Source organism: Martinezella miluonensis, from assembly GCF_900094545.1.
In the GTDB taxonomy this organism is placed as follows: Bacteria; Pseudomonadota; Alphaproteobacteria; order Rhizobiales; family Rhizobiaceae; genus Rhizobium; species Rhizobium miluonense.
Window position 1 is genome coordinate 1 of the sequence record NZ_FMAH01000001.1, and the last position, 57,165, is coordinate 57,165.

The window sequence follows — 57,165 nt, forward strand, 5'->3', positions numbered from 1 at the left end:
TGCTGGTGGCGATCGACCAGTAAGCGGCGTTGTCGGAAGCCTTGGAGATGCGCAGGCCCGACGATACGTGGCTCTGCGTCTGCTGCAGGTTGCTGGTGATGCCGCGCAGCGTCTGGAGGGCGGCCATTGCGGAATTGTTGGTAAGAATGCTGGTCATTGAGTGTGTCCCCTGGAAACTGGATACGAAAGGAGGACATACCGGACTGAGAATACCGGCGATGACGGAGCAGCTTCATGCCCCTCGATCCGTCTTCCTAGAGGACCAAACCCGTCATGTCGCAAGGAAAGTCGCATCCATTGCTTGCCAATTCCTTAAACGTGGCCTTAACGAAGCCGCCTATCCGGAACGTGGCTAAGAATGCGTAAAGGCCTTGCGATCGTTGCTTCGGTTTCAGGCAAGCTACGTGCGCGATGATCGAGCGAATCCATGATGCCGGCACTCGGCCTTTGAAGAGGGCCGGTTCAACATTCCGCTTGGAGTTCTCGCTCGTGAATATGAAAAACGCCTTTGTGACAGCGTCCAGTTTCTATCAGAAGGGACAATATACGCGCGCGCTCGAAACGCTGAACGACCTGCTCAACGTCGACAGGTCGGCCAAAACCTACGCGTTGCTGGCCAAGACCCTTCTGAAGCTCGGCTTCAAGGCGGATGCAGCGAGCGCCTACGAGCTGGCAGGCCGGCAACCGCCCCGTCGCGACGACTATCTGCGCGAAGCGCTGCTGCTCCACAGCGAGTGCGGCAATGACGATCAGGCGCTGGCAATCGGCAGCCTGATCCTACCGCTCGCGTTCAAGGATCCGGATCTGGCCTTCGTCCTCAGCCGCATTTTCCTGACCCGTCAGCAGAAAGAACTTCTGACCGGCTTCAAGAGCGTGCTCGTCGAAGGGCCGGAGATGAGGCATCGGATGATGGCGGCAACGCTCCTCACCGACGATCTCTACGAGGAAGGCAACAAGCACATCGTTGCGACTTTGTTCAAGACCTACCCCGACAATATCATCTTCCGGACGCTCTATCTGATCTTCGCGCGCGAGGAGTCGGATCTCGCGGCCGTCGACAAGCACATGGCGTCGGTCGTGGCATCGCTGGCACAGGGCAGGCTCGACCACGTCATCCCTGACAACCCTTTCTTCCATCTTCACTGGTGCGGCGACGAGGCGATCAACAAGCTCGCGATCCACGACACCGAACCGCTGCCCGTCGGCCATGGCGAGACACGCCGCACGCTTCCGCACGCATGGGGCCGAAAGATACGTATCGGTTATCTCTCCTCCGATTTCTGGCCGGGGCATGCGACAATGAAGCTGTTGCAGCATGTTCTCGAGCTGCATGACAAGGAGCGGTTCGAGGTCACTCTGTTCGACCACTCGAATCCGCTTGCTCAGCAGGAAGAGCAGTTCGATTACGAGAAGCTTGGAACGATGGTCGATATCCGCGACCTTTCCAACCAGGCGGCTGCGGAAGCGATCCGCGCGCGTGACATCGACATACTCATCGACCTCAAGGGGCATACCAAGGGAAGCCGGGCCCACATTCTCAATCACATGCCGGCTCCGATCCAGATTGCCTGGCTGGGCTTCCCCGGCACAACAGTCAATATCGATCTCGACTACATCGTCGGCGACCATTACGTGCTGCCGGAGCGTTCGAAAGAGCATTTCCACGAAAAGTTCTGCCGCCTGCCCGAATGCTATCAGCCGAACGATCCGCTCAACCGTCCGAAGCCGCAGCCGACGACGCGCGCCGAGCATGGGCTGCCGGAAGACGCCTTCGTCTTCGCTTCCTTCAACGGCAACCGCAAGATCACCTCGCAGATGATCGACGTCTGGTGCAATATTCTCAAGCGCACCAAGAACAGCGTGCTCTGGCTGCTGTGCAACGGCCCGAAAGCGGAAGCCAATCTCTGGGCGCGTCTGGAGGCAAACGGCATCAATCGCAAGCGTGTCATCTTTACCGCCCGTATCGGCTACCAGGAACACATCGATCGTCAACAGCTTGCCGATCTCGGTCTCGACACTTTCCCGGTCAATGGCCATACGACCACGTCGGAACAGCTATGGGGCGGCCTGCCGGTGCTTACCATGAAGGGCACCAACTTCGCCTCCCGCGTCAGCGAAAGCCTGCTCAACGCGATCGGCGTGCCGGAGCTGGTTGCCGACGACATCAAGCAGTACGAAGACATGGCGGTGGAACTCGCCAACCAGCCGAAACGCATTGCGCAGCTCAAGGAGACGCTGGTAGCCAATCGCTACATCAAGCCGCTCTTCGACTCCGAGCGCTTCACGCACCATCTGGAGACGGCCTTCGAGATGATGGTGGAACGCGCCAAGCAGGGACTGGCGCCCGACCATATGGACGTGCCGGCACTGCCGACCCGCGCGGAACCCTTCATGACGGAAGACCAGAACGCAGCGGCCATCGCCGCCGAATAAACCCGAAGTCGCCGGGAGGAAAATTCTTCCCGGCGATTGCCCTTCGATTGCTTGTCCCAGAGCATTTCCGCTTCTCTTCGAAAAGCGAAAACGCTCTATCTTCTTGTTTCTTTGAGCATTCCGGACGGAAAACCGCTGCGCGCTTTTCCTGGAAATGCTCTAATTGTCAGTGGAATGAACGGACGAGGCTGCCGACCAACAGGTTCCAGCCATCGATCAGCACGAAGAACAGAATCTTGAAAGGCAGCGAGATCGACGTCGGCGGCAACATCATCATGCCCATGGCCATGACGATGGTTGACACGATCAGGTCGATGACGAGAAACGGCAGTACCACAAGGAAGCCGATTTCGAAGCCGCGGCGAATTTCCGAGATCATGAAAGCGGGGATGAGGACGCGATAGTCGATCTTGTTGTCGACCACGGTCGTCTGGCCCCGCTCCTTCGCCAGATCGACGAAAAGCTTCAGGTCCTTGTCGCGGGTATTGTTCGACATGAAGGTGCGGAACGGCTCGGCAATGCGCTGCACGGCGTCCGCTTCCGATATCTGATTGGCAAGTAGCGGTTGGACGCCATCCTTCCAAGCCTGATCGAAGGTCGGCGACATGACGTAGAATGTCATGAACAGCGCCAGGCTGAGCAGGATCATGTTCGACGGCGTCGTCGAAAGGCCCATGCCGGTGCGCAGGATCGAAAAGGCAATGATGAAGCGCGGAAAGCTCGTCACCATGATCAGGATGCCGGGCGCGATCGACAGGACCGTCAGGAGCCCGAACGTTCTGATGATCCAGGCGGCAACCGAGCCGTTCACCGGAGCGTTCAGAAGATCGGTGGGAAGCTGTTGCGGAAATTGCTGCGCCATCGCCAGTTCAGGCGAAAATGCAGCAATCACTAATATTAACAGGGCGAGTACTAATCGACTCATTCGATCACGAAAGTTCTGAACATAACTTTCGATACTCGTCCTTCCGAGCGCAGGTCAACACGCTCCTGAATGTCATCCCGAAGATATTGCAGGCCGCGCGCCCCTTCGATCTGCTGCAGGGAGACCGTGCGGATATAAGTCAGGATATCCTGATGGATCGATTGCGCGAGTTGCGCATCCGGCTGCCCCTTGAATACAAGGGCGAGTTCCAGCCTTATCCAGTTCTGCGAGGGGTAAGCCAGATTGGTGGTAATCGGGTCGAGCGCGATGATGCCGTTTGCCTGCGCTGCGGCCGCGGCCTGCTTGCCGCCGGCTGCCGGCGTTTTCGCCTGCACGGCCGCGGTGGCCGCCTTGATCCTTGGCGCGACCACGGTGCCGACCAGCCAGCCGCCGCCGCAGCCGAGCACAGTCAGCACCGATAGCCCGATGATCGTCATGATGAGCGGCGATCCCTTGCTCTTTGTCGGTTCGTCTGCGGCTGCCGCCATATCCCTATCCGTCCGTTGTCAAACTATCCGATGCCGTCAGCCGTCAGAGCGGCGACAGCAGATCGACCGCTTGCTGGCCTCTCGGCGGCTGCTGTACTTCGGTCAGGCGACCGCGTCCGCCATAGGAGATGCGCGCCTCGGCGATCTTGTCGTAGGAAATGGTGTTCTCCGAAGTGACGTCTTGCGGCCGCACGATACCGGCAACGTTGAGAATGCGGATTTCCTGGTTCATACGGACTTCTTGCGAGCCGCTGATCATCAGGTTGCCATTCTCGAGAATGCCTGTCACGACAGCGGCAACCAACAGGTTGATCTGCTCCGAACGCTGCATCTTGCCCTTGCCGTCGGTACTGGTGTCAGAGCCTGAGGTTGCATCGGCCTTGGTGTTGGGCTGCATGCCGAAGATCCTGGCGGAAATATTCCAGTTCATATCGCTCTTGTTCGTACGACTGCGATTGGTCTCGTTGTCCCAGTTCGCCTTGTCGTCGATCTTGATCGTGACGGTCAGGATGTCGCCGACATTGAGCGCGCGCGCGTCCTTGAAGAGCGCGGCCTGCGAATCGTTCCAGAGCGAATAGCCCTGCGCGACCTGGTGCGGCCGCTTCGGATATTGCGACATCTGCGGCGTCTGCGCATATTGCAAACCGCTGCCGATCGGACTCATGGCAGGCGCCCTGCCGATTTCCTTGAGGGCCTGCGACTGGCAGCCGGCAAGAAAGACGACGATTGCGCAGGTGGCCGTAAGACGCATGTTCATGAGGGGTCCTTCGACTTCGATGTATTCGGGTTGGATGCGCTGGCGATGATATTGGCTATAACGCCCGCCTTCTTCGCATCCATTTCCGCGAGAATAAGGCTCGACTGACGCGGCGATAGCTTCATGATGATGGCCGCCGCAACGACGGTCCTGACCTCGTTGAGGCTTGCCGCTGCGGCATCCGGCTTCATGTTCTTGTAGATATCGACCAGGCCGAGATCCGCTGTCTTGAGGAAGTCATCGCGCCGTTTCAGCCAGTCCTCATATTCGGCCTTGCGCTTATCCATAGTGGCGATGCGCTGATCGATATCGCCACGCAACTTCTCCAGATCCTGCTTCTGCAGCAGATAGCGCTGATCACGGGCCGGATCGGCGATGTTGGTGCAGAATTGCCGGATCTCGTCCTGGCTGGAAGCCGGATCGACAACCGGCTTTGCTGCCTGTTGCGCCACCGTGGTATCAAGCGACAGCAGCATAGCTGTCGTCGCGAGGCACGCGGAGATCAGCATTCTTCTGGCGATGACGATCGATATCATTGCAACACGAGCTCCGCTTGCAGGGCGCCGGCCGACTTGATGCCTTGCAGGATGGCGATGATGCCGTCCGGCTTGACGCCGATATTGTTGAGACCGGAGACCAGCGTCTTCAGGTCAGGCCCTTCCAGCACGGCGACACGGCCGCCGCTCTTGGTAGCGGTGATGTCGGTCTGGTCCTGAATGGCCGTCTGTCCGTTCGAGAACGGCTCGGGCTGGATCACCTGCGGGTTCTCGCTCACCTGCACGGTCAGCGTTCCATAGCTGACGGCGACCGGGGAGACGCGAACGTCGGCGCCGATGACGATCGTGCCCGTGCGCTCGTTGATGACGACCTTGGCCGGTGTATCCGTCTGGACATTGAGATTCTCGATATCGGCCATCAGCCGCGTCAGGTCGGCCATCTTCGGCTTGGCGACGGTAACCTCCTGCGAATCCTTCGCCTCGGCGATCGGCGAGCCGTAACGCGACGTTGCCCATGCGTTGACGGTGTCGGCGATGCGGATGGAGGTGGAGAAATCGGGGTTGCGCAGCTGCAGGACCAGATTGACCGAATCCTTGAAGCGCGAGGGCAGCTCGCGTTCGATGATGGCGCCGCCCGGTACGCGACCGGCAGTGGTGACACCTTCGGTAACGCTTGCGGCAGCACCCTGCGCCTGGAAGCCGGACACGATGACGGAACCCTGCGCAACGGCATAGATCTGGCCGTCGGCGCCGCTCAGCGAGGTCATGATGAGCGTGCCGCCACGCAGCGACGTCGCATCGCCGAGCGAGCTGACCGTCACGTCGATGCGGCTTCCCGGGCTTGCGAACGGCGGCAGATTGGCCGTCACCATGACGGCTGCGGTATTCCTGGCCGCGGACTGGCCACCCTGGGTCGAAATGCCCAGATTCTGCAGCATCGCGCGCATGGATTGCTCGGTGAACGGCGACGAACGCAAGCTGTCACCCGTTCCCTGGAGACCGACGATCAAGCCATAGCCGATGAGCTGGTTGTCGCGGCCGGATTGCAGCGACGCGATGTCCTTGATGCGCGACTGCATCGCGGCAGCCGGATCGGCAATGATCAGGCTGGGCAACGCGAACAGAATTGCGAGAAATTGACGAAGTCGTTTCATTTTGCGACCACGCGGATCGTACCGTTTTCAAGAACCGTGCCGTTGACGATGATGCCGGAATCCATGTTGCGAGCCCGGATACTGTCGCCGACGGCGCCGTCATCCAGTGGCGTCCCCGCCGCCGTGATCGTCATGGTGCCCATGCTCATGACCAGGCGGACATTGGAGCCGCGCATCACTGCAAAGGGCTGCCGCAGCGAGGAAACGGAGATGGTGCGACCGGGCAGAAGCGTCCGCTTCGATACCTTGCCGGTAACCTCCCGGATTCGCTTGACGTAGTCGCCCGTCAGATTGGGGTTGGTGACTTCGACCTCTTCGAGCTGGCCGCTGCTGATGATGTCGCCGGGATAGATCGTCTCGGTCGGGACGACGGCGGTACCCATGCTGCTCGCATCGGCGCTCTGGGCGCCGGCGGGCGCGGCCGGCACGACCACGATAGAAAGGCTCGCTGCGGCGAACCAGGCCATTGCTAAGCTTTTCATCCGGCGAAACCTCATGTTCAGCCCGTCCTTCCCGCTATTTCAGGTTCTTACTGACAATCTGCGCCATGTCGTCGGCTGTCGTGATGACCTTGGAGTTCATCTCGTAAGCGCGCTGCGCAGTGATCAGATCGGTGATTTCCTTGACCGGATCGACGTTCGACGATTCCAGGTAAAACTGCTTCATATAGCCGAAGCCGTTCTGGTTCGGATCGGAGATGACCGGGGTGCCGGAGGCCGGCGTCTGGGTGAAGAGGTTGCTGCCCATCGGCTGCAGGCCGGCTTCGTTGACGAAGTTGGCGATCTGAAGCTGCCCAAGGGTGGTCGGCGTCGTTGCCGTACCGATGGTTGCGGAAACCTGACCGGATTGGTTGATGGCGAGGTTGGTGGCGTTGTTCGGGATCGTGATCCCGGGCGCCAGCACATTGCCGTCGGGCGTGACGATCTGGCCGGTGTCGCTCTTGTTGAACGATCCGGCGCGGGTGTAGGCCGTCGTACCGTCCGGCATCTGGATCTGGAACCAGCCACGGCCGACGAGCGCGATGTCGAGATCGTTCTGCGTCTGGGACAACTGCCCCTGGATCTGGATATTGCGGACGGCAGTGGTCTGCACGCCGAGGCCGATGTTGGCGCCTTCCGGAACCACGGCCTGGTTCGGCCGGTTGGAAATGCCCTTGGCACGCTCGGTCTGATAGAGAAGGTCGGAGAACTCGGCGCGCGAACGCTTGTAACCCGTCGTATTGATGTTCGCGATGTTGTTCGCGATGACTTCGAGATTGGTCTGCTGGGCGTTCATACCCGTTGCGGCAATTGCGAGCGCTCTCATGCTTTCGTCCTTCGAGCTGGGGCGTGGTCTTCGGAGCCGCGATGCGGCGCGCGAACAACTTACGCAAAATCAAGTGATTAGAGCGAGAGAACCCGCTCTAGATCTGCATCCTGGTAATATCGAGAAATGCGGTAACGACCTTGTCGCGTAGCGCGATTGCGGTCTGCAGCGTCTGGTCGGCCTGCATGACCTTATCGACGACTTCGCGCGTGCTCATCGTTCCCTTAATGCCGGCGAAGGAGGCGTTTTCAGCTTCCTTCAGCGAGTTGACGGAATCCTTCGCGACATTCGACATGACCGAGGCGAAGCTCATTCCCGCCTCTGCTCCCATCGCGACGGCGGGCGAGGCGTTCATCGCGTCTGTAGCGACTGACGTCAGATCTGTGGCGATGCTGCCGAGGCCGCGGGTTGCCGAGAGAGAGGCGACATTCTTGATTGAGTCGATCATTATCAGTTCTTCAGCAGGTCAATGGTGGAAGAGATGAGATCGCGAGCCTGGCGGACCGTCTGCAGGTTGGCCTCATAGGAACGGTTGGCTTCGCGCATGTCGGCCATTTCGACGAGGACGTTGACGTTGGGCATCTTGACATAACCCTTCTGGTCCGCAGCCGGATTGCCAGGATCGTATTCCTGAATGAATTTGCCCGTATCTTCGCCCAGCTTCTTGACGCCGACCGTGGTCAGGCCGTTGGCGCGGTCCATTTCGGCGCCAAAGGTCACAGTCTTGCGCCGGTAGGGATCGGCACCGGGAGTATCGCCCGTCGAACGGGCGTTGGCGATATTTTCGGAAACGATACGCAGACGGGTCGATTGAGCCTCCAGGCCGGAGCCTGCAATCTTCAAAGCGGCGGATAAGGGGTCCATGGCATCTTCACTTCATCTATGGTTTTACGGTCATCAACATCATGCGATGAAAGGAACTCACGAGCGCAGTATTCAAGCCGTACTGGCGCTTGATTTCACCGGATTTGGAGAGCTCGTCCTCGAGGCCGACGGTGTTGCCCGACTCCTGGACGCCAATTTCCTGATTGAGCGACGCTTCCTGCACGTTGATATTGCCGCTCGAACTGAAATCATTGCCCGAAAGATGCGCAGGATCGGTTCTCGCCATGGTGACGTTCTGGTTGTCCAGAACTGCCTGGAACGGCGTGACGTCCTTGGAGCGATACTTCGGGGTATTGGCATTGGCGATGTTGCCGGCAACGACTTCCTGGCGCGCCTGGAGCCACTCGGCTTGCCGCGAGGCCAGGTCAAAGAGCTGAATCGGTTGCATGGGCTTCACTCCGTTCTTACACTGGGAAACTAGCGGGATAATCTTGCGTGGGACTTGCGGGAATTGCGTTCCTGCGAAGGTCTTCGAAGTGGCGGAAACACAGGCACTTCCGGGTCTTTCATTTGTTGCCGTAGATATCGCCCGCGGAGGTGACGATGATCCACTTTCCGTCTCGCTGTTCGATCGAGGCCAGGCGACTGTTGTCGGGCAGAACGGAGCCGACGCGCACGACGTACATGCCGGTATCGTCCTCGATCAGCGCGCGCCCGTTGACCACATGCAGCAGGTGGAATGGGGTCTTGCCGGGAAACGGCTGCTGATCGGCGGGTTGCCCCTTGTCGTCCTCGCGGCCGATATTGCTGACTGTCGCGGTCGTCAGCGGATCGGGAATTAGGTCCCGCGGCTCGCTGGGGTTCTTGTTGACCATGGCGAGCGGCGATACGCTGACCACCTCGCGGCCAGGCCAGTTCGGCAGATCGCGGGTGCGATCGCCTTCAGCGACCTGGATGCCGAACTTGTCCGGATTCAGGAAAACGTACCAGGGAAAGAAGGCGGAGGCACCGGCGAGCACCAGCCCCGTACAGGCCAAAGCCTTGTCGGTGATGGTCCGTCTCCTTGCCGACCTCGGCGGAGTTACCGGTTCGTCTGCGTCGGATTCTCTCACGTCTGACCCCTCTTTCGGCGCGCAATGCCGGAATATCGGCTGGTTGCGAGCAATGGATGGTTGAAGCGATCCTTCATGCGGCCGTCACTTGGCTCTCGCCGGCACTGCGCCGGCAGAGCCATTTCTGAGCGCGGTCGCAAGATCGGTGAAGGCATCTTCCGATGGCCCTTCGCCAGGGGTCTGCTTCAGAATGTCGTAGATGATCGGCACCTGGCGGACAGCGATATCGAGATCGCCATCGCTGCCCTGGCGGTAGCCGCCGATCAGGCGCAGATCGCGGGTTTCCTCATATCGGTGCACGAGCGCCTTCAGCCGCGAGACCAGCTTTTCCTGATCCGAGGTCCAAGCCTTGCGCGCCAGACGCGACACCGACGCCAGCGGATCGATCGGCGGATAGCGGCCTTCCTCGGCGAGACTGCGCTGCAGGACGATGTGACCGTCGAGAATGCCGCGGGTGGAGTCTGCGATCGGGTCGTTGTGATTGTCGCCGTCGACGAGGATGGAAATGATGGCGGTAATCGTTCCCGTGCCTTCCGGCCCCGGCCCTGCCCGCTCGAGCAGGCGCGGCAATTCCGTGAAGACCGAGGCGGGATATCCGCGGGCGATCGGCGGCTCGCCGGATGCGGTGGCGACTTCGCGAATGGCATGGGCGAAGCGGGTCACGCTATCGACGATCAAAAGTACATTGTCGCCCTGATCGCGGAAATGCTCGGCAATGGTGATAGCCGACAGAGGCGCCATCTTGCGCAGCATCGGGCTTTCGTCGCTGGTCGCAACGACGGCCACCGATTTCTGCATATGGCTGCCGAGCGTATCCTCGATGAACTCGCGCACTTCGCGGCCACGTTCGCCGACAAGCGCGATGACCACCTTGTCAAAGGCTTCGGCTCTGGCCAGCATCGACAGGAGCGTCGATTTGCCGACGCCGGAGCCGGCAAAGATGCCGAGGCGCTGGCCGAGGCAAAGCGGCGAAAAGATATCGATGGCCCGTACGCCGGTCTTGAAACCGGTTTCGACGCGCTGGCGCGTCATCGACGGCGGAGCGGTATTGGAGATCGAACGCGACTCGAGCCCCGCCGCCAAAGGGCCCAATCCGTCGATCGGCTCGCCCAGCGAATTGATCGTGCGGCCGCACCAGCTGTTGTCGGGCGCGATGCGGAAAGCCCCCTTGCGGATGATGGTATCCTGGATGCCGATCGGCTCGCCAGGCTCGATCGGACAAACATAGGTCAGCTCCGGCTCGACGCGCACGACCTCGCCGAGATGGATGCCCGTCTTCGAGCGATGGGCAACGAAGTCACCGAGGCGCACCTGCCTGGAAAGGCCGGCAACCGTGTAATGTCCAGCGGCGATGGTGCGCACATGACCGCCATGGGCCACGGCATTCTCCGCCATCGCATACTGTCCTGCCAGAACAGCCATATGCGAAAGCTTCGGCGACAGCGCGTCCTCCGGCAACCGATCCTCGACCATGATTCGTCCTCTTTACTGGCTGCCGCCGAGGGTCTTGATCGCGTCGGTGAGAGTGCCTTCGCTGCTGCTGGTGAGCGTGCTGATATTGTCGAATGCGCGGCTGACCTCGATCAGATTGGTCATTTCCCGCATGCCGTTCACGTTGGAATTTTCAAGATATCCCTGTGCGACGCCGACATTCGAGCGGTCGATAACCGACTGGGGCGTGTCGGTCGGCAGGATGCCGCTATTCTGGTAGCGCAGGAAACCCTTGCCCACATCCGCATTGTAGAGCCCGATCTGACCCATGACCTTGCCGTTCTGCGCGATCGTGCCATTCGACGCGACGGTCGGGGCGCCGCCCGACGGATCGAGCTGGATCGGGGCGCCGCCGGGGTCGACGATGGGAAAGCCGCGCACGGACACCAGCGCACCGCTTTCGTTCATGGTGAAGCGGCCGTCGCGCGTCAGCACCAGGCCGGCAGGCGTATTCAGGCCGAACCAGGCATCGCCCTTGACGGCGAAATCGAAGAGATTGCCGGTGTTCTGCAGTTCGCCATTTTCGACGGAGAGATAGTCGTTGCCTTGCGATACGAAGGCGACCTTGGCGTTGAGCTTGTTTTCGGTGTTGCTGAGAACCTGATCGAACTTGACCTCGGTACCGCGGAAGCCGGTCGTGTTCACATTGGCCAAGTTATCGGCGATTGTTGTCAGACGCCGCTCGAGCGCCATCTGGGACGATAGCGCCACATAAATACCAGACTGCATTTTCAACGCCCTCCGGACATTGGAGAATAACGGGAAAGGAAACGCTAGGGCGTTCCTACATTTCGTTAGCGGGGCATGGATGCCCTTACCCGCTATCCTGCCGGCATTGGCTTGTGCGAAGCTGACACGGCAAAATAAGGTTGCGAGCGACATCGAACAGCCTCACGCAAGGCAGATCTCCTAGTTCATCGTATGAAGCAACGTTCAGGTGTGGACCGACGATGAACATTATTATCGGATTTGTAGTGACCTGCGGCTGCATCATAGGCAGCTTTATGGCTATGGGCGGAGACGTAGGCGCGCTGTTCCAGCCCTTCGAATTTGTCATTATCGCAGGCGCCGGTCTCGGCGGCTTCATCATGGCCAATCCGATGAAGGTCGTGAAGGACTCGGGCAAGGCGCTCGGCGAAGCCTTCCGCCATGCGGTTCCCAAAGAACGCAATTATCTCGACACGCTCGGCGTGCTCTATGCCCTGATGCGCGACCTGCGCACCAAGTCGCGCAACGAGATCGAAGCCCATATCGACAATCCGGATGAATCGGCGATCTTCCAGGCCGCGCCGACGGTGTTGAAGAACAAGGATCTCACGGCTTTCATCTGCGATTATGTCCGCCTCATCATCATCGGTAACGCCCGCTCGCACGAGATCGAGGCGCTGATGGACGAAGAACTCGACACCATGCAGCACGACAAGATGAAGCCCTATCACGCGATCACGATCATGGGCGATTCGTTCCCCGCCATCGGTATCGTCGCCGCCGTTCTCGGCGTCATCAAGGCCATGAGCCACATCAACGAATCACCTGAGGTTCTCGGCCACCTCATCGGATCGGCGCTCGTCGGCACCTTCCTCGGCATCATCCTGTCCTATTCCGTCTGCGCGCCGCTGGTTTCGCAGATCAAGGTCGTACGCAACAAGCAGCACCGCCTCTACGTCATCGTGAAGCAGACGCTGCTGGCTTACATGAACGGTTCCGTACCGCAGGTCGCGCTCGAATACGGCCGTAAGACCATCTCCTCCTACGAGCGCCCATCCATCGATGCCGTCGAGCAGGAAATGATGAACCCCGGCGGTGAAAGCAAGGCGGCCTGACAATCATGAGCCAGCAATCCGCACATAAGGCACAAGCGATGGATCGCACCCTCTTTGCCAAGCTCACAGGCAATCTTGGCGATCAGGCGACGATCTCCAAGCTCGGTACCTCCTTCGCTCAGGTCTATGCCGAATTCCTGCCCGATATCATCAAGAGCGAGACGGGTCTCGAGATCAGCATTGCCTATGCCGGCTGTCAGTCCGGCTTGATGAACGACCTGATCGCCGGGCTCGGCGGCAATCATGCTATGGTCAACGGATCATTGCGCAACTGGGCGCCCAAATTCGCTCTCGGTTGCGGCACCAGTTTCATTATGACGCTGATGGAACACATGCTGGGAGCTCGCCCGGAAGACATGGAAGTGGCCGTTGCAAGGCCGCTTTCGGTGATCGAGCTCGATCTTTCCGTCATGGTGTTCGACAAGATTGCCAATGTGCTCCGTTCGGCGGTTAACGCCTCTGGCGGCTTCGAGCCCTACCTGGATCCGCCCCGCAACGTCGAAGATCTCCCGACAGCGATTGGCGAGGAGAACGACGACTTTGCCGCTGCAATCACGATGATGATTTCGCTTGGCAAATGCGTTTCCCAGATCGTCATCATCGTGCCCCAGCGCGATCTGCTGCGCACCGTCGTCAGCGCGCCGCGTGCGAAAAATCCAACGGCCGCCTCCCAGGCCTGGTCGGAGCAGCTCAGCGAACAGGTGCGCCGCTCGCAAGTGACGCTGGAAGCCCGCATCCGACTGCAATCGCTGACGCTCGATACGATTTCCAAGCTCGAGGTCGGCGACGTCATTCCCTTCATGGATAATACCGGCGACGTCCGGGTTGAGGTCAGCGCCAACAGCAAAGACCTTTATATTTGCGAATTCGGCCGTTCCGGCGAAAATTATACTGTGCGCGTCAAGGACAACGTCAACTCCGACGACGAGCTTCTTCGACACCTAATGAATTGACCGGCTGGCGGGTGGCCTCCCCACCCACGGCAGCTTGAGGCAAGTTTCAACTGGAATAGTGATTTCATGGCTACGAAGACGATACAGCAAGACAGCGACGAATCGCTGGAGATTTCAAACAGCGACGCCGCATTGGACGAGGCCATCGATGGTCTGCGCGGCGTCCTGAAGAAGGATAGCGACGGCGGCATGCCGGATCTCGACACCGATGCCTTCGGCGCGGAAACCGGCACGGATCTTTCCACCTTCGGCGATTTCGGCGACGAGGATTCCAGCCCGGCTTTCGGCGACAGCGATTTTGCCAGCGCCTCCGCGGCGCCGGCGCCGCTCGGCAGCGCTCTTGCCGCCAATCTCGACATGATCATGGATATCCCGATCGACGTCCAGATCGTGCTCGGCACCAGCCGCATGCAGGTTTCCGGCCTGATGAATCTGAGCGAAGGCGCAATCATCGCGCTCGACAAGAAGATCGGCGAACCTGTCGAAATCACCGTAAACGGCCGCAAGATCGGCCGGGGCGAAATTACCGTTCTGGAACATGATGACACCAGATTCGGTATCAAGCTCACTGAAGTCTACAACACGAAAAAAAGCTGAACCCGGCTCAGGATGAGCCCACTCCCTGTGCGGGATGGAGACGAAGACCATGATGGACTTTGACGATTTCAGCGGCGCACTTGCCGAGAAACCGTTATCTCAGACTGAAAAGGCGGCCGCCGTCCTTCTTGCTATGGGAAAGCAGGTGGCAGGGCGGCTGCTCAAATATTTTACCCAGAACGAATTGCAGATGATCATTGCCTCCGCGCAATCGCTGAGGCTCATTCCGCCGGACGAACTGGCTCAGCTCGTCGCGGAATTCGAGGACCTGTTTACCGAAGGCGCCGGCCTGATGGATAACGCCAAGGCCATCGAGAGCATTCTCGAGGAAGGCCTGACGCCGGACGAAGTAGACAGCCTGCTCGGCCGCCGTACCGCCTTCCAGGCCTACGAGACCTCGATCTGGGATCGCCTGGGCGAAGCGGATCCTGTCTTCGTTGCCAAGTTCCTCCTGCGCGAGCATCCGCAGACTATCGCCTATGTCCTGTCGATGATGCCTTCCGCTTTCGGCGCGAAGGTGCTGCTGCAGCTTCCCGAAGCCCAGCGCGCCGACATCATGAACCGTACCGTCAACCTGAAGGAAGTCAGCCCGAAAGCCGCGCAGATCATCGAGAACCGCGTGCTCGGACTGATGGCGGAGATCGATGCGGAACGCAACGCTTCCGGCTCGACCAAGGTCGCGGACCTCATGAACGAACTCGACAAGCCGCAGGTCGATACGCTGCTGACCTCGCTCGAATCGATCAACAAGGAATCGGTCGAGAAGGTTCGTCCGAAGATCTTCCTGTTCGACGATCTCACACGCATGCCGCAGCCGAGCCGCGTGCTGCTGCTCAACGATATCGCCTCGGACATTCTGACCATGGCGCTGCGGGGCTCGAACACGGAGATTCGCGAGATCGTCCTGTCCTCGATCAGCCCGCGCCAGCGTCGCATGATCGAATCGGATCTGCAGATGGGCAATACCGGCATCAACCCGCGCGAAATCGCTATCGCGCGGCGCGCCATCGCCCAGGAAGCCATCCGGCTTGCCAATTCCGGCCAGATCGAGCTCAAGCCCAAGGAAAATACGCCTGTGGAAGAAGCGGCTTGATCTCGCCGCGACTCACTTGAATTGTCTTAGAGTGCTAAGCTCAGGGCCGCGTATGAAGCGCGGCCCGTTTCCGTTGCGTAAAGGGCGGCTGCTTTGGCTGACGAAGACAAGGACAGTAAAACAGAAAACCCGACGGAGAAAAAACTCCGCGACACCCTGGAGAAGGGTAACGTACCGCATTCCAGGGAAGCAACGATCTTTGCCACTATGCTGGCGACGGTTATCTACGTCACCTTCTTCCTGCCCGCACGCATGGGCCGCATGGGCGAGATCCTGCGTGACCTCTTCGAAAAGCCGGATCAATGGAAGCTTGAGACCGGCCCCGACGCCATCTCGCTCTTCATCCGCATAGGCTGGGAAATCGCCAACATGGTGCTGCCCGCCGTGGTGCTCTTCCTGACCTTCGGCATCGGCGCCTCGATGTTCCAGAACCTGCCGACGCCGGTGCTGGAGCGAATCAGGCCGCAGTTCTCGCGGATCTCGCCCGTTGCCGGCTGGAAGCGCATATTCAGCATGACGGGCCTGGTGGAATTCGGAAAGTCTCTCACGAAGATCGTCATCGTGAGCGTCATCATGTTTTTCGTGCTGCGCAGCCAGTTCTTCCATTCGATCGACGCGATGGCTTCTGATCCGCAAACCATCTTTGTACGGCTCGCGACGATCGTTCAGCGAATCCTGGTCATCGTGCTCCTCGCAACCGCGGTCGTCGGCATCGCCGATATATTGTGGAGCCGTTACCACTGGTTCGACGAGCTGAGGATGACGAAGCAGGAAGTCAAGGACGAACACAAACAGTCGCAGGGCGACCCGATCGTCAAGTCGCGCCAGCGCTCGATCGCGCGTGACCGCGCCCGCCGGCGCATGATGAAGCAGGTGCCGCGCGCGACCCTCGTCATCGCCAACCCGACTCACTTTGCCGTGGCCTTGCGCTATGTACGCGAGGAAAACGACGCACCTGTCGTCGTTGCCAAGGGCCAGGATCTGATCGCTTTGAAAATCAGGGAGATAGCGGAAGCCAACAATATTCCCGTTTTCGAAGATCCGCCCCTCGCTCGCTCCATGTTTGCGCAAGTCTCGGTTGATAGCGTCATACCGTCAGTATTTTACAAGGCGGTCGCCGAACTTATCCATCGGATCTATGCCGTGCAGTCAAATAGAAAACGGGTACGATAAACCATATGAAAAAATGCCCCTACTCTGCCCAGCGCGAACAAATACTTGCCCAAGCCATCAGCCCCGTCGCAAGCGAGCTGCGTCTTCTCGATGCCGCCGACTTGATCTCGCTGCTGCGTTTCGAACGCTACGGTAATCTTGCTGACCTCGTGGCCTCGGCCGCTGAGCTCTATTTCCTTCCAGGCGTGGTCAATTTCGGGCTCGGTGGCGACTATAAGCTCGATTGGGGCGGCCCGGCCGAAGTGACGCTCGATCTGGAGATCAAACCGCAGGGCGTCACCATCTATGCCAAGCTTGCCCTGACGGAGCACTACGCCGGCATCGAAATCAACCATATCGCCTTCGACAGGGCATCTGCCGATCCGGACGAGAACACGGCACTTCTCGCACGCAGTCTGAAGGATGCACGTTACGTCACCCACGGCGAAACAGTGCACGCATTCTGAACCCCTGAAGAAAAACGAAGACCTGCGAAGCTATCCGCCGAGGCGCTGCACTGTCAGCTTATGTAGCCGAAGCGGATCGCCTTCGCGATCGCCTGGATGCGATTGACGCTGTCGAGCTTGATCGTTGCCGATCCGAGATAGGCGTTGACGGTATGAACCGACAATCCCAGTTTTTCTGCGATTTCTTCGCTGATGCGCCCGTCGCCGGCCAGCTGCAGGCAGGCGATCTCGCGCTCGCTCAGCGCTTCGGCCGCCTGAGAGCGGCGTTCGTCCAGCGACAGTAGCTCCATCATGATCTGACAGCTGCGGCCATGCAATTCGACGATCATGTCACTCGCCAGATCCATGAATTTCGCCGTGAAGACGACGTAGCCATTGCCTACGGCTCCGAGCCGCACGGGAAAAGCAACGCCGGCGAAGGGCAAGAGATGGGGTTTCAGGCGCTGCGTAAAGGCCGCAAAGTCGGGCGTCTCGGCGGTGCTGTCGCTATCGCGGCCATTCCACATGAGCGGAAGCAGCGACTTGTCGATGTGCTCGATCATGGCGTCGCCGTAGGCATCCACGAAAGACTTGGCAATGACGGAATTGGCGGAGCCCCAGTTGTCGAGCTCGCAGACCAGACGTTGCTTATGCGGCAGGCCGGAGCCGTGAAGGCGGTAGACCGCGAAGTGCTGTGCATCGATCAGCTTCAGCATCGATACCAGCTTCGGGAAGAGATCGGAGCGACCAGAAATCCGGCCCGAGCGGGTCAGCCGCGCTTCTGTCGGCATGTCCATCGTCCTGTCTGGCTGATATCGCATTCAACGAGCCTTCAAACGAGGTTGTTTCGCACGGCAAAGGCAATAGCCTCGGACCGGGTCTTGGTGGCGGTCTTGCGCATGACGCTGGTGATGTAGTTGTTGATGGTGTTGCGCGATATCCCGAGGATCATGGCAATCTCATCGCTCGTCTTGCCTTCGGCAATCCAGAACAAGCATTCCAGCTCGCGGTCGGTCAGATCGAAATCGCGCTCCAGCTTGTCCTCGAAGCAGCGGGTGCAGCTGGCAAGGTAGCCCGACAGCAGACCGACATCGCGCAAGCGCTCCGACGCGAGCGATGCCGATTCGCGAGCCAGCAGCATCAGGGAAAAGCGCGTACGGCCGACATTGAGGGTCAGCGCGTGATATTGCCGGCCAACGCCTTCCGGCAACTCGATATCCTCAGGCAGAGAAGCCAGGCTCGGCTGGAACAGCGACATGCACTTTTCCAGCTCGCCCATACGGCCATAACCGCTGGTCAATTCGGAGGCCAGGCGCCTGACGAGATCGAAGGGCCAGTCGGAAGAGACGACGAAATCGAGGCCGCTTTCCTGGATGAAATCACAGCGCGCCAGAAGATAGTGCGAGGCACCGGCGTAGTTCGCCAGCGCGCGCAGCCCGGCTTGCAGATAGGTTGGGCCGGAAATGGCGCTCAGCTGAAGAACGAGCTGCTCGCGCGACATGGCGCCGGCTGATGCCGTTGACCGCGCATCCCTATCGCCTTTGCTCAACTGCGATATCTGTATGTCCATTCCTGCATTTCCTGCCACTGTTGGACGATCTGTCGTCAACGAGAGCATCATTCCGTCGAAACCCGTCACATCGCCCAGAAAAACCGATCGCGATTTTCCAGAAGGCATCAGAGCCGAATCATTATTTACCGCGACACAAACACATCCCGGTGAAGGCAGGGCGGGAGAACGCACCCGGTATTGGTTTTCACGTCGGCAATCGTACCAGCATAAGCACTGCGGACACGATCTACGAACCATGAACCGATTGTTCCGTCCCTCGAACTCTGCAAGTTCCAAGAACTTGCGAAATACATAAATCGAGGGCCGATTCGCGCCAGTTAAACGGCTACGACATATAGTCACACTATTTGTAGGTCGATTCTTTCTACCCAGCAACGTATATCCGCTGAAATTCCATCTTACGAACACGTCAAATTACTTGATCGCGGCTAACTGGCCACAGTGAAGCCCGTAACTTGGCTGACGGCGGAGGACAGCAGCCCAAAAATGCAAACGACCGGGATCTCTCCCGGTCGTTCCGTCAGGCAGCCTGGTCGACGGCCCATTTTCTAAGGATTTTTGCGGCGCGCTCTTCGCTGATTTCCACCATACGCGACAGGCGGCGTTCGGGCCCTTCCTTGACGCGGCGGTTGAAGGTGCCGGCGTCGTCGCCCATGGTCAGCAGATCGTCGGTACTGTCGAAGCCGAAGTCCGAGCCGAAGCCGTCCATGAGCGCGGCACCGGGACCGCCCACGGCGGGAGCGAAGTCCGGCAATTCCAGGCCGGCCGCCTCCGGCAGGGCCGTGGCACCAGCCGCGCCGCCACCAAGCGAGCGGATCAGCGGACGGAAGCCCATCCAGACGATCAGGAAGGCAACCGCAACGAAGGCCAGCGAATTGATGATGCCCGCGAGGTTACGGCTCAGCATGTCCATGATGCTGAAGCTTGAAGAGGTGTCTTCGAGCAGCTGATTGTCGAGGAAGTTCATCGCATTGACGGTGACGACGTCGCCACGAGTCTGATCGACGCCTGCAGCCGTTGCAACGATCTTCTGCATTTCGGCGATATAGGCATCGACCTTCGCCTGGTCGGCGCCTTCGCCGAGCATCTGGGCGATGCGGCCCCTGTTGACCACCACGGCTACGGAGAGCTTTTCGATCTTGTAGCTGTTGCGGGTTGTCGCCGTCGTCTTGCTGTTGATTTCGTAGTTGGTCTGCTCTTCGCGCTTGTCGGACTGATCGTTCGACGTCGGCGAGTTGCCGCCGGATTTCGGAGCCGCCTGCGGGATATTCTGTTCCACGGTCGCGGCCGTATCAGGCTGGCTCTGCTGCGACTTCTGCGCTTCCTTTACCGTGCGGACGGAACGCTCGACCTTCGATTCCGGATCGAAGGTGGTTTCCTTGACCTGCTGGCTGTCGGTATTGAGCTGTGCCGTTACGCTGGAACGGAAATTGTCCATGCCGAGGAACGGTGCGAGCGCCTTGTTGATGTTGCCTTCGATCTCGCCCTGCACGTTCTGCACGATGCCGAGATTACGGCTGAGCGCGCCGTTGCTGGGATCGTCGCCCGATGCGAGCAGCTGGCCGGTCGAATCGAGGATCGTAACGTCGTCGACCTCCAGGCCCGGAACGGCGGAGGCAACCAGATGACGGATGGCCGGCGCCGATTTGCGGGCCGCATCCGCACTGGCGCGGATCATCACCGAGGCCGTCGGCTTCTGGTCCGCCCGGCGGAAATTGCCGACATCCTGCATGACGATGTGAACGCGTGCGGCGCTGATGCCTGCGATGGAAGTGATGGTGCGGCCGATTTCGCCTTCGAGCGCGCGGACGCGGGTGACTTCCTGCATGAAGGAGGTCAGGCCGAGCGAACCGACATTGTCGAAGAGTTCGTAGCCGGCTTTGCCGCTGCTGGGCAGGCCGCGTTCGGCAAGCAGCGCACGAGCCTTGCCGGTCATCCCGGCCGGAACGGTCAGGCTCGTGCCGTCGGTACCAACCTGAAAATTGATCTTTGCTTCTGCGAGCGCAATGCTGATCTGATTGAGATCGGTCGCATCCAGGCCGACATAAAGTGTCTCCTGGGCGGGCTTGTTAACGTAAAGGGCCGCAAGAAGGACCATCACAATGGAAGCTGCGGCGACGCCACCCATAATCAGCAGGCGCGTTCTGCCCAGATTCTGGAGATTCCGGAATAGGGGAACTAATTGATTTAACAGATTCATTCTGTTCTCGCACGATTCGTCAAAGACCTGATGGCTTTGTGCTCTGTAGCGAAAATAGAAATCGAAACTTGTGCGAGCGTTTCGTCCGGCCTTGCCAGAAGGAAAAAGCCGGGGAGAAACGGAGAGAATTATATAAGAAAAACAATATCCGTTGCGGATGCCCGATCAGAAGAAATCGAAGTCGCCGGCAGCCTTTGCCATGGGCTGGGGAAGGGAGTGAAAATTGCCGCCACTAAGCGCCTTCTGCATCTCGGTCAGCTTGACGAGGCTCAATGCCGCCGCGAGATCGACCGTCCATCCCTCCGGCATGGTGCCGGCAATGGTATCGATGAACTCGGCGATGCCGCGCGTTTTCTGCACCGCGAGGTCGATGCCCTGTATGACCTTCATCGTCCCGGGCGATTCCAGCACCTTGGCGCCGCCGACATCGAGCAGCTGCGGCTCGATGCGTTCGATCAGATAGGCGACGTCGTGCAATTCGGAAACGATGCGCAGCAAGATAGCCGGAAGCATGTCCTCGTTGGCAGTCATTTCAGCGCGCTGGAAGGAAGTCATGCGGTTGCCTCGTTGATCAGAAAAATTCGATCGTATTGTCGACCGGCTTCGGAGCGACGACCGGACGCTGTTCCAGCGCCACGGTCTTCTGCGTCTCCGCACCGGTTAGCGGGTATTGTCTGGCTCGTCCGGAGATCGGCCAATATTCGACCTTGCGCCCATGTTCGCCGCCGGTGCTGGAACCGACGACGGGGATGCCTTCGTCCTTCAAGAACTGCATGGCAAAGGCTGCATTCTGCTCGCCGACATTGGAGAAGGTAGCGATCGTCTTGGCACCGCCGAAGACTTTTGCCTCCAGCCGGTCGCGACGCGCACCCTTCTTCAGGAGGCCGTTGATCAGAAGTTCCATCAGGTGCACGCCGTATCGCGTCGCATCACCACCGCTCATCGGCGAGCTTGCCATTCCCGGAAGGAGGAAATGGTTCATGCCGCCGACGCCGGCGATCGGGTCGCGCAGGCAGGCCGCCACACAGGAACCAAGAATGGTGGTCAACACCACATCCGGATCGCTTAGAACCTTATACTCGCCCTGGATGATGTGCACGCGACGGGCAGCACCCTCAACGATCATTTCAATGCTCCGAACACGGCCTCGATGGCTGCTTTCATCTTTTCAATGGTGAAGGGCTTCGCCAGAACATTGTTGGCCCCGAGCTGAGCCGCTTTCTGAACCAGCGCGCGGTCGCCCTGTGCCGTCAGGATGATGAAGGCGGCCTTCTTCGTCGTCGGATTGGTACGGACGGCCTGCAGCAGGCCGAGCCCATCCATCTTCGGCATGTTGAAGTCGGAAATGACCAGATGATGGGGCTGCTGCTCCATGATCTTCATCCCCTGTTCACCGTCGCCGGCCGCCGTGATCTGCTTGAAGCCGAGCTGCGTCAGCGCATCGCTCAACAAGAGGCGGCTGGTGACCTGATCGTCGACGATCAGAACTTTGATTTTCTCCGCTAGAGACATTATTCGCTCCCTTCCTTTCGGGCGGCTGTGATTTTCAGAATTTCCTCGCCAATGGCATTCAGCGGAAACTGTTGTTCGACGGCGCCGAGCTCGTGGGCGACCCTCGGCATACCGTAGACCACGCAGGTCTTCTCGTTCTGGCCGATGGTGCGCGCACCGGCGTGGCGCATCTTGAGGAGACCGGCGGCGCCGTCGCGCCCCATGCCGGTCAGGATTACGCCGACGGCGTTGCGGCCTGCCAGTTCGGCAACCGAATCGAAAAGCACGTCGACGGAAGGGCGATGGCCGTTTACCGGCCCGCCGTCTACCAGACGGCAATGGGGTGCCGAAGCGTTGGCAACCCGCAGGTGCCTTTCGCCGCCGGGCGCCAGATAGATCTTGCCGATCGCCAATCGCGCACCATCAGTCGCCTCTTCCACGACAGGTGCGCAGAGGCGGTTCAGACGTTCGGCAAAGCTGCGCGTAAACGTCGGAGGCATATGCTGGGTGATGACCGTCGGCGGACAATTGGCCGGAAATTTCTGCAGCACATTGATCAACGCCTCGACGCCGCCGGTGGACGAACCGATGGCAACGATCTTGCGACCGACGCGGAAATCGGCGACGGCCTGCACCGGCGCGCGTTGTGCGGCAGGCTTGACATATTGTCGCTGCGAACGGGCAGCAGCCTTAACCTTCTCCGCCAGGTCGCCGAAGGGATGCGGCTCGCTCGGCGAGGGTTTCCCGACGCAATCGAACGCACCGATTTCCAGGGCTGCGAGCGTCGCATCGGCGCCGCGATGCGTCAGGGTCGAAACCATGATGACCGGCATGGGCCGCAGCGTCATGATCTTTTCCAGAAATTCGAGGCCGTTCATGTTCGGCATCTCGATATCGAGTGTGACGACATCCGGATTGAGAGCCTTGATTGCGGCGCGCGCCTCGAGCGCATCACCGGCCTGGCCGACGACGTCAACCTCGGGGTCGGAGCGTAGCACCGCAGTGATCAGGCCACGCATGGTCGGAGAATCGTCGACAACGAGAACACGGGCAGCGGCGCTCATGGTTTCCTCCCCGCGTTTTTGCCAAGATAGCGATAGGTCGTGATGCCGATGTTATCGAAGAGATGTTTCGATTCCCCAGCGACACGCTCGGAATGGCCGATATAGAGGTGGCCGCCCTCCTGCAACTGACCGGCGAAACGCGACCAGATCTTCACCTGCGTCGGTTCGTCGAAATAGATGACGACGTTGCGGCAGAAGATGACGTCGAAGGTGCCCTTGAAGGGCCACTGCGCCATCAAGTTCAGCTCGTTGAAGGTAATGAGCCGCTTGACGCGGTCATCGATCTGAAATTTGCGGCGCCCCTGAACATTGACTTCCTGGAACCATTGCTTGCGCATCGCGGGCGAGATCGTTTCCAGCGCTGCTTCGTCATAGGCGCCGGCACGGGCGAGACCGAGGATCTTCGGATCGATATCCGTCGCCAGGATCTTAAAATCGAGCTCCGCGACATTCGGCATGAGCGCCAGAACCGTCAGAGCGATCGAGTAAGGCTCCTGGCCGTCGGAGCAGGCGGCAGACCAGATCCGCACGCGGCCGCCGGCCTTGGCGCGTGCCAGCAGGCCCGGCAGGACCTCAGTGCGCAGATGATCGAAATGGTGGTTCTCGCGGAAGAAGCGGGTGAAGTTGGTCGTCAGATGCGACAGCATCTCGCGCCGCGCCGCACTTCCCGCCGGCGAAGAAACCAGCAGGCAATAATCGCGGAAGCCCGGCAGACCCAGCGCGCGAATATGCTTCGACAGCCGCGAATAGACCAGCGACGCCTTGCTTTCATTGAGGGAAATACCGGCATCCGCATAGATCATGGCGGCGATCTCGGCGAGATCGCGCCGGGTCAGCGGATATTCACCGCTAGCCAGGACCTCGTCCGGCGATGCCTTGAGATCTATTGCTCCCATCACATTCATGCAGCTTCGCTTTCACTCTCGGGGAACAGGGCTTCCAGTTCGATCAGGCAGATCATGCGGCGGTCGATGGCGACGATGCCGCGCGCGAACTGCCGTTCATGGTCGGACGAGACATCTGGCGTCGGCTGGACACTGTCATCGGTGATCGTCAGAATGTCCGAGACGGCATCGACGAGAAGGCCCACCACCTTGCGGTTGACCTGCGCCACAATGATCACATGCCGCGCCGTCGGCTCCGCATTCTTCATGCCCAGCCGGCTCGAAAGATCGATGATCGGCAGTACGGCACCGCGCAAGTTGACGACGCCAAGCATATAGGCAGGCGCATGCGGCATGACGGTTGCCGGCGTCCAGCCACGAATTTCCCGAACCGACATGATGTCGACGCAGAACTCCTGGTCGCCGATCCGAAAGGCGATCAGCTCCCGGGCCCCCTGGATCATGTTCTTGACGGCATGGGACATCGACTTACCCCGCCGCTGCGTAAGATATTTCAGGCTTCAGCGACTGGCCGCGCGAAGCGCCGACCACGGCATCGACATCGAGGATCAATGCGACGCGGCCATCGCCAAGGATGGTTGCAGCCGCAATGCCGGGCACATGCGTGTAGTTCGCTTCGAGGCTCTTGATGACGACCTGACGCTGCCCCTGGATGGCATCGACCATCAGCGCGCGCTGACCGCCGCCTTCGGATTCCACCAGCAGAGCGACGCCGTCGACCGGATTGGCCTGCGTGGCGCGGAAGTTCAGGATGCGACCGACATCGACCAGCGGGCAGAAGCTGTTGCGGATCGAGATCAGACGATGGTTTGCACCGAAGGAATGGATGGCGGATGCTTCCGGCTGCAGCGTTTCGACGATCGCCGTCAACGGTACGACCAGTGTCTGACCGGCAACCGTCACCACCATGCCGTCGAGGACGGCAAGCGTCAGCGGCAGGCTCATGGTGAAGACGGAGCCCTGCCCCGGTCTGGAGCTGATGTTGATGCGGCCGCCGAGTGCCTGGATCGAGCGCTTGACCACGTCCATACCGACGCCGCGGCCAGAAATGTCGGAGATCTTGTCGGCGGTCGAGAAGCCCGGCAGGAAGATCAGGTTGTCGACTTCCTCATCGGAAAGATTGGCGTCGGCTGCGATTAGGTCATTGTCGATGGCCTTCTGGCGCACCTTTTCGCGGTTGATGCCGGCGCCGTCGTCGGCAAGCTCGATCAGGATGCGGCCCGAACGGTGCTTTGCCGTCAGGCGAACAGTGCCTTCCGGATTCTTGCCGAGCGTCGCGCGCTTTTCCGGGGTTTCGATGCCGTGGTCGACGGCATTGCGGATCATGTGGGTGAGCGGTTCGGCAAGCTTGTCGATGACAGTCTTGTCGACTTCGGTGTTCTCACCCTCGGTGATCAGGCGGATCGACTTGCCCGTCATGTCGGCGATTTCGCGGACGATGCGTGACATGCGCTGGAAGACCGGCTTCACCGGCTGAGCGCGGATCGCCATGACGCTGTCCTGGATCTCGCGGGTGAGCTGCTGCAGCTCTTCGAGACCCATGTTGATCGAGGACGCGCCATTGTTGTCATTCTCGATGACGCTCTGGGACAGCATCGCCTGGTTGATGACGAGCTCGCCGACCAGATTGATCAGCCGGTCGACACGATCGAGATCGACGCGAATGGTCTGGCCGACACCGGCTGCAGCGTTATTCTGCGCTGCTGCGGCGGCATTGGCGGCGGCGGCAGCCGCAAGGGCTGCCTCCTTCTTTTCGACGCGTGCGGCAACGGCGGCGAGCTGCGTGACGTTGCTGGCGGTTTCAGCTGCGGCAACGGCCGCAGCGGCATCGCTCTTCGGCCGCGGCACTTCCCCGATCGGCTCAGCCGCCGGCTCGGCGCGCTCCTCATCGAGGACGGAAAGATCGAAGGGCACAGGAACCATCGGCAGCTCTTCACCGCTTGAGGCACCGGCATCAGCTCCGACCGGCCGGACATCGAGCTCGCAATCCCATTCGGCAAACTCGAAGACAGTGCGGATGGCATCCTCGCCCTTGTCCGTCTTGATCGAGATCGTCCACTTGAAATAGGCCCCTTCCGGGTCGATTTCGGGAAGGCCCGGCAGCGCATCCACGTCGCAATAGACGCTCATCTCGCCCAGGCGCGCGAGATCGCGCAGCAGCAGCGTGGCGTCGTTGCCCTTGGCATAGAGATCGGAGCGCGGCTTGAAGCTGACTTCATATTCCGGCATGCCATTGGCGGATTGCTCGTCGGCGCCGAAATCGTCATCGAAGCTGAAGGGGATCGGCTGAAAACCGCTGTCATCCGTAGGGGCTGCGGCTGGCTTGGGAGCCGCCTCTGCGACGACCGCGACGGATGGTGCAGGAACATCGCCGTTCGCCAGTGCCTCCAGCTCCTTGACCAGCCCGCGGCTGCGCGCCTGATCGACACTGCCGCCGTCGCGGGCGGCGTTGGTCAGATCGGCCAGAACGTCGGCCGCCTTGAGCATCACCTTCAGGACGTCCTGGGTCGGCTCCAGCTTGTTGGATCGAACGCAATCGAGCGTCGTCTCGAAGACGTGAGCAAATGAGACCAGGTCGTCCAGACCGAAGGCTCCTGCCCCACCCTTGATGGAATGAACGGCGCGGAAGACGGCATTGACGGTTTCCGGATCCCGGTCGCCATCATTCATTTTCAGGAGACCGGATTCCAGTTCGGCGAGCTGCTCTTCGCACTCCTGGAAGAAAATCTCTTTGATTTCGTTCATATCCATAAGGGGCGGATCCTGTTTAAGCGGTTACGCGCTCGATGGCATCGATCAGCTTGGCGGGGTCGAACGGCTTGACGATCCAGCCGGTCGCACCGGCCTGGCGGGCACGGTTCTTCTTTTCAGCGTCGCTCTCGGTCGTCAGGACGAGGATGGGAACGGCGCGATATCTGTCGTTCCGGCGCACACCCTCGATGAAGCCGAAGCCGTCGAGGCGCGGCATGTTGATATCGGTGACGATCACATCCGGATTGGCTTCTTCCAGAATTTCCAGACCTTCGACTCCGTCTTCAGCCTGAATAGTCTCGAAACCCGCATTATTGAGGGTGACAAGAAGCATGTTTCGAATGGTCCGCGAATCATCCACGGTCAGTACTTTTTTCTTCATTGCCGGATCTCCTTGGCAGGCAGGTGAGAGATATCCACCCCGATCATCTGCATCGTTTTCTGAAACGCGTCCGACACCTTGGAGAAGGTGAAGGACAGCTTGTCCTCATCCCAGGTCTTGGCAGCAGCCATGATGACCTGCATGCACAGGGCCCCAATCCTTTCGACGCCGGACGCATCGATCACGACATTGCTGCCGCGCATCCCCATCAACTTGCCGCGAAGCGTCGAGGCCTCGTTGAGGTCCAGCACCGCAGCCAGACTGATTGTCTTTTCGCCTTTCCTGCTACGCATCGCTTCATTCCTTGTTGTCTGAAATCGGACCCGCCGGCCCGAATGCGCAAAAAACTGTAAAATCAGTAGGCATTCCGTTCGCCTCCCATTGCGGCCCTGCGAAGCGGGAAGCCGAAATCGGCCATCTCGTCCTCATCCCGCCCAACGTTGAATTCGTCGCGGGCGGGAAGCTGTCGCTGCTGAGCGGCCTTCACCGGTGCCGGAGCGGCCGCATGGCGCCGCTCGCGCTCGATGCGAAACTCGCGGATGGTGCGGCCAAGCTCGACAACAACGGTTTGGAGGTGATCGGCGCCTTCCTGCGAACGATCGGCCAGGCCTTCGTCTGCGGCAGCGCGCGTGCTGAAATCGCCAATATCCGTCGAGAGCGAATGCAGTCCGGCCACTTGCACGTCGCTCGCCGCTGCGATCCCGGAGATGGCTTCATTGATGTCGGTCACCTGGCGGACGATGCTGCCGATCGCATCCTGCGTGCGGCCGACCATCTGCACGCCCGCATCGACCTGGGCCTTCGTGCCCGTCACCAGAACCTTGATTTCGCGGGCGGCATCGGCGGAACGCTGCGCAAGGGCGCGAACCTCCTGCGCAACGACGGCAAAGCCGCGGCCGCTATCGCCGGCGCGGGCGGCTTCGATACCGGCATTCAAGGCCAGAAGATTGGTCTGGAAGGCGATTTCATCGATGACGCCGATGATCTGGCCGATCTTTTCGGCCGAGGTCTCGATATCGGCCATGGCCGATATCGCCTGCCCGACGATCCGGCCGCTGTCTTCCGCAGCCGTACGCGTCGATACCGCCGCGCGTTCAGCCGAGCGCGTATTGGCGGCATTGCCGCGCACCTGATCGGCAAGCTCGGCAAGCTGGCGCGCCGAGGCTGCGAGGCCCTGCGACTGTTCGGCCGAATTTTCCGCGAGGGATTTCGAAAAGCGGGAAATGCTTTCGCTTGTCGCCTCCGCCGTCTGCACGCCGCCAGCCAGAGCCGAAAACTGCTGCTGGATGTCCGCCAGCGCCGCATTCAAAACTTCCGCGACTTCCGCATAAGCCTCGGGACAATCGGTCGGCATCCGGGTCGTCAGATCGCGATCGGCAAGACCATTGGCGACCTCGGCGATGAAGGCGGTCGCCTCGGCACGATCTGCAGCCCGTTGCTCAACCAGCATGCGCTGATGGCCGACCCGCATTTCGTTGAAACGCAGGGACACGGCGATTTCGACATCGACCATGACAAGGCGAACGACTGATGTGACCAGCTCGCTCAATTCGCGGGCACGGCGCTTGGCTCCGGGCAGGATGGCGCGACCGCCCAACTCTTCGACGAGACCGGTAAGAATATGCTCCAGCATGACGCCATGGCCGGCAACGTGCCAGCGCGGGTCGAGCCCCATCTTGCTCTCACTGTCGGATAAAACCTTGACGCGCTCTGCATAGAGGCTGTCGAAGCGGGCATCCGTCAGCACATCCCAATGCGAGGACTGCAGATCCTGGAGCCGTTCGAGCTGGCTTTCGCTGGTGAAATTGCGCGCGGCGTCGGGAAAGGCCTGGAACCGGCGGAAGAGATCGCGCAGGCCGGCTTTGAGATGGGCCTCGAGCATCGGCCGGTTGCGGCGCAGCGTCTCGCATTGTCCGGCATCGAGACCAGCAAAACGCAAGCGGTCGCGAAGGCTGCCAGCCTGCGCCCTACCTGCCTGATCTGACGGCGAATCCTGCGCCAAAATCGTCCCCGCCGAAATGCCGCACGCTCAAGCGCCGGCGAAACCGCTGATGATCCGCGCCAGGCGCGATGAGGACGCGAGGAAAAGCATAGGCGGCCGGCGATCAAATGATCGAGGCGCTAAAGCTCGCTCGTTCATCAAAGTCTTGTGCGGACCTGTTTGATGAGATGGATACCGGATCGAACCCGGTACGACGGGGCGGCTTCATGCCTTTTGAGAACGAGTCACAATTTTCCCATTCCGACGTTCAGGCTCATTATTTATGGTTAATTCCTTGCCCGAAGGTTAATGACCTCGGACCGACCGTCTTGTTTCGATCGCATCTAATTTAGATGTTACTTTTCTGCGCCTTCGGCCCGACAGCAAACGCGCCTGGACGCAAGTCACGAGCAAGCTTCATACCCTACTGCTCCAGGCGTAGACACCTTCGATGTCGATACGGAGAGAGCAATGATTGTTCTTGGTTTGACCGCTTCGCTGATGGCCAGCATGACGCTCGCGGCCTTCATGCTTCTGTGCCGCATCGAAGAAGCCCGCGGCAAGGCCTCTCGCATCCTCTAACGATGTCGAACCCGATATCTCCGGGCCGCAGGGTCGGGCGCGAAGCCCTTTGCACTTTGAGACAGGGCGCCGCTTCGCCATCTTTCTCGTTCGCCGGCCGCTAGCATTAGGCTTGATAGTTCCGTATTAAGCCTCACGACCTGGCACCGAGATCTATCATTTAATGTCCGATACGACCCAATCCCGAACGAATACCCAGAAGCTTTCGCTGGGAACAGCGCTTGCGATCATCTTCGGAGTGACGCTCTGGCGCGTGCTCATGTTGCTGATCAACAGGACGGACCTGTTCGTCGACGAGGCGCAATATTGGTTCTGGGGTCAGAACCTGGATTTCGGCTATTATTCCAAGCCGCCGATGATTGCCTGGGTCATCCGCTTCTTCAATACGATCTCGGGATCGGACTCGACATTCTGGATCCGCATCTCGGCGCCGCTTTTTCATCTCGCCACCGCCCTGATGCTGATGGTGACGACGCGACGGCTGTTCGATGGAGAAGAAGGGCGCAATATTGCCCCCTGGGCCGGCGTCATCTTCATCACCCTGCCGGCCGCATCGCTTTCGGCCGTGCTGGTGTCGACCGACACGATCCAGATCCTGTTCATCACGATTGCCATCTGGGCCTTTATCGGCCTGACCAGGCGTTCTTCCGTTTCCGAAGCTCTGATCCTCGGCCTCGGCCTCGGCCTCGCCTTCATGACGAAATACTCCGTGCTCTTCCTGCTGCCGGGCGTGGGCATCGCCATGCTGACGCTGCGCTCCGCGCGCATCGCCTGGCGGGACGTCGCAATTGCCGCCGTCGTCGGTGCCATCGTCGTTGCGCCCAATCTTTGGTGGAACCTCACGCATGACGCAGCGACCGTAAAACACACCGGAAGCATCGCCCGGTGGAGCACAGGTGGCAGCGGGGCCAGCCCGCTGAAGCATCTCCTCAACGGGCTCAACTTCGTCGGAGCGCAGTTCGGCGTGGTCGGTCCAGTCGTATTCTATGCGCTTTTGTGGGCGACCTGGCGGCTGATCCGCGGGCAAAGCGACGACAAGGAGAAATTGCTGTTCTGGCTATCCATGCCGGTGGTGATCCTGATCGCTCTGCAGGCCCTCTTCGCCAAGGCCTATGCCAACTGGGCTGTCGCCGCCTATGCTGCAGGCACTATTCTTGCAGTCCTGCTGCTCTATCGCCTGACGAAGAAGGGGCTGGTCACCTCGCTGATCATCGGCGCGATCGTCGCCATCGTCATCCCGGTGCTGACCGTTCTCGCGCTTGATGTCAAAATGCCGAACGGCGATCTCGTCATGAAGCGCTATGTCGGCCGCAGCATCGTCAGCCTGGAAATCGCCGATATCTCTACGACTGCAAAGCTGCCTGATATCGTGGCGTCGGATCGCGCCATCCTTGCCGATCTCTTCTATACGCTGAAGGGCAAGCCATTCCACATCTACGCCCGCAATTTCGGCGGCTTCCCGAAGAACTATTACGAGCAGGATTTCTCCCTACCCGCCAATGTGACCCGTCCGGTGCTGTTCGTCGACACCGATCCGATCACCTGCCCCGAAGGCCAGGCCGAGCTCATCAAGAGCTGGTCGCCTCCCTTCGGCGATATGAAGGGCGATACACTCTATGCCTATCGCGTTCCGGCAAGCTGCCTGGCGCCGAAGCCGTGATGCCCGATAGTCCTGTCATGGAAGAAATCGCGCCGGGACGGTTGACCGGCCGGCGCAAGTGCATCATGACGGGACGCACTATGAAGGCGCGAGGCGTCCTGATATCATGACCGAACCGCCGGAGTTCGCGCCGGCAAAGGAAAGAAGGCATTTCTGACCGTTGAGCCCACTCGAATTCGGCGCTGCCGACAGCGAAGATAGAGACGACAGGACGCACCGCGCCGGAGCGCGCGTGATTGCCTCGCTGTTCGTCGCATTTTTCGCCTATATCGGGCTAGCGCTTGGCGGCGGCATCAACCTTGCCACGCGGGCGGATGCAGATGCTCTCTCTTCCGGTAGGGAAAGCCAGCCACTCTACCTTTCTCTGCGGGATCCGGTTCGCGGCACTCTCGTCGCCGATCGGCTAGTGACGCCGAAGGCCACCTGGCACGACATAGGGCCTGCAACGCTTACTGCCCTTCCCTCCCTCGGATATCCGGCCACACCCTGGCAGCCGCGCCATGCGGACAACGTCTCGCGGCTCGAAACCCTGGCACTTCGCGCCTATCTCGCTCGCGGTCCTCCAAGCAGGCTCGCCTAAGCGGTCGGCGCAGACGCGCTGCATTCCCGACATGATCTTCAGTCCGCCAGCGGCCAGGCCGCCGGCATAAGCATATTTTCAAGGATAATACCCATGCGTACCTCACCATGGCTCGTGGCGCTTTATACAGTGGTCATCCTGATTGGCCTTCTGATCGCCCTGCCGAACGCGCTGCCGCCGTCAGCGCTCGACAAAATCCCCTCCTGGCTGCCGCATAGCCAGGTTCCGCTCGGTCTCGACCTTCGCGGCGGCTCCTATCTCGTGCTCGAAGTCGACGAGAAGGATCTGACGAACGGCCGGCTGCAATCGCTGCAGCAGGACGCGCGCCGCGTGTTGCGCGACAAGAACATCCAGACCCGCTCGGTCGTCCGCAACGGCAATCAGGTGGTGGTGACGATTAACGATGCCTCGCAGAGCAACGATGCGGTGACGCAGCTGCGCACGCTTGCCAACACGGTCACGTCGGGCCTCTCGGCAGGTCAGTCCGATCTCAACATCGCACCGAACGGTGCGGCGATCGCCATGTCTTTCTCGCAGGCGGGTATTTCGGCCAACGTCGATTCCGCCGTTCAGCAGAGCCTCGAAGTCATCCGCAAGCGTGTCGACCAGGTCGGCGTCGCCGAGCCGACCATCCAGCGCGTCGGCCCGAACCGCGTTCTAGTCCAGCTTCCGGGGGCACAGGACCCGTCGCGTCTGCGTGAGCTTCTCGGCTCGACTGCAAAGATGTCCTTCCACCTGCTTGCCGACAGCGTCGATCCGAACAATCCTGGCCCCGGCGTCACCATCCTGAAGGACGAGCGGGGCAACAGCTATCCGGTGCTCGACCGTATCGAACTGTCCGGCGACCGTCTGACGGACGCCCGCGTCAGCTTCGATCCAAACACGCATGAGCCGCTTGTCACCTTCCGCTTCGACAGCGCCGGTGCCAATCGTTTCGCTGAAATCACCCGCGAAAATGTCGGCAAGCCTTTTGCCATCGTGCTCGACAACAAGGTGCTGAGTGCACCGAATATCCGCGAGCCGATCACCGGCGGTTCGGGTCAGATCTCCGGCAACTTCACCGCCGACAGCGCCACCACGCTCGCCGCCCTGTTGCGCGCCGGCGCGCTCCCGGCCAAATTGACCGTCATCGAAGAACGCACCGTCGGCGCTGACCTCGGCGCCGATGCGATCCAGAAGGGCATCTATAGCGGCCTGGTAGGCTTCGTCTTGGTTGCCGCCTTCATCTTCGTGCTCTACGGCGCCTGGGGGATTCTCGCGAATGTTGCACTGCTCGTCCACACGATCCTGACCTTCTCGGCCCTGACGCTGGTTGGCGCCACGCTGACGCTGCCCGGCATCGCCGGCATCGTCCTCGGTATCGGCCTTGCGGTTGATGCCAACGTTCTCATCAACGAGCGTATCCGCGAAGAAACCCGCAAGGACCGCGGCGCATTCGCCGCCATCGATAACGGCTTCAGGAAGGCTTATTCGACGATTATCGACGGCAACATGACGGCCCTGATCGCGGCCGCCATCCTATTCTACTTTGGCTCTGGCCCGGTTCGCGGCTTTGCCGTGACCATGGGTCTCGGCCTCATCATCTCGATGTTCACCTCCGTCGCCTTCGTACGCGTCGTGATGATCGCCATCACCCGCCGCCGCAAGCTGAAGGTGCTCAACATCAGGCCGCTGATCCCCTTCAGCCCCTATGACAAGCACATTCACTTCATGAAGGCCCGCTTCTTTGGCGTCACCGTCTCGGCGATCCTGTCGATCGCCTCGGTGGTACTGTTCATCCATCCTGGCCTCAACTACGGCGTCGATTTCCGCGGCGGCATCCAGATGTCGGTCAAGACCAAGGACGCGGCCGATTTGTCGACGTTCCGCGAGGGCCTGAACACGCTCGGCCTCGGCGAAATCGCACTGCAGTCTTTCGGCGACAACAACAGCATCCTTATCCGCGCCCAGCGCCAGGACGGCGGCGAAGAGGCACAGACAGCAGCGGTGACCAAGCTCAAGGCAGAAATCACCAAGATCGACCCAGCCGCAACCATTGAAGGCACCGATGTCATCGGCCCGAAGGTCTCGGGCGAGCTTGCCTGGGCCGGCATCCTGTCGGTCGTGATCGCCAGCCTGGCGATGCTCGTCTACATCTGGGTGCGGTTCGAATGGCCGTTTGCGGTCGGCGCCATTGTCACACTGGTGCTCGACGTCACCAAGGCGATCGGCTTCTTCGCGATCACCGGCCTCGATTTCAACCTGACGGCCATCGCCGCGATCCTGACGCTTGTGGGATATTCGGTGAACGACAAGGTCGTGGTCTATGACCGCATGCGTGAAAATATGCGGCTTTACAAGTCGATGCCGCTGCGCGAGATCATCGACAGGTCGATCAACGAGACCCTGGCGCGAAGCCTCTATACCAACGCCACCGCTTTCCTGGCGCTGGTGCCGATGGCGATCTGGGGCGGTAGCGCCGTCTCCAGCTTCGCGATCCCGATGGTGTTCGGCATACTTGTCGCTGGCGCCTCGTCGATCTTCATCGCAGCGCCGATCCTGCTCTTCCTCGGCGACTGGCGCCGTCGGCATGCCAAGCCCGCCGCCAACGATGCGGCATCGACAGACGGCAAGTCGGACAAGGGCAACAAGCAGATTCCTGCGGCGGAATAAGCAGCAAATCTATGGAAACAGGACATGCCCGGCTGCGGGCATGTCCGCCAGCCGCTCCAAAGCGCGTTGCGATCCTTCAGATCCGCTTCTCGTGCTTTAGACCTTTGACGTTGCGCATGCCGTTACCGCAAAACCGCTGCACACTTTTGCGCGACATGCTTTAGGAAATAGACGGCATATGCAACGGTAGCCCCGGACGCGGCGCCGTTATCTTCTCAACCACACCGTTTTCCTGCTCGCTGACGAGCAGATGCTTGCCATCGACTGTAAAGGCGATATTGCTCGGCCTCGTACCATCCGTACGGATATGGCCGGCCATTCTACCCTCGGTATCGACAAGCGAGATTTCGCCCAGCCCATACATCGCGCAATAGAGCACTCCGCTGCGATCGAAGGCGAGACCGGCCGGGCCGCGTAGCATATTCATGGCAGGCGTTGGCATCGATCGGACGAACAGTTCCTGCCGCCCGCCAATGATCTGCCGGTGGATGTTCCCGGTTAGCGTCTCGCTGTAATAGAGCAGCCCGTCAGCGCCGAAGGCTATGCCGCCGGCAAAGAGCAGGCCTGCCGCCAGTACCCTGATGACCCGGCCATCGGCAGGATCGATCTGATAGACACAGCCATTGTAGGCTGCCTTGAAAAAATCGGGATGAATATGGCCGCCTTTGAGGAGGTCGTCGAGACGGATGCCTGAATCGGTCATGTAAAGCAGGCCATCCGGGCCAAAAGCGAGAGCATTTGGATGAAGAAACGGGCCGTCGGCGCTACCTTCGATTACCTGCAGCACGCGGCCCTGCGACGATAGCCTGACAAGAGAATTTTCCGGACCGTCGGCTATCCAGAAACATCCATCACCGTCGATCGCAATCCCGCTCGGGGTGCCGCCGATTTTGCAAATTTCCTGATATGCACCGCTTGTCTCGAAAAGTTTCAGACAGCGGCGGCTGGTATCCATCTCCACCAGTGCGAAGCGCCCATCGGGCAAAGCCACCAGCCCGCTAGGCAGACGCAGCCTAGTGGCAATCGTTTCGTTCATGTCCTGAAACCTTCGTTCTACGCACTACCAAGCCATAAAACTCAACATACCGCGTCGAAATAATACATAAGGATGACGAACGCCGTTTTCGAGCCTGAATTGACCAAATCCGGATAAGATTCTTGCACAAGAGGTCACTTCCGCGTTGCTGCCCCGCCAATCTTGACAGGCTTGCGCGATTCGGAACATCCATAGAACGTCTGGATAATTTCGCCGATGCGATTCGTCGTGGATTGCGCCCAGCCATCCTTCATCCGACAGGTTCAGGAGAGTTCATGACCGCTGCCTATCTGGAAAAGCTGAACCCGGAGCAGCGGCTGGCGGTGGAGCACGGTACGACTGCATCTGACGATCATGTCGCCGGGCCACTGCTTGTTATCGCCGGGGCCGGCTCCGGCAAGACGAATACGCTTGCCCATCGCGTGGCGCATCTGATCGTCAAGGGTGCGGATCCGCGCCGCATTCTGCTGATGACATTCTCGCGCCGGGCCGCCGCGGAAATGGGCCGGCGGGTCGAGCGGATTTGCCGCGAGGTGCTGGGTGCGAATGCCGGCATCACCGCCGATGCGCTTGCCTGGACCGGCACGTTCCATGGCATTGGTGCGCGCCTGCTGCGGGACTATGCCGAGCAGATCGGCATCGATCCGGCCTTCACAATCCACGACCGGGAAGACAGCGCCGATCTGATGAACCTTGCGCGCCACGACCTCGGCTTTTCCAAGACGGAGAACCGCTTCCCTACCAAGGCGACATGCCTTGCCATCTATTCACGCTCCGTCAATGCGGAAGCGCCGCTCGATGGCGTGCTGCGCGATTACTTCCCTTGGTGCGCGATGTGGGAGCAGCAGCTTCGCGATCTCTTCGCCGCCTATGTCGAGGCAAAGCAGGTGCAGAACGTACTCGATTACGACGATTTGCTGCTCTACTGGGCGCATATGCTGCAGGAGCCGCTGATCGCCGAGGATATCGGCAGCCGCTTCGATCATGTGCTGGTCGACGAATATCAGGACACAAACCGGCTGCAATCCTCCATCCTCCTCGCGTTGAAGCCAGATGGCCGAGGATTGACTGTCGTTGGCGACGATGCGCAGTCGATCTACTCCTTCCGTGCCGCAACCGTGCGCAACATCCTCGATTTCCCCAAGGCTTTCACGCCATCGGCCGATATCGTCACGCTCGACCGCAATTATCGCTCGACGCAGCCTATTCTCGCCGCCGCCAATGCCGTGATCGATCTTGCTTCGGAGCGCTTCACCAAGAACCTGCGCACCGAGCGGCAGAGCACGGAGCGCCCGCGGCTGGTGACGGTGCGCGATGAAGCGGATCAGGCGCGCTACATCGCCGATCAGGTGCTGGAAAATCGCGAGGGCGGCGCGAGGCTGAAGCAGCAGGCCGTGCTCTTCCGCACCTCAAGCCATAGCGGACCGCTGGAAGTGGAGCTCACCCGCCGCAACATCCCCTTCGTCAAGTTCGGCGGACTGAAGTTTCTCGACAGCGCTCATGTCAAGGACATGCTGGCGGCGCTGCGTTTCGCCCAAAACCCGCGCGACCGTGTGGCAGGCTTCCGCCTGATGCAACTCCTGCCCGGCGTCGGCCCTTCCACGGCACAGCGCGTGCTCGACCAGATCGGCGAAGAGGCAAGCCCGATCACGGCGCTGGCCGAACTGCCGCCACCTCCGCGCACGGGAGACGACTGGACGGCCTTCGTCGAGACGATGCGGGAGGTCAAAAGCGGCAAGGCCGGATGGCCGGCGGAAATCGGCCTGGTGCGCCAATGGTACGAGCCGCACCTCGAACGGACGCATGAAGATGCTTCCACGCGCCAGGCAGACCTAATCCAGCTCGAACAGATCGCCGCGGGCTACGGCTCGCGCGAGCGCTTTCTCACCGAACTGACGCTCGATCCGCCTGACGCCACCAGCGATCAGGCGGGCGTGCCGCTGCTCGACGAGGACTATCTGATCCTGTCGACCATCCACTCCGCCAAAGGGCAGGAATGGACGAAGGTCTTCATCCTCAACGCCGTCGACGGCTGCATTCCCGCCGATCTCGCCGTCGGATCATCCGCCGAGATCGAAGAGGAACGGCGGCTGCTTTATGTTGCCATGACGCGGGCCAAGGACAATCTCGATCTCGTTATTCCGCAGCGTTTCTTCGTGCACGGCCAGCACGCGCAGGGGGACAAACACGTCTTTGCCTCGCGCACACGCTTCATCCCGGCGACATTGCTGCAGTTCTTCGAGGTTTGCGGCTGGCCGCAAGCGCGCGCCGAAAGCCCCGCCGCCATTCGTGCGCGAGAGGTGCGCGTCGATGTCGGCGCGCGGATGCGGGGCATGTGGCGGTGAGTTGCGGCTATTCGTTGGGGTCGCCGTTTCGGTAAAGCCCCTCACCCTAGCCCTCAACTGGTTCAACTTTTACTATCAATACTCACTTCGCCTCCCGGAACATCTCGATAATGGCAGAAAAATCGCGGCCGCCATTGCCGAGTTTTTCGAAGAGTGCATAGAGCTGTGCCGCCTCCGCACCCAGAGGCGTGGATGCGCCGCTCAACAGAGCCGCCTCCTGCGACAGCCGCAGGTCCTTGAGCATCAGGGCAGCTGCAAAGCCGGGCTTGTAGTCGTGGTTGGCAGGCGAAGTCGGCACAGGGCCGGGCACGGGACAATAGGTGTTGATTGACCAGCACTGGCCAGACGACGTCGAGGCGACGTCGAACAGGGCCTGATGCGAGAGGCCGAGCTTTTCGCCGAGCACGAAGGCCTCGCAGGCACCGATCATGGAAATGCCGAGGATCATGTTGTTGCAGATCTTCGCGGCTTGGCCGGCACCGGCATCGCCGCAATGGACGATCTTCTTGCCCATCACTTCCAACAGGGGTTTGGCCGTCGCAAAGCTCTCGGTCGAGCCTCCGGCCATGAAGGTCAGCGTGCCGACCGCAGCACCACCCGTGCCGCCGGACACCGGCGCATCGAGCGAGAGGCAGCCGGCATCATCAGCCATGGCGTGCGCCTTGCGGGCACTGTCGACATCGATGGTAGAGCTGTCGATCAACAGGGTTCCCTTGGGCACGGACCGCAACACGTCTGTCCAGACGGTGATGACTTGCTGGCCCTTCGGCAGCATGGTCACGACCACTTCCGCGTCCGCCGAAGCCTCAGTCAGCACGCTGGCAGGTTTCACTCCCGATGCCTCGGCAGCCTTCAGCACATCATGCGAGAGGTCGAACCCCGTGACGGCATGGCCCGCCTTGACGAGATTGGCGGCCATCGGGCCTCCCATATTGCCGAGGCCGATGAATGCGATCCGTGTCATGATGTTTTCCTCCCATGATCGGTTGAAGCAATTCCGGGAAAGATGCAGATCCGCTTTCCGTTCCGGAATTGCTTAAAGTGGTGAGATAGAGCGATTCGGAAATTCAGTGGTGAGCTGAACCGTCCTAGTTCGCGAAAAGCGGCGGCTGCGGCGGTGCGAAAAAGCGGTCGATATCGGCAGCAGCCACTTCAGAAAGGCTCGCCGGAGACCATTTCGGATTGCGATCCTTGTCGATAACAGCGGCGCGCACGCCTTCGTAGAAATCGTGATTATACAATATGCCCTTGCAGGCGCCGAGTTCCCGATTGAGGCATTCGGCGAGATTGGCGCTTGTTCGCCCTGCCCGCAGCAGCCGCAAGGTCAGCTTCAGGCTGGTCGGTGAGCGGCTGGCGATCACGCCGGCGGCTTCTGCGGCAAACTCTCCGGGTTCAGCCATCAATGCCGTTAGAATCTCTTCCACCGTGTCTGCCGAGAACGTGCGGTCGATCACATTGCGGTTTGCCGCAAGCCGGCTCTCGCTAGCGTCCGAAGCCATCGTGCGGATCAATGCGTGCACCTCTGCGCCAGAGGTGGCGGCGGGCAGCGCCGCAATCGCATCCACGAGAGCCGGCAGCGCCGAGGACGCGACATAATGATCGGCAAAACCGGCATGGATGACATCGGCTGCCTCGACGGTAAGGCCGGTCAGCCCCATCCAGGTGCCGGCTTCACCCGGCGCGCGCGGCAGCAACCAGGTGGCGCCGACATCCGGGAAGTAGCCGATGCCGGTTTCCGGCATGGCAAGGCGGGTGCGCTCGGTGACGACGCGATGGCTGCCATGCGCCGAGAGGCCGACGCCGCCACCCATGGTGATGCCGTCCATCAGCACTACATAGGGTTTTGGATAGCGCGAAATGGCATGATTGAGCAGGAACTCTTCGCGCCAGAAAGTTTCCGCTTCATCGGACCCCTCCCTGCCGCTCCGGTGCAGCAGGCGAATGTCGCCGCCGGCGCAAAAGCCGCGCTCTCCCTCGCCCATGACGATGACGCTCGCGACCGCGGGGTCGGCGGCGAAATCCTCCAAGGCCGGAGCAATGGTCCGCACCATCGGCAATGTCAGGCTGTTCAGCGCCTTCGGGCGGTTGAGCCTGATGATGCCGGCCGATCCGCGCCGCTCGATGATGACCTCGTCGGTGCTATCCATGCAAATCTCCTGTCCCTGCTGCCAGAACGGTTTGCATTTCATGGAAACGCCGCGCCGTTCTAGCTCTTTGTCTTAGCGCAACTCCGGACGGAAAACCGCTCCGCACTTTTCCTGGACCTGCTCTCATGAATAAGCCTTCATCGATTGTCGGCAAGGATCATCTCGGCTGCCTTCTCGGCGATCATGATGGTTGGTGAATTCGTGTTGCCTGATGTGATCGATGGCATGATGGAGGCGTCGGCGATGCGAAGCCCCGACAACGCTCGCAGCCGCAAGCGGGGATCAACAGCGCTTTGCGCGTCGCCGCCCATGCGGCATGTGCCGACCGGGTGGAAAATCGTCGTGCCGATATCGCCGGCAGCCCGCTCCAGATCGGCGTCCGTCTCATAGGCCGGTCCGGGCTTGAATTCCTCGGGTCTGAACCGGGCGAACGAGGGCTGCGCCACGATCCGCCGCGTCAAGCGAATGGAGCGCACGGCGATCTCCCGGTCGCGCTGAGCGGAGAGATAGTTCGGGCTGATGGCCGGCTGCATGGCAAAATCGGGGCTGCGCACATGCACCGAGCCACGGCTTTCGGGCCGCAGATTGCAGACGCTGGCGGTGATCGCCGGAAAGGGATGCACGGGATCCCCGAACTTGTCGAGCGAGACCGGCTGCACATGATATTGCAGATCCGGCGTTTCCTTGTCGGGGCCGGAGCGCGTGAAGATACCAAGCTGGCTCGGCGCCATCGCCATCGGGCCTGAGCGGCGAACGAGATACTCGAGGCCGATCGCCGCCTTGCCGATGAGGCTCGTCGCCTTCTCGTTCAGCGTGGGAACGCCGGTCACCTTGTAAGCCATGCGAAGCTGCAAATGATCCTGCAGATTTTCGCCGACGGATCTGACCTCGCGCACGACCTCGATGCCGGCCTTGCTCAACACATCGCCATGGCCGATGCCTGACAGTTCGAGAATATGCGGTGAGCCAATGGAGCCGGCTGACAGTACGGTCTCCTTGCTTGCATAGGCGCGCTTCTCCACGCCGTCATGCAGGAATTCGACACCGGTCACGGCATCGCCCTCAACGATCAAGCGACGAACCTGCGCCTTGGTATAGACGGTCAGATTGCCGCGCTTCATGGCCGGGCGCAGGAAGGCCTTCGTCGTGTTCCAGCGGATGCCGGAGCGCTGGTTGACGTCGAAATAGCCCGATCCTTCATTGTTGCCGCGATTAAAATCCGGCGTTTCCGGGATGCCGGCCTCTCTGGCTGCAGCCTGGAAGGCGTCCAGCACGGCCCAGCGGACACGCGCTTTTTCGACCCGCCATTCGCCGCCGGCGCCGTGCATCTCGTCCTTGCCTCGATAGTGATCCTCGGACTTGATGAAATAGGGCAGCACGTCGTCCCAGCCCCAGCCCGCGCAACCGAGCTGCCGCCAGAGATCGTAGTCGCGCGCCTGGCCACGCATGTAGATCATGCCGTTGATGGAGGAGCTGCCGCCGAGCACCTTGCCGCGCGGATAGTTCAGCGACCGGCCGTTCAGGCCCGCTTCCGCCGACGTGGTGAAACACCAATCGGTGCGGGGATTGTTGATGCAATAGAGATAGCCGACCGGGATATGGATCCAGTGGTAGTTGTCGTTGCCGCCCGCTTCCAAGAGCAGCACTCTGCTGTTGCGGTCAGCCGAGAGCCGGTTGGCAAGCACGCAACCGGCACTGCCAGCGCCGATGATGATGTAGTCGAAGCGATCCATTCCAAAAACTCTGTCGTCCCCTCTCCCCGCGCGCGCGGAGAGGGGTGGGGTGATGGGCGAGCAGGTCCGGCAAATTCCGTGTTCACCGGCAATTTATGCAGGCCCCTCATCCGCCCTTCGGGCACCTTCTCCCCGCCCCTTCGACAAGCTCAGGACAGGGAGAAGGAAGATGGATAGTCACCGCCGATATTCAAAACCCAGTTTCCGTCCGAGCCGCGAGGCATAGAATTCACCGACGATGCCGCGGCGGAAGAGCAGGACGCAAACCATGAAGACGATGCCGGTGATGATGGTGACCGGGAATTCCGAGGTCGCGAGATAATTCTCCAGCGTCGCCACCAACCCCGCTCCGAAAATCGGACCGATCAGCGTGCCGATCCCGCCGAGCAGGGTCATGAGGATGACTTCGCCGGACATCTGCCAAGCGACATCGGTCAGCGTCGCGAACTGAAAGACCAACGCCTTGACCGCTCCGGCGAGCCCCGCCAGCGCCGCCGACATGACGAAGGCGCCGAGCTTGTAATGTGCGACGGAATAGCCGAGCGAGATCGCCCGCTGCTCGTTCTCGCGGATCGATTTCAGGATCATGCCGAAAGGTGAATTGATGAAGCGCCAGGTGATCAGAACGCCGATCAGAAACACTGCGAGAACGAAGTAATACATGTTGAAGGCGTTGCTGAGATCGAGGACACCGAGGAGGTAGCCGCGCGGCACCGACTGAATGCCGTCCTCGCCCTGAGTGAACTTGGCCTGCAAGCAGAAGAAATAGAACATGTAGGACAGCGCCAGCGTGATCATGGCGAAATAGATGCCCTGCCGCCGGATGGCGACGAAGCCCATGACGAGACCGAGCAGGGACGCACCGGCAACGCCGATCAAGATGCCGAGCTCAGGCGGGACACCCCATTCCTTCACCGCATAGGCTGTGAAATAGGCCGCACCGCCGAAGAAGGTGGCGTGACCGAAGGACAGCAGGCCGGCATAGCCGAGCAGCAGATTGAAGGCGCAGGCGAAAAGCGCAAAGCAGAGCACCTTCATGACGAAAATCGGGTAGATGAAGAATGGCGCCCAGATCAATCCGACGAGGCCGAGAACCAGCAGCAGCTTCTGTACCGATAAAGCCGGCCGTGACGTGGATTTCAATGTGGTTACTCCAGCCATATCACGCATCCCGACCGAAGAGGCCCGCGGGCCTGAGGAGCAGCACGATCGCCATGATCACGAAGACGACGATGTTGGAGGCTTCCGGATAGAAGACCTTGGTGAGACCCTCGGCAACCCCGAGCATATAGCCAGTAACGATCGCGCCCATGATCGAGCCCATGCCGCCGACGACGACCACCGCGAAGACGATGATGATCATGTTCGATCCCATCAGCGGCGACACCTGGTAGATCGGTGCGGCCAGCACGCCGGCAAAGGCGGCAAGCGCTACGCCGAAGCCGTAGGTAAGCGTCAGCAGCACCGGCACGTTGACGCCGAAAACCTGCACAAGCACGGAATTCTCGGTCGCTGCACGCAGATAGGCACCGAGCTTGGTCTTCTCGATCAGAAGCCAGGTCCCGATGCAAACGATCAGCGAGGCGATGACCACCCAGCCGCGATAGACGGGCAGGAACATGAAGCCGATATTTTTCGCGCCCGCCAATTCCGTCGGAACGGCATAGGGCTGGCCGGAGGAGCCGTAGAGATAGCGGAAGGTTCCCTCGATGGTCAGCGCCATGCCGAAAGTGAAGAGCAACCCGTAAAGCGGATCGATCTTGTAGAGCTGGCGCAGGCAGAGCCGCTCGACCAGCGCTCCGAACAGGCCGACGATCAGTGGTGCCAGAATGAGGGCCGGCCAGTAGCCGATACCGGCATAGGCGAGCAGCAGATAGGCCGTGAAAGCCCCAAGCATATAGAGCGCGCCATGGGCGAAATTGATGACCCGCAGCATGCCGAAGATGATCGCGAGACCAAGGCTTAAGAGCGCATAGAAGGAGCCGTTGATGAGGCCGATCAGCAATTGACCGAGAAGGGCCTGGGCAGGGATGCCGAATATCGTCGTCATGGCTCAGACCCCCAGGACCTTGTGCAGCATATCCATGCGCTGCTGCAATTCGCCGACCGGAAATTCCGAGACCATCTGGCCGTGATCCATCAGATAGAAGCGATCGGCGATGCGGCTGGCGAAACGGAAATTCTGCTCGACAAGCAATATGGTCATGCCGCGGCCTTTCAGCTTCTGCAGGACTTCGCCGATGCGCTGGACGATGACGGGGGCAAGGCCCTCGGTCGGCTCGTCGAGCAGCAGCATGCGAACGCCGGTGCGCAGAATGCGGGCCATGGCGAGCATCTGCTGCTCACCACCCGAGAGCCTGGTGCCGACGCTGTTGCGCCGCTCATGCAGATTGGGAAACAGCTCAAAGATCTCGTCGAGCGTCATGCCGCCAGGGGCGACGACCGGCGGCAGCATCAGGTTTTCATAAACGCTGAGCGTCGAGAAGATACCGCGCTCTTCCGGCACGAAACCGATGCCATGGCGCGCCGTCTTGTGCAGCGGCACCTGCATCATGTCCGTGCCGGCAAAGGCGATCCTGCCCTTGCGGGCGCGGACGATGCCGACGATCGTGCGCAGCGTCGTCGTCTTGCCGACGCCGTTGCGGCCGAGGATGGTGATGGTTTCCCCTTCGCTCAGATGCATGTCGACGCCATGCAGGATATGGCTTTCGCCATACCAGGCATTAAGGCCCTGAACTTCCAGAAGCGGCGCCATCGTCAAGCCTCCTCAGTGCCCATATAGGCTTCCCGGACGCGCGGGTCGCGGCTCACGGTAGCATAGTCGCCCTGAGCCAGGATCTCGCCGCGCTGCAGGACTGTGACATGATGGCAAATATCGGCAACGACGGAGAGATTGTGTTCCACCATGAGCACAGCCCTGTCGCGCGCAACGTCGCGGATGATGGCGGAGACCGTGTTCACATCCTCCAGCCCCATGCCGGCCATCGGCTCGTCAAGCAGCAGCACCTTCGGATCGAGCGCAAGCGTCGTCGCGATCTCCAGAACGCGCTTGCGGCCATAGGAAAGATCGGCAGCGACAGCGTTGCGTTCCTTCGAGAGACCCACGGAGGCAATAAGCTGTTCGGCACGGGCATTGAGGCTGTCGAGTGACGACAGCGACCGCCAGAACTGGTGCGCAAGGTTGTTTGGCCGCTGCAGGGCGACACGGACATTGTCCAGCACTGTCAGATGCGGGAAGACGGCCGAAATCTGGAAGGAGCGCACGAGGCCCATGCGCGCAACCTTGTCGGGTCGTGTCCGCGTGATATCGGTGCCGAGCAGCGTGATCGTGCCATGCGTCGGCTGCAGAAACTTGGTGAGCAGGTTGAACACCGTCGTCTTGCCGGCGCCGTTCGGGCCGATCAGCGCGTGAACGCGGGCGTGATGCACGTCGAGATCGACATTCTTGACGGCGGTGAAGCCGCCAAAATCCCGGCGCAACCCCCGGGCGGACAAGACCACCCGGGGCGCTTCATGCGGATGTGTCGCTGACATCGTCATAGGCCGGTCGCAGCCCTATTGCTTGACGAGGTCGCAGCCGCTCTTGGCCGGATCAATATAGGCTTCCTTGCCAGGGATCGTCGCCAGCACGTTGAAGTAATCCCACGGCTCCTTGCTCTCCTCGGGCTTCTTGACCTGAAGCAGATACATGTCGTGGATCATGCGGCCGTTGGCGCCGACCGCGCCGCCACGACCGAAGAAGTCGTCGACGGGCATTTCATGCAGTTCCTTGGCCACGGCATCGGTATCATCCGTGCCGGCCTTCTGGACTGCCTTCAAATATTGCATCACGGCGGAATAGGTGCCGGCATGGACCATATTCGGCATTTTGCCGGTGCGGGCAAAGAAGCGCTTGCCGAATTCGCGGCTCTTGTCGTCGAGGTTCCAGTAGTAGCCTTCCGTCAAGGTCAGGCCTTGTGCCGCCTTCAAGCCGAGACCATGAACTTCGGCGAGCGTGAAGAGCAGCGCCGCCAGATGCTGGCCACTCTGGCTGATGCCGAATTCAGAAGCCTGCTTGATGGCATTCGCGGTATCGAGACCGGCATTGGCAAGGCCGATGACCTTGGCGCCTGACGATTGTGCCTGCAACAGGAAGGACGAGAAGTCGTTCGACGACAACGGATGGCGGACGGAACCCAAGATCTTGCCGCCGTTCGCCTTAACGAAATCGCTCGTCTGCTGCTCCAGCGAGTAGCCGAATGCATAATCTGCAGTCAGGAAGAACCAGGTGTCGCCACCCTGCTTGACCAGCGCGCCGCCGGTGCCGACGGCAAGAGCATGCGTGTCATAGGCCCAGTGGAAGCCATAGGGCGAGCATTGCTTGCCGGTGAGATCCGTCGTGGCGGCACCGGTGACGATATCGATCTTCTTCTTTTCCTTGCCGACGGCCTGCACGGCGAGCGCGACCGAGGAGGTCGTCAGCTCCATGATCGCATCGACCTTGTCCTGATCATACCATTGGCGGGCGATGTTGGAGGCGATATCGGGCTTGTTCTGGTGATCGGCATTGACGATCTCGATCGGCACGCCCAGAACCTTGCCGCCGAAATCCTCCGCGGCCATCTTGGCGGCTTCCACCGACGACTTGCCACCGAAGTCGGCGTATACGCCGGATTGGTCATTCAGGATGCCGATCTTCACGACACCATCCGAAGCGCCGGCGGCAAAAGCCGAGGTACTCGCTGCAAGCAGAAATGCCAGGGATGCAATAAGACTCTTTCGCATATCCTCTCCTCCCAGAGATTTGGCAAAAATGAATCTGTTCAAAATTGGCCAGTCGCTTTCCTCAAAACGACTTTTCCCGACGGCAAGATCACGGAATTCGCGCGTTGACGCAAGTCGTGATTGAAACTAATTCCAAACAGTGTCTGTTCATTTTTGAACAGCAGGGAGAGATATGAAGCACGCGCCGCATTTTACCTGGGACGACCTGCAGTTCTTTCTCGCAGTGGCGCGGACGGGGCAGCTCTCGACCGCTGCCCGGCAGCTGCGCACCAGTCACGCCACCGTTTCACGCCGCATCGACCGACTAGAATTCGCCTTGAAAGTCAAGCTCTTCGAACGCAATCCGCGCGGCTATATGCTGACGGCCATGGGCCAGCGTTTCATCGACACGGCCGAGCGCATGGAGCAGGAAACTGAGCGTCTTCGCGCGGATCTTTCGGCCGGATCGGCGGCGCAGCGCGGCGTGGTACGCATCAGCGCGCCGGAGGGTTTTTCCAATTTCTTCTTCACGGGCGTGCTGCCGGAGTTCACCGCCAAGCATCCGAACATTTCGCTGGAGCTGATTACGATCCAGCAGATCATGTCGCTCTCGCGCAAGGAGGCGGATATCGTCGTCGTGCTCGACCCGCCGAAGGCCGGCCCCTACTTCACCGAGAAGCTCACCGACTATCATCTGCAGGTCTACGGATCGCTGGACTATCTCGCCCGCCATCCGCCGATCGAAAGCCGCGACGGCCTGCCTGACTTCGCCTTCATCGGCTACATTGAGGATATGATCTTTGCGCCGGGCCTCGATTATCTCGGCGACGTCCACCCCCGCATCAAACCGCAATTTCAGAGCTCGAGCATCTTTGCACAGCTGACGGCGGCAAAGAGCGGCCTGGGGCTGTGCGTGCTGCCATTTTTCATTGCCGGCAAGCATCCGGATCTGCAGGTCGTGCTGCCGCAGGAGGTGGATCTCAGGCGCCATTACTGGATCACATGCCATCGCGACCTGCGCCAGTCGCCGCGTGTACGCACGGTCATCGATTTCCTGATGGAGGCCGTACGCCTGAATGCGCCGGCCTTTCTCGGACCCTGGAGAGCGACCGACGGCTGACGACTATCAGAAGCTTGGGGCCGCGAAGACCTTCTGCAGCCCGCTGGCATCGAATCCGGAGCGCTGGGCAAGACGGAGTTCCCAATCCAGCGACGAGCGCACGATCGTTTCGAGGCTGTTGTATTTCGGCGACCAGCCCAACTCGCGATGTGCCACCGTTGCGTCGGCAACGACGCTGGCGGCATCGCCAGGCCGGCGCGGCGCGATATGGATGCGGAAGGCGCGACCATGCACACGCATGACCATATTGAGCACGTCGAGCACTGAATAGCCTGCACCGTAGCCGCAATTGGCGACCAGCGACCGGCCGCCGCTACGCAGATGCCGCAACGCCAGGAGATGCGCTTCGGCGAGATCGCTGACGTGAATATAGTCGCGAACGCCCGTTCCATCATGCGTCTGATAATCCGTGCCGTAGATATCCACCTGACGGCGACGACCGAGCGCCGCCTCGCAGGCAACCTTGACGAGATGGGTGGCACTCTCGCTCGATTGACCGGTTCGCCCTTCCGGATCGGCGCCGGCGACATTGAAGTAGCGCAATGCCACATAGCCGAAATCATAGGCCGCAGCAGCATCGCGAAGCATCAGCTCCGACATGAGCTTGGATTGGCCATAGGGAGATTCCGGCCGGAGCAACACGCTTTCGCTGACCGGCTGATCCGCCGGCTGCGGACCATAGACGGCAGCGGTGGAGGAGAAGACGAAATGACGGATTCCGGCTTTGATGGCGGCGCTCATCAGGATGCGGGTCTTGCCGGTATTGTTTTCGTAATAGGAGAGAGGATCTTCGATCGACGTCGGGACGACGGCCGAGCCGGCAAAATGGATGATGGCATCGATATCGTTTTCGGCGAAGATCGTCTGCAACAGCGCTTCATCGGCGATATCGCCGAGATGGAAACGGGCGGCGGGCGGAACCGCCCAGCGAAAACCAGTGGACAGGCGATCGATGACCACCACGTCCTCGCCCGCGTCCAGCAACTTCCAGACCATATGGCTGCCGATATAGCCGGCTCCGCCCGTCACCAACACCGTCATTCTTCGCGTCCCCGCCAAGTCTTGTCGGCGATATATGGCGCTGCGCCTCTTGCCAATTTGATTAAAAGCGGGCGGCAGCGCGGGGAAGATTGAGGGAATGGTTAGCGGGGGCTTTCGCGGTTTGATTGGATTTTATTGATCGGAGCTTCGGCACGCTGCGGAGAGTGTGCGGACCATGCAAATCGAAAGCTGCGAGCCGCAGCATATGGCGGCCGCCCCTACAAACTCAAAATATACCGGCTCAAACGTTCGGCCGCATCGGCGATCTTTGCCGGATCGCGCAGGAAGCAAGCGCGCATGAAAAGCTCGCCGCCCTGCCCGAAGGCGGTTCCAGGCGCCAGGCCGACACCGGTTTTGTCGACGATGTCGAGCGCGGCCCCGCGGCTATCGGTGACGCCATCGATCTTAAGGAACGAATAGAGCGCGCCATCCGGCTTCAGCGTGTGCACGCGATTGGTCGCAATCAGCGCGTCGCAAAGAATGTCACGGGAGCGGGTCGCCTTGGCGATGTTGGAACGGACGAAGTCATCACCTTCGTCCAGGGCGGCGACCGCGCCCCGCTGCATGAACTGCGCGACGCCGGAGGTCGAATATTGCACGAGATTCTCGATCACCTGCCCGAGTTCTGTGGGTGCGACGATCCAGCCGACACGCCAGCCGGTCATCGACCAGTTTTTCGAGAAGGAGTTGACGAAGAGGATCTTGTCGTCGGCATCCTTGATGTCCAGGAAACTCGGCGCGCGACCGCCGGCATAATAGTATAGCGCGTAGATCTCGTCGGCCATGATCCAGAGGCCGTGCTTGCGCGCCAGCGCCAGAATATCCCGGAGATCCTGATGGGTTGCCGTCCAGCCGGTCGGATTGGAGGGAGTGTTGATGAAGAGACCCTTGGTCTTCGGCGTAATCGCCGCCTCCAGGCGCCCGAGATCGAGCGACCATTTGCCGTTTTCGAACTGCAGCGGCACGCCGACCGAGCGCGCACCGGCGATCTCGAGAGCGGCGGCGATATTCGGCCAGGCCGACGTCAGGTAAACCATTTCGTCGCCCGGCGAGGTGATCGCCTGCACGGAAAGCTGGATCGCCTGCATGCCGGAGCCGACGACATAGAAATTCTCCATCGGCAGCGAGGTGCCGAAGTGCCGGCCATAATAATCGGCAAGCGCCTGGCGCAGCTCCGGAATGCCGCGCTGCCAGGTATAGAAGGTCTCGCCGGCGTTGAGCGAGGCCATGGCGGCACGGTTGATGAAATCAGGCGTCGGCAGATCGCCCTCGCCGACCCAGAGCGGCAGCAGGCCATCGCGGCCGCGGGCATAATTGACCACTTCAACGATCCCGCTTTCGGGTGCTGCGAGCGCGCGCGGGCTGAGGCTGTTCAGTATCGACATGCATGATCTCCGGTTTCTGCCTTCATAAAGCAGAGCGCCGGACAAATCCCATGACTTTGCCTTAGCAACCGATCGATTTTCGTGATGAATAAAGCCTCGACCCCTGCGGGATCGAGGCTTTCAGAGAGATTGAACGCGGTGTGTCAGCGCTTCGCGAGAAGATCGCGGATTTCCGTCAGCAGCTGGACGTCGGCCGGCGGCGGCGCTGCTTCGGCAACCTTCTCTTCCTTGCGCTCGACCTGGGCGCGCAGCGTGTTCACGCCCTTGACCATGAGGAAGATGATCCAGGCGAGGATCAGGAAGTTGATGAGGACAGTGATGAAGTTGCCGTAGGCGAGAACGGCACCCTGAGCGCGGGCGGCGGCAAGCGTCGGCGCATTGACGCCCGAGGAAAGGCCGATGAAGTAGTTCGAAAAATCGAAGCCGCCGAAAATCCTACCGACGATCGGCATGATGATATCGTCAACCAGCGATTTCACGATGCCGCCGAAAGCGCCGCCGATGATCACGCCGACCGCGAGATCCATGACATTGCCGCGGGCGATAAATGCCTTGAATTCATTAAGCATTGAGCAGTCCCCTTCGCGTTGCCGTTGAATTCACTGGCGATGATTAGCACCATCTTTTTCCTTATTTTTCAACAGCGAATTGGCATAGGGCTCTGCTAGAGCGCGCATATCCCAAGATAAATCCATAGGTTAGACAATTTAACCATGCACTTCCGGGTTTACCTGTTCGTCAGTTGCGCGCAATCCGGCGGAAGCTGACGAGCCCACCCTTGGAGAGCTTCTGGGCGGCTCATCGGGCATAAGCGACCAAGATTTAAGCGTTAGACTTTCGCATGACCCTTGCGACAAGCTCGCGAGCATAGCCCGCGTCGAAAGCCTGATCAAAGAGGATGCGGTATATGATCGGCGAGATGAGGTGATCCATCAGCTCTCCCAGGCTCGGGAAGGGCTCGCCATTTTCCCTGGCGCGCGCGATCAAGACGCAAAGCTGTTGCTGCGTGTAGCCGCTGCATTTTTCCGCATTTGCGCCGTCGATGGTTGCTAGAACATCACGAAGCATCTGCCGTCCGACGCCGGAGGCCATTTCGTCGGCATATTGCTCGACCCAGGCCTCCAGGTCCTCGCGGGCACTGCCGATCCTGGCCGGCTCGCCTTCCGGCTGCAGGCGCGAGGCGGCGACGTCGGCCAGAAGCTCTTGAAGATCGCCCCAGCGGCGATAAATGGTTGATGGTGTGACATTGGCGCGCTGGGCAATGAGCGGGATCGTCACATCGGCGCGATCCATCTTTGATAGCATTTCGCGGACGGATTGATGCACGGCCGCCTGTACTCTGGCACTGCGCCCGCCGGGGCGGGGATTTTCTCTGTGGCCCATAAGTCTGCCAATCTTTCCCTTTTGCCGTCAGCGAACAGGTGCGCGCCATTCACTAACGCAAATTATTTGCTTTTGTGCGCCGGGCATCCTATATCCGCCTAACGCAATCTTTTAGCTTTAAGCCAGGATATAGTCGATGCCCACGATCGAATCCACTTCCAGCTTGCCAATTTCTCCGGCCAGACGCTTTGCGCCACTGTTCTACGCCGCAACCAGCGCCCTGTTCTTCGCCGCCTCTTCCGCGCCGACGCCGCTCTACCGTCTCTATCAGCAGGCCTTCGCCTTCTCGCCGGTGCTGATCACGGTGATCTTCGCCGTCTATGCCTTTGCGCTCCTCGCCGCCTTGCTCATCGTCGGTTCCATCTCTGACCATCTCGGCCGCCGCCCGGTGATCTTCGCTTCGATCCTCCTCAATATGGTGGCGATGGCGCTGTTTTTAATGGCCGAGGGGCCGAATTGGCTGATTGCCGCACGCATCGTCCAGGGCCTGGCAACGGGCGCCGCGGCAAGCTCCATCGGAGCTGCGCTCATCGACCTCGACCCGATCAAGGGTTCGATCACCAACAGCCTTGCACCGCTTGCGGGCATGGCGATCGGCGCGCTCGGCACGAGCCTGCTGGTCCAGTTTGCGCCGGCGCCGACCCTGCTTGTCTATTTCGTCACGCTCGCCTTGCTCGTCCTGCAGGCTGTCCTGCTCTGGCTGGTGCCGGAAACGACTGAGCGTCGTGCCGGGTTGCTTGCGTCGTTGAAGCCGGAAGTGGCCGTGCCGCCGCAGGTGCGTCGGACATTGCTGGCGGTAACGCCGATCAACGTCGCCGTCTGGGCGCTTGGCGGCTTCTATCTGTCGCTGGTTCCCTCACTCGTGAGCGTTACCACAGGCAGCACGGCGCCGCTCGTCGGTGGCTCCGTGGTCGCGGCCCTGACAATCAGCGGAGCAAGCGCGGTGTTTCTGTTGCGTAAGAGATCCGCGCAGACCGCAATGACATTGGGCATATCGAGCATGACACTCGGGGTGCTGACGGTCGTTGCCGGCGTGCATGCGGCTGAGGTGTCGATCCTTGCGGTGGGAACGGTGATCGCCGGCGCGGGCTTCGGGGCGACTTTCCTCGGCACGGTACGCAGCATCATGCCGCTGGCAAAACCGGACGAGCGCGCCGGGCTGCTTTCGGCCTTCTACATTCAGAGCTATCTCGCCTTCAGCCTGCCGGCCATCTTGGCAGGCTTCCTGGCCAGAGCGCTCGGATTTGCCGAGGCCGCCGATATCTATGCTGCAGCCATCATTCTGCTCGTCGGCTGGGGCGTACTTGCACTGCGCGCCGGCCGGGAAAAGCCCTTAAGCATTGCGTAAGAATATGCTTACGGTTTGAGACCACGCTCGGCAAGGCCGCTGCCGTCCATCGCAAACGGCACCGACGTGTGCTCATGAACGATCGTCCAGACTCCGGCCTCCTTTCTGAGGCCGAGCGTTTGGCGAAACCATAGATCGACCTCGAAGCCATCTGATTTCTTACCGGTCATCTGCACGAGGCCGGTCCAGAAGGCGACATCACCACCGACAGTCAGCCTGACATCGACGGCATCGCCGCCGATCGGCCCTTCCCACGTCGAAAACCAGCCTTCCAGACCCTTTTCGCCTTTGCCCTTGTGCACCAAAGGTGCCGCCAGAGTGAAACTGACGACATCGTCGCTCAGGTGCCGAACCACACCCGCTGCATCCTTGTTGCCAAGAGCAGAAGCCCAGCTTGCAAGCGTTGTGTTGATGGCCTCTGCCTCGTCGCGATTGCCGATGATCTCGATCATGTCATCCTCCTCGGTTTGATGAGCTCAAGCAGAGGACGAACGAAAAGGGCCGCTCCCGACAGGAGCGGCCCATTATTTGTCGTGATGGATGACTGCTTGTCTCAAGCGGCCTTTTCGACACGGTAGGGATCGAAGCGTCCGTAGAAAGTCTCGCCTTTCGCGGCCATGTCCCTCAGCAGCGCCGTCGGCTTGAAATGCGGGCCATAGGATGCCGCAAGCTTTTCACAGAGATCGACAAAAGCCTTCACGCCCATGCCGTCGATGTAGGACAGCGCGCCGCCGGTGTAGGGGGCGAAACCGAAGCCGAGGATGGAGCCGACATCAGCCTCGCGCGGGTCAGTGACGATGCCCTCTTCCATGGTGCGGGCCGCCTCGAGCGCGATGGTGACGAGGAAGCGCTGCTTCAGCACGCCGACATCGACCTCATCGGCCTTCTTCTGCGGATAGAGATCCTTGAGGCCCGGCCAGAGTGACTTCTTGGCCGGCTTCGGCGGATAGTCGTAGAAGCCCTTGGAATTCTTCCGGCCCAAGCGACCCTCGCCTTCGACGAGACCGGTGACCAGCTGCATGTGACGCGGGTCGACCGCCTTCTCGCCGAGATCGGCAACAGTCGCCTTCAGGATCTTGTAGGAGAGATCGATGGCGACTTCGTCGTTGAGCGCCAGCGGTCCCACAGGCATACCGGCCATCTTGGCGGCATTCTCGATCATGACAGCGGGCACGCCTTCGATCAGCATGTCATAGGCTTCGTGGATATAGCGGAAAACGCAGCGATTGACGAAGAAGCCGCGCGTGTCGTTGACGACGATTGGAGTCTTCTTGATCGCGGCTACGTAGTCCAGCGCGACGGCGATGGCACGGTCACCCGTTTCCTTGCCGAGGATGACTTCGGTCAGCATCATCTTCTCGACCGGCGAGAAGAAGTGGACGCCGATGAAATCGACGGGGCGCTGCGAATTCTTCGCAAGGCCTGATATCGGCAGCGTCGATGTGTTGGAGGCAAAAATAGCGCCTGCCGGCAGCACGGCTTCGACGGCCTCGATGACGGCTTTCTTGACCTCGCGATCTTCGAACACGGCTTCGATGACGAGATCGGCATCCTTGAGATCGGCATAATCGGCCGAAGGCGTGATGCGGGAGAGCAGAGCGGCACCTTCTTCCTGCGTCAACCTTCCCTTACCGATCGAATCCTTTACCAGCCCCTCGCCGACGCCCTTGCCCTTGGCCGCGGCTTCGATGTCGCGATCGATGAGCGTGACGGGGATGCCCGCAGCTGCCGTGACATAGGCGATGGACGCGCCCATGAAGCCGGCGCCGACGATGCCGACCTTCTTCAGCTCCGTCTTCGGCTGGCCTGCCGGGCGGCGGGCGCCCTTGCCGAGTTCCTGCATGGAGATGAACAGCGAGCGGATCATCGAATAGGCTTCGGTGGTCTGCAGAACATGCGTGAAATAACGCTGCTCGATCTTCAGGCCGGTATCGAAGGGAACCTGCAGGCCTTCATAGACGCATTTGAGGATGGCAAGCGCCGCCGGATAATTGCCCGACGTCTCGCGGCGCAGGATGGCCGGTGCGGCCGGCCAGAGCTGGGCTGCGGCAGGCGTCCAGATGCCGCCGCCCGGTGCCTTGAAACCCTTTTCGTCCCAGGGAGCCACAGGCTTCAGGCCGTCCTTGATCATCTGCTTGGCGGCCGGGACCAGCTGGTCCGGCTCGACCACCTGATGCACGAGGTTCATCGCCTTGGCGCGTGCCGCCGTCAGCGACTGCCCCGTCGTCATCATCTGGAGGGCGGACTGAGCATCCGTCAGGCGCGAGACGCGCTGCGTGCCGCCGGCACCCGGGAAAAGGCCGACCTTGACCTCCGGCAGCGCGATCTTGATGCTCTTGGCGCTCGATGCGACACGGCCATGGCAGGCGAGCGACAGCTCGAAAGCGCCACCCATGCAGGTGCCGTTGATCGCAGAGACCCACGGCTTGCCGCAGGTTTCGAGCTTGCGGAAGAGGCCCGTCATACGCCCAACGAGATTGAAGAGCTTCTGCGCGGCAGCAGCCGGGTCTTTCGCCTTCTCATCCTGATAGAGCGAGAACATCGACTTGATCATCGACAGATCAGCGCCGCCGGAGAAGGAGGACTTGCCCGAGGTGAAGACCACGCCCTTGACGGCCGCATCGGCGACGGTCGCGTCGATGATGGCGCTCAGCTCATCCATCACCTCGGCGGTGAAGACGTTCATGGACTTGCCGGGCATGTCCCAGGTGACGAGTGCGATGCCGTCTGCGTCGGTCTCAACGGTGAAATTTGTGTAAGCCATTGTTTTCCCTCCTCAGACGCGTTCGATGATCGTGGCCGTGCCCATGCCGGCACCGATGCAGAGCGTCACCAGCGCGGTATTGAGGTCGCGGCGCTCCAGCTCGTCCAGCACTGTACCGAGGATCATCGCGCCGGTTGCGCCGAGCGGATGGCCCATGGCGATAGCGCCACCATTGACGTTGATCTTGTCATGCTCGATGTCGAAGGCCTGCATGTAGCGCAGCACGACGGCGGCGAAGGCTTCGTTGAGCTCGAATAGATCGATGTCTGCAAGCGTCAGGCCGCTGCGCTTCAAGAGCTTTTCGGTGACGTCCACCGGGCCGGTCAGCATCAGCGCCGGGTCGGAGCCGATATTGGCAAAGGCCCTGATGCGGCCGCGCGGCTTCAGACCCATGCTCTCGCCGCCAGCCTTGGAACCGAGCAGCACGGCGGCAGCGCCGTCGACGATGCCGGAGGAATTGCCGGCATGATGCACGTAGTTGATGCGTTCCACTTCCGGGTGCGCCTGAATGCCGACGGCTTCGAAGCCGCCCATCTCGCCGGGCAGCTGAAACGAGGGATTGAGCGAAGCCAACGCCTGCATGTCAGTGCCGGGGCGCATGTGCTCGTCGCGATCGAGAATGGTCAGGCCGTTGATATCCTTCACCGGAATGACGGAATTCTTGAAATAGCCCTTCTCCCAGGCATGAGCTGCGCGCTTCTGGCTTTCAACGGCATAGGCATCGACATCATCGCGCGAGAAGCCGTATTTGGTGGCAATGAGATCGGCCGAGACGCCCTGCGGCATGAAATAGGCCGGGAAATTGACGGAGGGGTCCATGAACCAGGCACCGCCGGACATGCCGAGACCGACGCGCGACATGCTTTCGACGCCGCCGGCGATGACGATGTCATCAGCACCCTGCGCGATCTTGGCCGCACCGAAATTCACGGCATCGAGACCGGAGGCGCAGAAGCGCGAGATCTGCATGCCGGGCGCCTTGGTGGAATAACCGGCTTCGAAAGCGGCACCCCTCGGGATGACGGCGCCGGCTTCCATGACCGGATCGACGCAGCCCATGATGATGTCGTCAACGGTTTCGGTGTCGAGGCCGTTGCGGTCGCGGAGTGCTTCCAGCGCCTTGGCCGCAAGTCGCACGGACGGCACCTCGTGCAGCGATCCATCCTTCTTGCCGCGCCCGCGCGGCGTGCGCACATGGTCGTAAATGAAAACCTCGGTCATGTCTCATCTCCCTGCAGCGGCAAGCGC

General features: G+C 60.6%; 56 protein-coding genes. 13 read left to right on the forward strand and 43 right to left on the reverse strand.

Annotated elements, in window-relative coordinates; all coding sequences use genetic code 11:
• The coding region (locus tag GA0061102_RS00005) for a flagellin N-terminal helical domain-containing protein (RefSeq protein ID WP_483423563.1) at positions 1-157 on the reverse strand (157 nt) is incomplete at its 3' end.
• A 332-nt stretch (positions 158-489) separates the two neighbouring features.
• Here GA0061102_RS00005 and GA0061102_RS00010 point away from each other — a divergent pair.
• Entirely contained in the window at positions 490-2,433 is a 1,944-nt protein-coding gene (locus GA0061102_RS00010; RefSeq protein ID WP_092843634.1) for an O-linked N-acetylglucosamine transferase, SPINDLY family protein, read from the forward strand.
• A 166-nt stretch (positions 2,434-2,599) separates the two neighbouring features.
• Here GA0061102_RS00010 and fliP read toward each other — a convergent pair whose 3' ends face one another.
• The 13 genes from fliP to flgF all read right to left on the reverse strand — a co-directional run bounded on the left by fliP (position 2,600) and on the right by flgF (position 11,716).
• Complete coding sequence (gene fliP / locus GA0061102_RS00015; RefSeq protein ID WP_092842852.1) at positions 2,600-3,358, reverse strand: flagellar type III secretion system pore protein FliP; 759 nt, start codon at positions 3,356-3,358, stop codon at positions 2,600-2,602.
• Positions 3,355-3,846: a flagellar basal body-associated FliL family protein gene (locus tag GA0061102_RS00020; protein ID WP_092842859.1), complete on the reverse strand. Its 492-nt coding sequence runs from the start codon at positions 3,844-3,846 to the stop codon at positions 3,355-3,357. Before GA0061102_RS00020 ends, fliP begins: the two co-directional genes overlap by 4 nt.
• 43 nt (positions 3,847-3,889) lie before the next feature.
• Positions 3,890-4,603, reverse strand: coding sequence for a flagellar basal body L-ring protein FlgH (gene flgH / locus GA0061102_RS00025; protein ID WP_092842861.1), 714 nt, complete (start codon positions 4,601-4,603; stop codon positions 3,890-3,892).
• Positions 4,600-5,139 (reverse strand): MotE family protein, encoded by a 540-nt coding sequence (locus GA0061102_RS00030; protein ID WP_092842863.1) that lies wholly within the window; start codon positions 5,137-5,139, stop codon positions 4,600-4,602. Before GA0061102_RS00030 ends, flgH begins: the two co-directional genes overlap by 4 nt.
• Positions 5,136-6,254: a flagellar basal body P-ring protein FlgI gene (locus GA0061102_RS00035; protein WP_004128596.1), complete on the reverse strand. Its 1,119-nt coding sequence runs from the start codon at positions 6,252-6,254 to the stop codon at positions 5,136-5,138. Before GA0061102_RS00035 ends, GA0061102_RS00030 begins: the two co-directional genes overlap by 4 nt.
• Positions 6,251-6,736: a flagellar basal body P-ring formation chaperone FlgA gene (flgA, locus tag GA0061102_RS00040; RefSeq protein ID WP_425348502.1), complete on the reverse strand. Its 486-nt coding sequence runs from the start codon at positions 6,734-6,736 to the stop codon at positions 6,251-6,253. Before flgA ends, GA0061102_RS00035 begins: the two co-directional genes overlap by 4 nt.
• 34 nt (positions 6,737-6,770) lie before the next feature.
• Complete coding sequence (flgG, locus tag GA0061102_RS00045; protein ID WP_092842867.1) at positions 6,771-7,559, reverse strand: flagellar basal-body rod protein FlgG; 789 nt, start codon at positions 7,557-7,559, stop codon at positions 6,771-6,773.
• 97 nt (positions 7,560-7,656) lie between these two features.
• A complete protein-coding gene (gene fliE, locus GA0061102_RS00050) occupies positions 7,657-8,007 on the reverse strand; it encodes a flagellar hook-basal body complex protein FliE (protein WP_092842869.1) in 351 nt (116 codons plus the stop codon).
• A 2-nt stretch (positions 8,008-8,009) separates the two neighbouring features.
• Positions 8,010-8,423 carry a flagellar basal body rod protein FlgC gene (flgC, locus tag GA0061102_RS00055; protein WP_092842871.1) on the reverse strand — a complete coding sequence of 138 codons (414 nt, stop codon included), beginning with the start codon at positions 8,421-8,423 and terminating at the stop codon, positions 8,010-8,012.
• 16 nt (positions 8,424-8,439) lie between these two features.
• The gene (flgB, locus tag GA0061102_RS00060; RefSeq protein WP_092842874.1) at positions 8,440-8,832 is read right to left on the reverse strand and encodes a flagellar basal body rod protein FlgB; all 393 of its coding nucleotides are present in this window, start codon (positions 8,830-8,832) and stop codon (positions 8,440-8,442) included.
• Positions 8,833-8,950: 118 nt separating this feature from the next.
• Positions 8,951-9,496, reverse strand: a complete 546-nt coding sequence (locus GA0061102_RS00065; protein WP_092842876.1) for a flagellar protein — start codon at positions 9,494-9,496, stop codon at positions 8,951-8,953.
• 84 nt (positions 9,497-9,580) lie between these two features.
• Complete coding sequence (gene fliI, locus GA0061102_RS00070; RefSeq protein ID WP_092842877.1) at positions 9,581-10,969, reverse strand: flagellar protein export ATPase FliI; 1,389 nt, start codon at positions 10,967-10,969, stop codon at positions 9,581-9,583.
• A 12-nt stretch (positions 10,970-10,981) separates the two neighbouring features.
• A complete protein-coding gene (flgF, locus tag GA0061102_RS00075; RefSeq protein ID WP_092842879.1) occupies positions 10,982-11,716 on the reverse strand; it encodes a flagellar basal-body rod protein FlgF in 735 nt (244 codons plus the stop codon).
• 221 nt (positions 11,717-11,937) lie between these two features.
• Between flgF and motA the strand changes: the two genes are divergently transcribed.
• The 6 genes from motA (at position 11,938) to GA0061102_RS00105 (ending at position 17,072) form a co-directional block, all read left to right on the forward strand.
• Entirely contained in the window at positions 11,938-12,810 is an 873-nt protein-coding gene (gene motA, locus GA0061102_RS00080; protein WP_004128566.1) for a flagellar motor stator protein MotA, read from the forward strand.
• Between the two features lie 5 nt (positions 12,811-12,815).
• On the forward strand, positions 12,816-13,763 hold the full coding sequence (locus GA0061102_RS00085; protein ID WP_092842881.1) for a FliM/FliN family flagellar motor switch protein: 948 nt from the start codon (positions 12,816-12,818) through the stop codon (positions 13,761-13,763).
• A 66-nt stretch (positions 13,764-13,829) separates the two neighbouring features.
• Positions 13,830-14,360, forward strand: coding sequence for a flagellar motor switch protein FliN (gene fliN, locus GA0061102_RS00090; RefSeq protein WP_092842883.1), 531 nt, complete (start codon positions 13,830-13,832; stop codon positions 14,358-14,360).
• A gap of 49 nt (positions 14,361-14,409) precedes the next feature.
• Complete coding sequence (gene fliG / locus GA0061102_RS00095; protein WP_004128558.1) at positions 14,410-15,453, forward strand: flagellar motor switch protein FliG; 1,044 nt, start codon at positions 14,410-14,412, stop codon at positions 15,451-15,453.
• A 93-nt stretch (positions 15,454-15,546) separates the two neighbouring features.
• On the forward strand, positions 15,547-16,626 hold the full coding sequence (flhB, locus tag GA0061102_RS00100; RefSeq protein ID WP_092842885.1) for a flagellar biosynthesis protein FlhB: 1,080 nt from the start codon (positions 15,547-15,549) through the stop codon (positions 16,624-16,626).
• Between the two features lie 5 nt (positions 16,627-16,631).
• Complete coding sequence (locus tag GA0061102_RS00105; protein WP_092842887.1) at positions 16,632-17,072, forward strand: hypothetical protein; 441 nt, start codon at positions 16,632-16,634, stop codon at positions 17,070-17,072.
• A gap of 53 nt (positions 17,073-17,125) precedes the next feature.
• Here GA0061102_RS00105 and visR read toward each other — a convergent pair whose 3' ends face one another.
• From visR to GA0061102_RS00170, 13 genes are all read right to left on the reverse strand, one after another.
• Positions 17,126-17,872 carry a transcriptional regulator VisR gene (visR, locus tag GA0061102_RS00110; RefSeq protein ID WP_167667856.1) on the reverse strand — a complete coding sequence of 249 codons (747 nt, stop codon included), beginning with the start codon at positions 17,870-17,872 and terminating at the stop codon, positions 17,126-17,128.
• An 11-nt stretch (positions 17,873-17,883) separates the two neighbouring features.
• Positions 17,884-18,621 carry a transcriptional regulator VisN gene (gene visN, locus GA0061102_RS00115; protein WP_092842889.1) on the reverse strand — a complete coding sequence of 246 codons (738 nt, stop codon included), beginning with the start codon at positions 18,619-18,621 and terminating at the stop codon, positions 17,884-17,886.
• A gap of 523 nt (positions 18,622-19,144) precedes the next feature.
• A complete protein-coding gene (gene fliF / locus GA0061102_RS00120; protein WP_092842891.1) occupies positions 19,145-20,824 on the reverse strand; it encodes a flagellar basal-body MS-ring/collar protein FliF in 1,680 nt (559 codons plus the stop codon).
• A gap of 165 nt (positions 20,825-20,989) precedes the next feature.
• Entirely contained in the window at positions 20,990-21,379 is a 390-nt protein-coding gene (gene cheT, locus GA0061102_RS00125) for a chemotaxis protein CheT (protein ID WP_092842893.1), read from the reverse strand.
• Positions 21,380-21,395: 16 nt separating this feature from the next.
• Complete coding sequence (gene cheD, locus GA0061102_RS00130; protein ID WP_092842895.1) at positions 21,396-21,950, reverse strand: chemoreceptor glutamine deamidase CheD; 555 nt, start codon at positions 21,948-21,950, stop codon at positions 21,396-21,398.
• Positions 21,947-22,336, reverse strand: a complete 390-nt coding sequence (locus tag GA0061102_RS00135; RefSeq protein WP_004128537.1) for a response regulator — start codon at positions 22,334-22,336, stop codon at positions 21,947-21,949. Before GA0061102_RS00135 ends, cheD begins: the two co-directional genes overlap by 4 nt.
• Positions 22,336-23,379 carry a protein-glutamate O-methylesterase CheB gene (gene cheB, locus GA0061102_RS00140; RefSeq protein ID WP_092842897.1) on the reverse strand — a complete coding sequence of 348 codons (1,044 nt, stop codon included), beginning with the start codon at positions 23,377-23,379 and terminating at the stop codon, positions 22,336-22,338. Before cheB ends, GA0061102_RS00135 begins: the two co-directional genes overlap by 1 nt.
• Complete coding sequence (gene cheR, locus GA0061102_RS00145) at positions 23,376-24,284, reverse strand: protein-glutamate O-methyltransferase CheR (RefSeq protein ID WP_092842899.1); 909 nt, start codon at positions 24,282-24,284, stop codon at positions 23,376-23,378. The genes cheB and cheR overlap by 4 nt, the downstream gene beginning before the upstream one ends.
• Positions 24,281-24,748, reverse strand: a complete 468-nt coding sequence (locus tag GA0061102_RS00150) for a chemotaxis protein CheW (RefSeq protein WP_092842901.1) — start codon at positions 24,746-24,748, stop codon at positions 24,281-24,283. The genes cheR and GA0061102_RS00150 overlap by 4 nt, the downstream gene beginning before the upstream one ends.
• Before the next feature lie 4 nt (positions 24,749-24,752).
• Entirely contained in the window at positions 24,753-27,035 is a 2,283-nt protein-coding gene (locus tag GA0061102_RS00155) for a chemotaxis protein CheA (RefSeq protein ID WP_092842903.1), read from the reverse strand.
• A gap of 16 nt (positions 27,036-27,051) precedes the next feature.
• Entirely contained in the window at positions 27,052-27,417 is a 366-nt protein-coding gene (gene cheY1, locus GA0061102_RS00160) for a chemotaxis response regulator CheY1 (RefSeq protein ID WP_004128526.1), read from the reverse strand.
• Positions 27,414-27,710: an STAS domain-containing protein gene (locus GA0061102_RS00165; protein ID WP_092842905.1), complete on the reverse strand. Its 297-nt coding sequence runs from the start codon at positions 27,708-27,710 to the stop codon at positions 27,414-27,416. Before GA0061102_RS00165 ends, cheY1 begins: the two co-directional genes overlap by 4 nt.
• Before the next feature lie 62 nt (positions 27,711-27,772).
• Positions 27,773-29,419: a globin-coupled sensor protein gene (locus tag GA0061102_RS00170; RefSeq protein ID WP_092842908.1), complete on the reverse strand. Its 1,647-nt coding sequence runs from the start codon at positions 29,417-29,419 to the stop codon at positions 27,773-27,775.
• A 724-nt stretch (positions 29,420-30,143) separates the two neighbouring features.
• Here GA0061102_RS00170 and GA0061102_RS00175 point away from each other — a divergent pair.
• The 3 genes from GA0061102_RS00175 (at position 30,144) to secD (ending at position 34,872) form a co-directional block, all read left to right on the forward strand.
• Positions 30,144-31,640 carry an ArnT family glycosyltransferase gene (locus tag GA0061102_RS00175; protein ID WP_092842911.1) on the forward strand — a complete coding sequence of 499 codons (1,497 nt, stop codon included), beginning with the start codon at positions 30,144-30,146 and terminating at the stop codon, positions 31,638-31,640.
• Between the two features lie 160 nt (positions 31,641-31,800).
• Positions 31,801-32,220 (forward strand): hypothetical protein, encoded by a 420-nt coding sequence (locus tag GA0061102_RS00180; protein WP_092842913.1) that lies wholly within the window; start codon positions 31,801-31,803, stop codon positions 32,218-32,220.
• Between the two features lie 93 nt (positions 32,221-32,313).
• Positions 32,314-34,872 carry a protein translocase subunit SecD gene (gene secD, locus GA0061102_RS00185; RefSeq protein ID WP_092842915.1) on the forward strand — a complete coding sequence of 853 codons (2,559 nt, stop codon included), beginning with the start codon at positions 32,314-32,316 and terminating at the stop codon, positions 34,870-34,872.
• A gap of 160 nt (positions 34,873-35,032) precedes the next feature.
• Here the strand turns inward: secD and GA0061102_RS00190 are convergent, their stop codons facing one another.
• Complete coding sequence (locus GA0061102_RS00190; RefSeq protein ID WP_092842917.1) at positions 35,033-35,908, reverse strand: SMP-30/gluconolactonase/LRE family protein; 876 nt, start codon at positions 35,906-35,908, stop codon at positions 35,033-35,035.
• 275 nt (positions 35,909-36,183) lie between these two features.
• Here GA0061102_RS00190 and GA0061102_RS00195 point away from each other — a divergent pair, with 275 nt between their 5' ends.
• Positions 36,184-38,253 carry an ATP-dependent helicase gene (locus GA0061102_RS00195; RefSeq protein ID WP_092842919.1) on the forward strand — a complete coding sequence of 690 codons (2,070 nt, stop codon included), beginning with the start codon at positions 36,184-36,186 and terminating at the stop codon, positions 38,251-38,253.
• 82 nt (positions 38,254-38,335) lie between these two features.
• On the opposite strand, the gene mmsB is transcribed toward GA0061102_RS00195, so the two are convergent.
• The 8 genes from mmsB to GA0061102_RS00235 form a co-directional block, all read right to left on the reverse strand.
• Positions 38,336-39,217: a 3-hydroxyisobutyrate dehydrogenase gene (mmsB, locus tag GA0061102_RS00200; RefSeq protein WP_092842920.1), complete on the reverse strand. Its 882-nt coding sequence runs from the start codon at positions 39,215-39,217 to the stop codon at positions 38,336-38,338.
• Between the two features lie 124 nt (positions 39,218-39,341).
• Positions 39,342-40,400 carry an enoyl-CoA hydratase/isomerase family protein gene (locus GA0061102_RS00205; RefSeq protein ID WP_092842922.1) on the reverse strand — a complete coding sequence of 353 codons (1,059 nt, stop codon included), beginning with the start codon at positions 40,398-40,400 and terminating at the stop codon, positions 39,342-39,344.
• 137 nt (positions 40,401-40,537) lie between these two features.
• On the reverse strand, positions 40,538-42,133 hold the full coding sequence (locus GA0061102_RS00210; RefSeq protein WP_092842924.1) for a GMC family oxidoreductase: 1,596 nt from the start codon (positions 42,131-42,133) through the stop codon (positions 40,538-40,540).
• 177 nt (positions 42,134-42,310) lie between these two features.
• A complete protein-coding gene (locus GA0061102_RS00215) occupies positions 42,311-43,294 on the reverse strand; it encodes a branched-chain amino acid ABC transporter permease (RefSeq protein WP_092842926.1) in 984 nt (327 codons plus the stop codon).
• A gap of 1 nt (position 43,295) precedes the next feature.
• Complete coding sequence (locus GA0061102_RS00220) at positions 43,296-44,183, reverse strand: branched-chain amino acid ABC transporter permease (protein ID WP_092842928.1); 888 nt, start codon at positions 44,181-44,183, stop codon at positions 43,296-43,298.
• Positions 44,184-44,186: 3 nt separating this feature from the next.
• Positions 44,187-44,888, reverse strand: coding sequence for an ABC transporter ATP-binding protein (locus tag GA0061102_RS00225; RefSeq protein ID WP_092842930.1), 702 nt, complete (start codon positions 44,886-44,888; stop codon positions 44,187-44,189).
• Positions 44,889-44,890: 2 nt separating this feature from the next.
• Entirely contained in the window at positions 44,891-45,673 is a 783-nt protein-coding gene (locus GA0061102_RS00230; protein WP_092842932.1) for an ABC transporter ATP-binding protein, read from the reverse strand.
• Positions 45,674-45,688: 15 nt separating this feature from the next.
• Positions 45,689-46,897 carry an ABC transporter substrate-binding protein gene (locus GA0061102_RS00235; RefSeq protein ID WP_092842934.1) on the reverse strand — a complete coding sequence of 403 codons (1,209 nt, stop codon included), beginning with the start codon at positions 46,895-46,897 and terminating at the stop codon, positions 45,689-45,691.
• A gap of 172 nt (positions 46,898-47,069) precedes the next feature.
• Between GA0061102_RS00235 and GA0061102_RS00240 the strand changes: the two genes are divergently transcribed.
• A complete protein-coding gene (locus GA0061102_RS00240; protein WP_092842935.1) occupies positions 47,070-47,996 on the forward strand; it encodes a LysR family transcriptional regulator in 927 nt (308 codons plus the stop codon).
• Between the two features lie 6 nt (positions 47,997-48,002).
• Here the strand turns inward: GA0061102_RS00240 and galE are convergent, their stop codons facing one another.
• The 4 genes from galE to GA0061102_RS00260 form a co-directional block, all read right to left on the reverse strand.
• Complete coding sequence (galE, locus tag GA0061102_RS00245; protein ID WP_092842937.1) at positions 48,003-49,037, reverse strand: UDP-glucose 4-epimerase GalE; 1,035 nt, start codon at positions 49,035-49,037, stop codon at positions 48,003-48,005.
• 218 nt (positions 49,038-49,255) lie between these two features.
• Positions 49,256-50,422 (reverse strand): pyridoxal phosphate-dependent aminotransferase, encoded by a 1,167-nt coding sequence (locus GA0061102_RS00250; RefSeq protein ID WP_092842939.1) that lies wholly within the window; start codon positions 50,420-50,422, stop codon positions 49,256-49,258.
• Positions 50,423-50,565: 143 nt separating this feature from the next.
• Positions 50,566-50,991: a large conductance mechanosensitive channel protein MscL gene (gene mscL, locus GA0061102_RS00255; protein ID WP_092842941.1), complete on the reverse strand. Its 426-nt coding sequence runs from the start codon at positions 50,989-50,991 to the stop codon at positions 50,566-50,568.
• Between the two features lie 253 nt (positions 50,992-51,244).
• Complete coding sequence (locus GA0061102_RS00260; RefSeq protein ID WP_092842943.1) at positions 51,245-51,805, reverse strand: TetR/AcrR family transcriptional regulator; 561 nt, start codon at positions 51,803-51,805, stop codon at positions 51,245-51,247.
• A 136-nt stretch (positions 51,806-51,941) separates the two neighbouring features.
• On the opposite strand from GA0061102_RS00260, the gene GA0061102_RS00265 reads away from it, so the two are divergent.
• The gene (locus GA0061102_RS00265) at positions 51,942-53,153 is read left to right on the forward strand and encodes an MFS transporter (RefSeq protein WP_092842945.1); all 1,212 of its coding nucleotides are present in this window, start codon (positions 51,942-51,944) and stop codon (positions 53,151-53,153) included.
• 8 nt (positions 53,154-53,161) lie between these two features.
• On the opposite strand, the gene GA0061102_RS00270 is transcribed toward GA0061102_RS00265, so the two are convergent.
• From GA0061102_RS00270 to GA0061102_RS00280, 3 genes are all read right to left on the reverse strand, one after another.
• Positions 53,162-53,605 (reverse strand): YybH family protein, encoded by a 444-nt coding sequence (locus GA0061102_RS00270; RefSeq protein WP_092842947.1) that lies wholly within the window; start codon positions 53,603-53,605, stop codon positions 53,162-53,164.
• Between the two features lie 101 nt (positions 53,606-53,706).
• Positions 53,707-55,917: a 3-hydroxyacyl-CoA dehydrogenase NAD-binding domain-containing protein gene (locus GA0061102_RS00275; protein WP_092842949.1), complete on the reverse strand. Its 2,211-nt coding sequence runs from the start codon at positions 55,915-55,917 to the stop codon at positions 53,707-53,709.
• Positions 55,918-55,929: 12 nt separating this feature from the next.
• Entirely contained in the window at positions 55,930-57,138 is a 1,209-nt protein-coding gene (locus GA0061102_RS00280; protein WP_092842951.1) for an acetyl-CoA C-acetyltransferase, read from the reverse strand.
• Positions 57,139-57,165: the final 27 nt, after the last annotated feature.

Coding starts and splice junctions, on each gene's coding strand:
- fliI (WP_092842877.1), bottom strand. CDS start 10,969: ATGGTCGAGGATCGGTTGCCGGAGGACGCGCTGTCGCCGAAGCTTTCG.
- GA0061102_RS00165 (WP_092842905.1), bottom strand. CDS start 27,710: ATGCGTAGCAGGAAAGGCGAAAAGACAATCAGTCTGGCTGCGGTGCTG.
- galE (WP_092842937.1), bottom strand. CDS start 49,037: ATGACGGTGTTGGTGACGGGCGGAGCCGGCTATATCGGCAGCCATATG.
- cheB (WP_092842897.1), bottom strand. CDS start 23,379: ATGAGCGCCGCTGCCCGTGTTCTCGTTGTCGACGATTCTCCGACCATG.
- GA0061102_RS00265 (WP_092842945.1), top strand. CDS start 51,942: ATGCCCACGATCGAATCCACTTCCAGCTTGCCAATTTCTCCGGCCAGA.
- GA0061102_RS00270 (WP_092842947.1), bottom strand. CDS start 53,605: ATGATCGAGATCATCGGCAATCGCGACGAGGCAGAGGCCATCAACACA.
- visN (WP_092842889.1), bottom strand. CDS start 18,621: ATGGACATACAGATATCGCAGTTGAGCAAAGGCGATAGGGATGCGCGG.
- GA0061102_RS00085 (WP_092842881.1), top strand. CDS start 12,816: ATGAGCCAGCAATCCGCACATAAGGCACAAGCGATGGATCGCACCCTC.
- secD (WP_092842915.1), top strand. CDS start 32,314: ATGCGTACCTCACCATGGCTCGTGGCGCTTTATACAGTGGTCATCCTG.
- GA0061102_RS00235 (WP_092842934.1), bottom strand. CDS start 46,897: ATGCGAAAGAGTCTTATTGCATCCCTGGCATTTCTGCTTGCAGCGAGT.
- mmsB (WP_092842920.1), bottom strand. CDS start 39,217: ATGACACGGATCGCATTCATCGGCCTCGGCAATATGGGAGGCCCGATG.
- GA0061102_RS00280 (WP_092842951.1), bottom strand. CDS start 57,138: ATGACCGAGGTTTTCATTTACGACCATGTGCGCACGCCGCGCGGGCGC.
- flgC (WP_092842871.1), bottom strand. CDS start 8,423: ATGGACCCCTTATCCGCCGCTTTGAAGATTGCAGGCTCCGGCCTGGAG.
- GA0061102_RS00210 (WP_092842924.1), bottom strand. CDS start 42,133: ATGGATCGCTTCGACTACATCATCATCGGCGCTGGCAGTGCCGGTTGC.
- fliF (WP_092842891.1), bottom strand. CDS start 20,824: ATGAATCTGTTAAATCAATTAGTTCCCCTATTCCGGAATCTCCAGAAT.
- flgG (WP_092842867.1), bottom strand. CDS start 7,559: ATGAGAGCGCTCGCAATTGCCGCAACGGGTATGAACGCCCAGCAGACC.
- GA0061102_RS00030 (WP_092842863.1), bottom strand. CDS start 5,139: ATGATATCGATCGTCATCGCCAGAAGAATGCTGATCTCCGCGTGCCTC.
- GA0061102_RS00195 (WP_092842919.1), top strand. CDS start 36,184: ATGACCGCTGCCTATCTGGAAAAGCTGAACCCGGAGCAGCGGCTGGCG.
- GA0061102_RS00190 (WP_092842917.1), bottom strand. CDS start 35,908: ATGAACGAAACGATTGCCACTAGGCTGCGTCTGCCTAGCGGGCTGGTG.
- GA0061102_RS00135 (WP_004128537.1), bottom strand. CDS start 22,336: ATGTCTCTAGCGGAGAAAATCAAAGTTCTGATCGTCGACGATCAGGTC.
- GA0061102_RS00275 (WP_092842949.1), bottom strand. CDS start 55,917: ATGGCTTACACAAATTTCACCGTTGAGACCGACGCAGACGGCATCGCA.
- GA0061102_RS00225 (WP_092842930.1), bottom strand. CDS start 44,888: ATGGCGCCGCTTCTGGAAGTTCAGGGCCTTAATGCCTGGTATGGCGAA.
- flgB (WP_092842874.1), bottom strand. CDS start 8,832: ATGCAACCGATTCAGCTCTTTGACCTGGCCTCGCGGCAAGCCGAGTGG.
- mscL (WP_092842941.1), bottom strand. CDS start 50,991: ATGCTTAATGAATTCAAGGCATTTATCGCCCGCGGCAATGTCATGGAT.
- cheD (WP_092842895.1), bottom strand. CDS start 21,950: ATGATCGTTGAGGGTGCTGCCCGTCGCGTGCACATCATCCAGGGCGAG.
- motA (WP_004128566.1), top strand. CDS start 11,938: ATGAACATTATTATCGGATTTGTAGTGACCTGCGGCTGCATCATAGGC.
- GA0061102_RS00020 (WP_092842859.1), bottom strand. CDS start 3,846: ATGGCGGCAGCCGCAGACGAACCGACAAAGAGCAAGGGATCGCCGCTC.
- fliP (WP_092842852.1), bottom strand. CDS start 3,358: ATGAGTCGATTAGTACTCGCCCTGTTAATATTAGTGATTGCTGCATTT.
- GA0061102_RS00175 (WP_092842911.1), top strand. CDS start 30,144: ATGTCCGATACGACCCAATCCCGAACGAATACCCAGAAGCTTTCGCTG.
- GA0061102_RS00250 (WP_092842939.1), bottom strand. CDS start 50,422: ATGTCGATACTGAACAGCCTCAGCCCGCGCGCGCTCGCAGCACCCGAA.
- flgA (WP_425348502.1), bottom strand. CDS start 6,736: ATGAAAAGCTTAGCAATGGCCTGGTTCGCCGCAGCGAGCCTTTCTATC.
- fliN (WP_092842883.1), top strand. CDS start 13,830: ATGGCTACGAAGACGATACAGCAAGACAGCGACGAATCGCTGGAGATT.
- GA0061102_RS00215 (WP_092842926.1), bottom strand. CDS start 43,294: ATGGCTGGAGTAACCACATTGAAATCCACGTCACGGCCGGCTTTATCG.
- cheT (WP_092842893.1), bottom strand. CDS start 21,379: ATGACTTCCTTCCAGCGCGCTGAAATGACTGCCAACGAGGACATGCTT.
- GA0061102_RS00205 (WP_092842922.1), bottom strand. CDS start 40,400: ATGGATAGCACCGACGAGGTCATCATCGAGCGGCGCGGATCGGCCGGC.
- GA0061102_RS00240 (WP_092842935.1), top strand. CDS start 47,070: ATGAAGCACGCGCCGCATTTTACCTGGGACGACCTGCAGTTCTTTCTC.
- GA0061102_RS00220 (WP_092842928.1), bottom strand. CDS start 44,183: ATGACGACGATATTCGGCATCCCTGCCCAGGCCCTTCTCGGTCAATTG.
- GA0061102_RS00260 (WP_092842943.1), bottom strand. CDS start 51,805: ATGGGCCACAGAGAAAATCCCCGCCCCGGCGGGCGCAGTGCCAGAGTA.
- GA0061102_RS00150 (WP_092842901.1), bottom strand. CDS start 24,748: ATGTCCCATGCCGTCAAGAACATGATCCAGGGGGCCCGGGAGCTGATC.
- visR (WP_167667856.1), bottom strand. CDS start 17,872: ATGCGATATCAGCCAGACAGGACGATGGACATGCCGACAGAAGCGCGG.
- flgH (WP_092842861.1), bottom strand. CDS start 4,603: ATGAACATGCGTCTTACGGCCACCTGCGCAATCGTCGTCTTTCTTGCC.
- cheY1 (WP_004128526.1), bottom strand. CDS start 27,417: ATGAAGAAAAAAGTACTGACCGTGGATGATTCGCGGACCATTCGAAAC.
- cheR (WP_092842899.1), bottom strand. CDS start 24,284: ATGAATGTGATGGGAGCAATAGATCTCAAGGCATCGCCGGACGAGGTC.
- flgF (WP_092842879.1), bottom strand. CDS start 11,716: ATGCAGTCTGGTATTTATGTGGCGCTATCGTCCCAGATGGCGCTCGAG.
- fliG (WP_004128558.1), top strand. CDS start 14,410: ATGATGGACTTTGACGATTTCAGCGGCGCACTTGCCGAGAAACCGTTA.
- GA0061102_RS00105 (WP_092842887.1), top strand. CDS start 16,632: ATGAAAAAATGCCCCTACTCTGCCCAGCGCGAACAAATACTTGCCCAA.
- GA0061102_RS00155 (WP_092842903.1), bottom strand. CDS start 27,035: ATGGATATGAACGAAATCAAAGAGATTTTCTTCCAGGAGTGCGAAGAG.
- GA0061102_RS00230 (WP_092842932.1), bottom strand. CDS start 45,673: ATGACGATGTCAGCGACACATCCGCATGAAGCGCCCCGGGTGGTCTTG.
- fliE (WP_092842869.1), bottom strand. CDS start 8,007: ATGATCGACTCAATCAAGAATGTCGCCTCTCTCTCGGCAACCCGCGGC.
- GA0061102_RS00035 (WP_004128596.1), bottom strand. CDS start 6,254: ATGAAACGACTTCGTCAATTTCTCGCAATTCTGTTCGCGTTGCCCAGC.